Consider the following 57,671-nt stretch of genomic DNA (forward strand, 5'->3'; position numbering starts at 1 on the left):
CCATCAGATCGTTAGTCATGCGGGACACGAGGTGTCCTGTTTTCGTATTATCGAAGAAACGGAACGATAACTTCTGCACATGATTAAACAGACTTTTACGCATATCCGTCTCGATGTTAATCCCCAGCTTGTGTCCCCAATAGGTAACTACGAAGTTCAGAAAGGAATTCAGGAAGTAGATGCCGAGCAATGCCAGACACGCCCATAGAATCCAGTCCCAGCGTCCTCCTGGCAGCAGATCATCAACTACCCGGTTGACCGCCAGTGGAAAAGCCAGTTCAAGCAGCGCGACCAGAATCGCACAGCTAAAGTCAAGAATAAAGAGCTTTTTGTAAGGCCTGTAATAGGCAAAGAAACGGCGAAGCATGGACTCAAGTCCTCCTTATGCAATCACACAACAATGATTACGTTCTATTTCGTCTTGCTTAAGAGATACAGGAAGTATGGCGCACCAATAATGGCAACCAGGATACCCGCAGGAATCTCAGAAGGCTGCAGGATGACACGACCCAAGGTATCTGCAACCAGTACGAGCAATGAACCGATCAGGGCCGATGCAGGTAACAGGAATTGATGTTTTGGACCCACCAGACGACGCGCCAAATGCGGCCCGATCAACCCCACAAAACCGATTCCCCCACTCACAGATACACATGAGCCGGCAAGACCTACAGCAGCGGCAAGCAAAATAAGTCGCTCACGCTCAACCGGGGTCCCGAGTCCGCTGGCAGTCTGGTCACCCAGATTCAGCACATTCAATACACGTGCCTTATACAGAACAAGCGGTACAAGAATGATAAGAAACGGTAGTAGAGCCGTTACAAACTTCCAGTTTGAACCCCAGATGCTGCCTGCCATCCAGGTTGCTACAAATTGATACTTTTCCGGACTAAGCCGTAAGGTAAGCACGATCATGGCAGAACTGATTCCCGCCGCTACCCCGATTCCCGTAAGCAACATACGCGTAGGCAGGATGCCCTCTCCTTTTTTGTAAGAGAGAACGTAGATCAGAAATGCAGCAAAACCGGAACCGATCAGGGCCAGAATAGGCAAAAGAAATACCGGCGCTGCTGTTGTTGTCGGGAAAAAGGAAACAAATAACATAACGACCAGACCTGCACCTGCATTAATCCCGAGGATCCCCGGATCTGCCAGTGCATTCCGAGATACCCCCTGCAAAATACTACCTGATAACGCAAGTCCTGCTCCGACCAGCACCGAAATCACAATACGTGGCAAACGGAATTCAAACAGGATCAATTCCTGTTTCGCCGTGCCTCCACCAAACAGGGTACGCATCACTTCAAGCGGCGACAGCTTGGTAAAACCCGTATTCATGCTCACTACAAAAGCCGTAATAATTAATAGGGCAAGTACAATGAGAACAATCGTACTTTTGGTTCTCTTCTTGCGCTCTGCTCCAACTATTGTTGAGGATTCCATCTTTACAGAGTCCTCCTTTCTTTACGTGCCAGATATAGGAAGAATGGTACCCCGATGAGGGCAACCAATGCGCCAATTGGTGTCTCGTACGGCGGGTTAATCATACGTGCAGCCAGATCCGCAAATACGAGCAGCAAACTACCCATCACAGCGGAACATGGGATAATCCAGCGATAATCGACTCCAACCAGCTTCCGCGTAAGATGGGGAATAATGAGTCCTACAAAACCAACCGCACCCACCACCGACACAGCCGTACCCGCAAGTATCAGTACAACAATCAGACCTATGAGCTTGATCAGCCCCGTACGTTGCCCCAAGCCCACCGCAATATCTTCTCCGAGACTAAGCAGAGTAATAGAACGGGAGATGAGAAGACCTGCGATTAGTGCCGCGAGTACCCATGGGAACATGATTTCAAGTTGAGACCATTTCGTTCCGGCTACACCACCGGCTGTCCAGAATGCCAGATCTTGTCCAATTCTGAAATACAATGCAATCCCTTCACTGAGTGCCGACAACATCGCTGATACTGCTGCACCTGCAAGCACAAGGCGTAGTGGTGTTAGACCCGATTTGGAAGCTGCACCAAAACCATACACCAACAGGACACCAAGCCCTGCCCCAAGGAAGGAATACATAATGATGTACATAAATGGCAATCCCGGGAAGAAAGCAAAACAAACTGCAAGCGCAAATCCAGCTCCCGCATTTAGCCCAAGCAGACCTGAATCGGCCAGCGGGTTACGAGTCATGCCCTGCATGATTGCACCAGCCACAGCGAAACATGCACCCACCATGGCTCCTCCAAGAATACGTGGTAACCGAATCTCCCATATGATCTGGTGAGGGGTCAACTCCGGATTGAAATCAAAGATGGCTTTCCAGACTACACTAAGCTTAATATCAGCAGCGCCAAAAGAAATGGACAACGCCATACCCAGAGCGAGTAGCAAAATTCCCCCTGTAAGAATAAGTGTGGCTGCCCACGGACGAGTGTGAATCTTCGCTGTGGGTGAATCCGGATTATGTTTTTCTGGTGAAGCTTGTGAACTCATACGCGCCCACCCTCGTTATGAGTGGAGCTCTTCAAACCTATGTACATAACAATCACCTCTCTATAAATACCAAACTTTAATGATATTGATTCTCATTCCCATAGACCATTGTAAGTGAATCTATAGGCTCTGGCAATGGACAAATAGGACATGTTTAATGCATATATGAAGATTTGCACACAATTTTACACGCAAAAAGGCCATGCAGGAGCCAAAAAGCTCGAACACAGCCTTGTCATTACATATGTAGAACAGATAAAAAAACAGGCTCGTTTAACGGGCTGGTACCTTAATTAAGGAGGCCAGGACATCCGGAGCATCGGTAATAATTCCTTGCACACCCATGTCAATCATGGCCTGCATCTCGGCAGGATCATTCACTGTAAATGGATAGGTAACAATGCCATGGGCCAGTGCAGCAGAAACATCTTGTTGTGTGACTGCCAGCTTGTAGGGATGAAGGCCGGAAGCTTCGAGTTTGGCTGCATAATCATAGGGACGGTACAACTTTTCCATATATAGAAGTGCTGTACGGATCTCCGGGGCAAGACGTTTACATCTCACGAGCGAAGCATGATTGAAACTGGACAGCACGACCTGTTGCTCCAGATTCCAGTCCCGGATCGCCTGTATAACCTTCTCTTCCATCCCCTTATAACTCACAATACCATTTTTCAATTCCAGATTAAGCAGCGTTCCTTTCCCCTGTACGAGCTTGAATAACTCCTCCAGCGAAGGAATACGCTCCCCGGCAAAATCGGCATGGAACCAGGATCCGGCATCCCGGGTGCGCAATTGATCGTAAGTTGTATCCTTAACCCAGCCTTCTGCGCCGCCTGTTCGGCTTAATGTCTCATCATGAATCAGTACCAGTCTGCCATCACTCGTCATCTGCACATCGGTTTCAATCCCTGTTGCTCCAAGCTCCAGACTCCGTTCAAAAGCACTCATCGTGTTCTCCGGGCATACGGCAGATGCACCGCGATGGGCAATTATCTCCACGTTCCTCATTCCAGCGCCTCCTGTGTTCAAGCTTCACTCTATGATCATCACTATAAACACAGTTTGTTAGACCTGTATTAACGGAGCGTATAATGGGTTGCCTGCTTCGCTAACACTAGCGGCCAAGTTGATTATCTAACGGGCTTGGGATTCACTCATTTTTGCGAACTCAATCTGAAAATCGACATAACATAGTATGAACGATGGAAGCACCGAACTCCGCTATAAGGAGGTTGACTATTGAATCCCTCAAAGAAAAAATCGATACCTACGCGTGCTCACACATCCCAGTTACAGTCGGCTTCCAGGCTTTCCAGATCATCTGTCCATATCAAAAACAAATCCGGCAAGACGGCTAATCAGCGTTCTTTTAACTCCACTTCATCAAGCACACTGGATCAGCTGGCTATTGTTGCAGCAATACTATCCTTAATTGCAGCTGCCATCGGGCTATATATCGCCTGGAAATCGTTAAGTGTTCCGGATCAAACTGCTGTGGTAGTGTAGACTGCTTGTTGCGCAGCTATTGGCTCAGGAGGCTTTCTCCTGCTTCTGAACTTATTCAGGGGCAGGTTTTTGCTTTTTCAATTACTCAACGTATTCTGGAAACGTCAAAAAACCGTTCCCCTGAAACGCCGGCATATACCGGCGTCTCTATGGAAAGGTCATTTTTATTCGGGCGCTGCCTCTGCAACGTCATTCCCGTCCCGGGATACTGACCGAATTACAGAATGAATGTGCGTGAGATAATAACCAACAGAATGAACAATACAAGAATTGCACCTGTCGATGTCCATGCTCCACCACCGAAGCCTCCGCAATACCCGTAACCTGTACCTTTGAGTTCGCTCATCAGTGACACTCCCCTCTTCATCAAAGTACACTATAGACTATGTCCGATAGCGCAACTTGCTTGGGCAGATCGAAAATTCTCCCGAGGAATGATTGGGTACAGGCATTCTTCTTATGCACTCATTTCCCGTTAAGTTGTGACCACTTCTGAGTCAACTCTGCAGGAATATAGGATGACATTTGCTTGATCAGTTCAGCCGGATCCGATTCCAGACTCCACAGACTGAGATGCGAGGTGTTAGAGAATCCCTCCTGTACACTATGTTCTACCATCTTCATCAGCGGTCCATAATATCCGTTGACATTCAATAAGCCAACAGGCTTACGATGAATGCCGATCTGTGCCCAGCACAGTACCTCGAATAGTTCTTCAAATGTACCCATACCTCCGGGAAGCGCAATGAAGCCATCGGATAATTCAGCCATCGTAGCCTTGCGTTCATGCATGGTTCCCACTTCAATCAGTTGTGTGAGCCCTCCATGAACAACCTCACCCCGGAATAATCCCGTAGGCATAACCCCGATTACTTCTCCCCCTTGCTCAAGAGCAGCATCGGCTACTGCACCCATCAGACCCATGCAAGAACCACCATAAACCAGCGCATACCCACTATTGGCAATCTGTTTGCCCAGTTGAACAGCCTTCTCTGTATAATCGGGGTGATTTCCCGGATTGGAGCCTGCAAAAACAGCTATACGTTTCAATGGATTTCACTCCTTCTCATGATCTATCTTAATAGTATACAACATGAATGTTATGGGTATGTACAACAGGTTAACAGAACCCATGGACAAAAAAATACCCGACCGTTTGCAGCCGGCCGGGCTCCCATTTCAGTACACATCAATTTAGAAGGGGTTGTTACTACCTAATATACAGAACAAACATTAAATCCGTATGATTTTTGCATGAAATGAGTATTAAATCTTCGTATATCTAACGTATGCCACGGCGTGAACGTACGACAAACATATGCTTGTCTTTACGAAGAACCCGACCATCTGCAAGTTCAACCTGATCCTCGTCATGACGCAGAATCGTCGTGCATAACGCTACAATTTTGGCCCGGCGCCAGATCATAACCTGTGACTTGAAATAGATTGCATTTTCGAACTGAATCGCCTTTTTCATCACATATCCAACCTTGTGCACTTCAGAACGTGCTTTCTTTAAGGGAAGACTCTCTTCGGGAAGAGGTCTGATCATTGCGATATTGTCAAACGACACCTTAATTCGTTTCGGTCCGATCCGCACACATTCCGCTTCTTCATCCCACTCGACCAGCGTTCCCTTCAATGGCTCCCGTATGCCTGTTGCACGATATACCGCTACTTTTCGTCCTATCCAATGTCGCAATGTTCTCACCTCCATCTGTCTAGTTTTCAGGTATCTTCCAATCGATCGGTTCAATACCTTTGGAGGTCAAGAATTCATTGGCTTTGGAAAAGGGACGACTGCCGAGGAATCCGCGATGCGCGGCCAGCGGACTGGGATGTGTAGACTCCAGTACCAGATGTTTGTCCCTGTTAATAAATGCACCTTTCTTCTGGGCATGACTGCCCCACAGCATAAAGACCATTGGCTCTGAACGTTCATTCAGCGCGCGAATGACAGCATCCGTAAACGTCTGCCAGCCCAATGCCTGATGCGAGTTCGGCTGACCTTCACGGACCGTGAGAACAGCATTTAATAACAGAACCCCCTGCTGAGCCCAGTGGACCAGAGATCCGTGATTCGGAATTGGCAGGCCCAGATCGGCCTGAAGTTCCTTGTATATATTTTTCAGAGAAGGAGGTACGCGTACCCCCGGTCTAACCGAAAAGCTTAATCCATGAGCCTGACCCGCACCGTGATAAGGGTCCTGACCAATAATAACGGCCTTAACCTGATGATATGGCGTCAGCTTCAGTGCGGAGAACAAGTCTTCTTTCGGCGGAAAGACCGTCTGCGTCTTGTACTCGGCGGCGAGGGTATAACGAATTTTGTTAAAATATTCGGCTTCCGTCTCTTCCTGTAGCACCTTGTCCCAATCGTTTCCAAACATATGTATAGGCTCCTTTCCCCTGATGAATGCAATTACGTGCAGCCCAACTACCGGGCTCTTCCTTCTGAGAGCCGCATGTCATGCAACTCATAGACTATCCACCATTTTAACATAACCGGGGACAGCAGACCAGAATCGTGCATCAGGGTATACGTTCACCTCAAATTAAACCTTGTTCTTGCTGCGTTCAGTATAATCATCCGAAAAAGTCACCTCGTTGTTGCAAGATGACTTTTTCGGATGACTTGATGACGTTACACTTGAACGGGCACCTCTTTAACTTCTTTTACAAGCACACTACTTATTCTCCGTAATCCTTCCTGAAGGACAGAACGCGGACAAGCCAGATTCAACCGAATACAGCCCTCACCATTCGCTACAAACATGTGACCATCTTCGAGCAATACACCCGCTTGCTCTGCGAAGAATAACGGTAAACTTACATTTTGGGGAGCATATGCCGAGATATCAATCCAGGCCAGATATGTGGCTTCCGGGATGTGAAAGACAGCCTGTGGCAGATGCTGCTTCACATACTCTTCCACGCAGGTGAAATTGGCGTCGAGATAACTTTTTAACTGTTTCAGCCATTCATCACCCGTTTCGTAAGCCGCTTGCGTAGCAGCGATGCTCAGTGGGTTTTTGAAACCATAATGGCGTGCCTGCCAGATGTCTCGAAGTGCCTTATTCGGAATGATGACGTTGGAGAACATCAGACCAGCCATGTTAAATGTTTTGCTCGGAGACATGCATGTAATGATTCGATCCGTATCCGGGAACAGCTTCGCAAGTGGCGTATGTCTTTTGCCAGTCCGCAGCAGATCACAGTGAATTTCATCCGAAATAATCCATACATTGTTCCTCAGACAGATCTCACCCACACGTTGTAACTCTTCCGTTGTCCAGACGCGTCCAGACGGATTATGGGGGTTGCAGAAAATACATACCCTTACCTTCTCATCCTTGGCCTTGGCTTCAAAATCCTCAAAATCAATCGAGTAACGCCCCTGCTCATTGTGCATATCTGAACATACCAGTTCAAGATCATTATGCTCCGCAGCTGACTTGAAGAAACCATAAGACGGGGTAACAATCAGTACTTTCTCATCCGATTGACAGATATACTCCACCAGTTCATACAAAGCGGGGATGATCCCGTTTGAGGTCTCCAAATGCTCCTTCGGGAAGGACCAGTCATAGTACCGTTTCATCCAATTCGAGACAGCTTCATAGTATGCCGGATCAAACACCTGGGAGTAACCCATAATTCTGCGGTCCAAACGTTCCTTCACTGCATCCAGAATCTCGGGAGGTGTGGCGAACTCCATATCTGCAATCCACATGCGAATGAATTCTTCGTCCTTAAATGGAAATGTCATATCTTCTGAAGCGTTAAAAATATATTGACGGAATCCATCCGTATTCATGGCATTTGTTCCTGTGCGATCTATAATCTCATCAAAGTCATATTTCATAGCTTCTGCTCCTCTGTCTGCTCAACTTTTCATTGTCGGTTCATGTCGTATGAGATCTATTATTCCATGACGTAGAAATTGCATCAAATGCAATACAATCTATCCTAACGAAACAAATAAAGTTTATTGTTTCCTCAGAATAGGTTTTTCGTCGAGAAAGTGATATATTTCTCATATAACATCATTTTTATGAATGACTTTCATCATTTTCACGTACTCTCAAGAAACATTGCATAAGGAGAACCGGTTATGAACAATATCAATCAGGAAGTTGGCAAGAAAATACGAAACTTTCGGAAGTGGCGGGGACTGACCATCCAACAGCTGGCGGATCAGATCTTTAAGAGCAAGGGCACCCTGTCCAAATATGAGAGCGGAGATATTACACTTGATCTGGTGACGTTACATCATATTGCGAACGCGCTCAACATTCAGGTGGAGCAACTCTTGTACCAAGAGCCCAGACACGCTTCTCCCTTGATGAATGCGGTTCCGTCCAGCTTTTTCAAGAACTCCACCCGTTTCTATTCCTACTTCTATGACGGGCGTAACAACAGTCTCATTCGTTGTGTCATTGACATGATGGCTCAATCGGATGCCAACCGTTATCGCACCGTGATGTATATGAATGTGAAGGATTTTGAGAACTATCAAGAATGCGAGAATATGTACTGGGGCCACACCGAGCATTATGATACACTCACCACGCTAATTTTGAAAAATCAGGCCACGCCGCTGGAGAATCTATATATTAATATTCTGGCATCTTTTCAGGAATCGGAGAAAAAGTGGGGACTGATGGCTGGTGTCTCCTTCAGACCTTTCATGCCAATCGCGCTCAAAATGTTATTCTCCAGAACCCCGCTGCCCGAGAATCAGGAGTTGTACAATGAATTGAAAATTTCAAAGGAAGATCTGCGGACACTGAAAATATACAACATGCTCGCTGTCACTTGAACAACACAGCGCGTCACCCATTCTCATTATGGGTCGGCGACAGTTGCTCCACATTCCTCCTCATTAAAAAAGGCACTTCTATAAGCTGTTGAAACCAGCTCATAAAAGTGCCTTTCGCTTTGATGCCTATTGGTTCGGGGATAAGCGAGACTAACGTTTAGTTTTTGATTAAATCCAACGTTTCGTCAAACATTTGCTTCTGTTCCTCAATCTTGTTCTCATTACCGATCACGCAGCGCTGTTGCTGTTCAAGAATGGCCGATAAGAGCGCAGCAAAACCGATAATGTCGCTTTCCTTCGTGCTTAATACTTCGTCCCGCTCCTGTTGCAGATCCGCTTCAGTCACATTCGACAGATAACACTCCAGAGAGAATGCCCCTTCGCCATAAGGGGTTCTCGGCGTATCCAGATCCTGGATCGCACCAATAATATAACGTGTCATTTCCCGCTCGTCTGCCCGGAAATCGGTTAAATATTGCGGTATCTCTTCATATACTTTGTACGTTTTAGCGAGGTTCGGATCACGATACGATGCAACGTAGCTGTCTCCGTTCCGTCTGAAGCCTGACATACAGCCATAAGCTCCGCCTTTGGCGCGGATATTGGTCCACAAGTAATCCAAGGACAGGATGCCCTGTAAGACCCGTAACGAACCCGTGTATTGATATCCTTTGTCGATATAATTGCCCGTTTGCACCACGTACTGCACCTCTGACGGGGAACGGAATCCTTCCTTATGAGTAGCAGGTAGGAACGTAAACTCTTCCTTGCCAACCTCATGTGTGAACAGCTTCGCTTTCAGATCGGATACCTGTTGCTCCAGTCCTTCATATCCCTGCTCATCGGCAGTGTAACTAACAAGCAAGTTCTCCGGTCTGAAAATATACCCCGTCAACTCTTGCAGCTTGGAAGATAACTCTTCTTTTCTAGCCTCAAAGTTCGCTTGAATATCCTCCAACCACTGGTAAAAGGCAATGCCACTTACCGCTTCTCTGAAATCCGCAACCGCTGAATGTTTGGACGAAGACCGTCCAATTCCCGCAGAGTGTCCGCTGTTGATCAGATTACGTTGCAGATTACCTTTCATCTGAGAGATGATCTCATATAATCGCTTCGAATTATCGAATCGGGATGTGAACACAATTTCCTGGATCATGTCAAAGGCAAATCCAAGCTTGTCATATAACACTTTTGCGTTGAACTCATAGGTGGCTTTGAATTCATTGTGCTTATGCGCGTTGGCATACGATCCAATCCCGCTATGAATACCGCCCGAATGGATATGAATCTCATTGGACAATTCATTGAAGGAGTAGTTTTGAGTATCCACGTAACCCAGTACATTTTTCAGCAATCCTGCATACGGCAGCAGATGACGTGGCACTTCTTTGATATCGAACAGCAGTCTCAGATAACCAATCCCGTTCGTGTAGAGGTTATGATGCAGAATGGTTGTGCCGTCGACCTGATTCACCGTTTGATGCAACGTAGAAGCTTTGGGATCAATATCTTCAATCGATAACGTCGGAATAACCTGCTGCTGCTCTTTGGTTGAAGGTGTATTCTGATATTCGGCGAGTGCTTCCGTTTTCTGAATCAGTGTCTGAACTTCTTCCTCGCTAAGTCCGGCCTGAATGGTTTTCAGCCGTGCTTTCAGCGCTTCTTCTTTGCGTGAATTCAACCCTTTGTCCGGTGTCAGGGCTACGAAGGAAGTATGTGTGTTTTGCAATAAATACTTCTCAATCAGCTGCTCAAAGTAACCTTCGTTCATTTTTGTCCGCAGCTCAGCAAATACGTCATTAGCCTCCAGATGGGTGAAAGGTGCCTCATCATCGTACAGCCAGCTTTGCAAGGAAGAGAATCCGTAGATCAGGCCCTTCGGCATTCTGCCATAGTCTGCTTCTCTGTGATTGAACTCATACGAGTTAATGCCTGCAAGGAGCGCCTTAGGATCGAAGCCTTCTTTCACCACACGCTCAAGCACTTCTTGGACCGTTCCCAGGAAATCCTCTTTGCTCTCCAGATTGCTCTTCTTCAGTCCCACCGTGAACACAGGCTGATACAGGCTGTCATCATACGAACCATAGACGTCCTTGGCAATTCCTTTATCCAGCAAAGCCTGTTTCAATACCGCTCCCGGGGCGTTCAGCAAGGCGTATAACAAAATCTGGAACGAAATGTTCAGTTCCTTGTCCAGACTTGTGCCAATCACCGCATTATAGGTCAAAAAGCTGTTATCCACTTCGGATTCCGTACTTCCCGCAGAGTAAGTCTTAACTGTGTCTACCCGTTCTGCAAAGGCAGGTTGAAGTTGAATGGCCGAATCAATCTCGATTCGATCATATGCACTCAGATAGTTCTCATCAAGCCATTGCAACTTCTCTTCCATATCCATATCCCCGTAGAGATAGATGTAACTGTTGGAAGGATGATAGTATCTCGTGTGGAAATCCAGCAGCCCCTGATAGGTAAGATCCAGAATAGCTTCCGGGAATCCGCCAGACTCGGAGGAATATGTGGTATCCGGGAAAAGGGAGTTCAGCACTTCTCTGCGCACCATACGTTCCGGTGAAGAAAAGGCACCCTTCATCTCGTTATATACAACTCCGTTGTAAGTTAACTCATCATCAGCCGAGGTCAGATTGTAATTCCAACCTTCCTGCAAAAATATCTTTTCATTCTCATAAATATTCGTATTCAATACCGCGTCCAGATAAATATCCATCAGATTATGGAAGTCATGATCATTACGACTCGCGATCGGGTAGATCGTCTTATCGGGATACGTCATGGCGTTAAGGAATGTATTCAAAGAACCTTTCAGCAACTCAACAAAAGAATCCTTGGCCGGAAATTTCTTGGACCCACAGAGCACGGAGTGTTCGAGGATATGGGCTACCCCTGTATCATCTTCCGGGGGTGTGCGGAAACCGATACTGAATACTTTGTTGTCGTCCTGATTGGACAAAAGTACGATTTTGGCTCCGGATTTCTGGTGCTCCAACAGATACGCATCCGATTTCAGTTCTTCAATTCTGCGCTCCTGTAACACCTTGTATGGCTTAAGCTGTTTCAACATAAACTTGAGTCCTCCGTCCATAAGATTGTTTTATTGGTTTTGTGACTCTACATAAGTTCAAATATGGTTATTTACACAGGCACTCCGATGACAGAACAACCTTCCGTCCTCTCCGTTATCGTGTAAATGTGTAGTTGAACTTATATCGTTCAGCAAGGTAAAGGTAATATATGCCTATGGATAGTATACACCATTGTTCCGTCTCTTCATAAAAGTCAGATAAATGTACCTTCTGATATGTATTATGCAGTGTTTATGTTTATGAACCTCATGGTGAAGTGGTCTGTTGTCGCACACATTCATATTAAAGAACAAAAAAAAAGATCGCATTCAGCTTGGTTAAGAAGACTCCGGCATCACATTTATGGATTAGTCAGAAACAATCGCTTGCACTTCAATTCCATTTCCAAAACCAAAAAGGAACAACCACTAAATGCGACTTACGTCAAAGACGGACCGAATCGGGGAGTAACTCCTCCCCTTTCCTTAATTCACATCACATTCTAGTCTAAAACTGATGGCAAAAAAGAATTTAGCGTACTACATGGCCCTCGCATAAAAGGACGAGAGCGGTGACTATTTCTTCGCAACTGTTGCGGAATTAGTTGGATGCCAAAGCAACGAAGATACTTTTGCTGAAGCATACGAGAGTGTTCGAGAAGCTATGGAGGGTTATTTGGCAGGAAGCTGGAGTACGGCGACGTCATCCCTGAACCGATCGGAGAGGACGAGTACAGCAGGAAATTTAACCTGCGTGTTCCTAAGAGCCTGCATCGGCAGTTGGTGGAACGTGTGCTGCGGAAAGTGTTTCCTTAAATCAGTATTGCCTGTATAAATTGAGCAGATAAACAAAAGAGCCCTGCTGACCTATAAAGGTTAACAGGGCTTGTTTGATTGTTTAGCCGGCTATATCTGTGCGCATTGACTGTACACCAGAATCTTCAGGACGCATCATATGGACAGTTAGTTTACTTAGGAATAAATAATAGCCCAGTTTGTTCAGTGAAGAGAATTTCTGAATTTTCCCTGCCGTCATTCCACCTTCAATAAGCTTTCTTGAATATGAATTAACTAGACTTAAATCTACTATGTAGTCATCTAAATCAGCATCTGGAATATACAGCAAACGATAATTTAGATTATTTTTCATTGCATGTATATCACCTGTAATTTTAGATAAGGGTACCAGTGGAGCAAATAGAATAGAGTCATCATTCTCAGCATCACATGTGTTTGAAATCAGCATCCCCTTCGTAGACAAAGTTGATTGCTCACCTTTTTCATTAAATCTCACAAAGGGGATATTTCCAATAATATCCCCTTGAGAGAGGAATTCAAATGGCTGAGCCAAGCAAAACTTTGTGTGACGCCCTAAAGTCTCAAACTGACGAATTGAACGCTTTACTTCTTCCCTAGTGTACGGAGAGATTGAGGGAAACAGTTCTTCTACAAATTTCACAAAATCTGTTAGCATAAATCAAAGAAGTTTCTACCAGTTGGCACAAATAACTCATCTAGTGCTTTCTCGTAGTTCTCCGCTTCTTCTTTTGTAAAGTCCCTCATTTCAGGAAACAGCTCTTGGGCCTCCGTTACCCAACTTTTGTTCTTGAATGAAATCACATCAGGCGTCCCTGTTTTTTCTTCAAAGCTGAATTTACCAATGTTATTCTCCATAGGGCTGAATGATGAGCTTGTTGAAGCAATACCGGACATTGAAGTCAAAGTAGTCAGTATTACAGCAGCAGATTTAAGGGCGAAAGATGAACTACTATTCATTACACTCATCATAATTCAATCACACCTTCCGTAATCATTTTTGGTAGCTTATCCTTTACAATACGTTCCATTATATTGTAAATCGCATCAAGTGTGTCTGCCTCAGTTCGATAAGCGTTATCTCTGTTGAAAAGATATCTGTCGTTAATATCAATAGATACTCCCAGTAAGTTAGACTTTTCAACTATAGACACCATTTCTTGCGGATTCATTCCAATTCCCTCAAAGAATCTGATATTTCTGAAAACAAGATTGACGTAATACCGATCTTCTAATACATAGGCCAATTTGTATTCAATATCAAAAGGCTCAGTATTGGATCGGTAATTAAGAAATTTGTCCTTAATTACATCAACCGCAAGCTCACTATCAATAGGAACAATACCTTCAATAGTCAAGCCAGAGAACAGTGCCCCATCTACTAAATATGGGCTCATTGTATCGTTCAAAAGATCTGCTCTCTTCTTCAGATAGTTCAAACACTTTTCAGGATCTGTGTTAAACGCTTCATCGAATTGCACATTAACTTGAGCATTGCTTAGTGATATTTCTATTTGGGAATGCCCATTTATAGAACTTGCACTAAGCCTCGTCAACATTTCAGGAGCATTGTCAGGAAGAGCTATAACGTTCATTGCAGAGTAGTAAGCTTGTAAATTCTCTTCAATATCGAAGGCTCTTTTCCTTAAATTATCAATCCTAGGGAAAATGGTATTAAATCTGCCAGTTTGAATTAACATTTCAAGTTCTCCAGTCCTATTGTCTTTGACACAAGTATAAACAATCGAACTAGGGATTACAATTAAAACTATTCCTTTTTTATCCACTTTTCATCTTTTTAAAACACCTCCCTCCTGTTTCTTTAATTATTGTACTCCCCTTCTTTGATTAACTTCGTTTACTTAAGGCTTGTATTTCGGCTTATTTGTGGCTGATTTTGGGACGAACAGAGACTTAAAAAAGAAAAGGGGCCCCGCCAGCGTATGCCAGTCGAGCCCCATTTACCGATTCTTTCAGATTTTAATATATACCACCTCAGTTACCCTTTTTGAGCAATATAGCGTAACATCCTACTAATCACAGCCCCAAGCCTCTCCCGCGTAACAGTTGCACCTGGACGCGTGCCTTCAAGAATCCTTTATCCGTTACCTCAGCCCACGCCGCTACTTCCCATTTGCTTGGTACGTTAATGTTTCGCTCCTGAGTCACTGGCTTGTCCTCCTTCGTTTTGGCCAGCCCCAGATATGTAGCAATCCCTTGGACATGACCATCAATGATTGCATCAATCACACTGACCTGCTTGAGACGATCGCCTCCGCGGCCACATCGACAAATAAGTTTTCCGTTAATAGGGCAGGTATCTTGGATTCACTGACCATGTGCAAGTTCTGCTCCTTGATGCCACGATCAATACCCCCGACCTCGTCTGTTATGGCCTTGTATAGACGTTTTGAAGCTTGATGCTGTTTTGGGATGCCAAAGTATATCGGCAGGACTTCCTTGCCCCCACCAGCGTTGCAATGGATGGATACAAGGATATCAGCTCCCGCAGCATTACTTTGCTTATCGCCTCCTTCTGTTCCAAGAATACGTCTTTGGCCTGGACAGCAGCACCTGTACATTCTCATAATAGGTTTCCAAACGTTCCTTAATGCTGAAATAAACCTTCAACGCAATATCCTTTTCTTGAATATCGTTTGATAATGTCCTTGGGTCTTTGCCACCATGTCCTGCATTGATCCATACTTTAAACATCTGTACCAGCTCCCTTTTTTGTCTGCTACACCAAATGAATTACCGTACACAGCCACAACGCCTACCTGGATGCCCTGTAACACTCTCTCCACTCTTAGACTAAGCATCCGGATAAAAAATACAATAGCTACAACTGAAACGTATAAATGATGGTCCAATCCTGTACCTTGGGCGTTTTCTTGAGAATGTACACGATCACCCAGCAGGCTGCCAATACGATAAGTAGCCTACTACCATGAATCAATCCTTGAATAATGTCCCATTCAACACTACATCCCCCCCTAACTTAATTCCGGTCCATACAGCCGCTACAATCAGTGCTGTTATGCCAGTTAATACCGCAGCATAAACGGTACGTTGTAGCCATTTTTGATCCTCGTCACGCTTATTTAAACGTGTCAACACATCGGCCACATTGCGCTTGGCTTCATGAGCTACATCGGTTGTCTTCTTCAATTTGCTTCAAGTTTAACGAGTCTCAGACCCGTTTGCTGCACTGTCTGCAACGCTTCTTTGGAAATCTCTCTGACCTCCGCTAAGCCTGGAGCCAAGCCGCAAGCGGCTTCAACGCTTCCTCGATCCGCGCCAGTTGAACCTTCAAATCGACAATCGTATTCACATCCTGCGCCCGCATGTCCTTCACACCTCCTGGTATGGCTTCCATATGCCAATCCACCGTCTCTATCTGAATATAGAAAAGCCCTCTGACCACTCCAGAGGGCATAGGTATTTTCCACCTCAACGTCTACAATCTCTTGGCCTCTTTTAGGGCTCCGATAACTCCGGAAAATTATTTTTGTATTCAGAAAAAGAGGACATCACCACACCTAACTTCTTGGCAATATCCTCCTGAATCATTCCATCACGAGCCCAGGCTTCGATCAGCAGGAGTTTGGGTTCTACGGGGGTCTGATATTTACTTTTCCGTCCTCCTGCCATCTAAGTCAGCTCCTTTATCTATTTGACTAAAAGAAATTTCAGTTAAAGTGTTTATTAACAATACTAGCTGTCTTATAGGATCATTAACTTGAACCTAAAAACAATATCACTTCGTATAACATTGTAATAAAACAAAAAGGAGATGATTCAGTGTCATCATTTATATTTTTCGGGCCACCCATCATAATTTTCCTTATTTTCACACTAATTGATCTCTCGAACTTTAAATGGGTTCATCTAAAATTACGAAGGCCCTCTAAAAAATTCGTTAAAGGAATTCCTTTAACACATGAAGAATACAAATTGTCCAAAATAAACTCTGATTTTTTCAAGTATTATCATCAGTACGAACTAGAATCATTACGAAACTTCGAAAAAGAAATATTGTTAAAAAGTCCTAGGTATATGGAAAACAACCAACTTTCTAGTTATTTCATTTCCTTGGTAACTGTTTTCAGCCTAGTTATTGCTGCATTCGCAACGATCTCAAGCATAATAAATTCCGATCAAACAATATATCTAGTTATTTTTACAGGTATCCTCGTTGTCACACTTGCTGCCTATTTTATGGCAGATCTAACAACTAAAACTTATAACGCTAATTTAATGGATCGTCATTTAATCGTAATTCGAATAGTTATCCATGAAAAAGAAAAAGAATTACAGCTCGAAGAATTAAGAAAAAAAGAAAGCAAAAAAATTCGTGAATCTAGACTACGGAAAAATATTAAAAGCACCCCGAAGGATGCTTAAAAGTTCAACCCTAATATTTTATTCACATGATCAGCATGCTCTGCTTGTTCTTTAGCATCTTCTTCAGTTTTCTGCTCTCTGGAGACAACTCTAAATGCCTTAACATTTTTTATGTTAATGTGTCGTCCAGCAAAGTTAAACCAGTCGGATTCAGTCAGCAGCTTAGCTAAGCTCTGCTCATCTTCCCAAACAAAATCTATGGTCTCTTGATCACCCGAAATAAACTCGAATTCAACCACCACTTCCATTTACACACCTCCTCCCGTCGATTCTTGTATCATTTCGACGGATAGAAGGATTCACCTCTTTTGGTGTCGAAAAAACTAGGACAGAAGGAGGTGTTATGTTATGTTCCAATCTACAATAGAATTTAATCAAGCAATCTACACAATTTTGAAAAACGTTCAAAATGGAGATACTGATTTCTTTGCTAATTTGGATCTTGAAGATCTCGACGCATATGATGCTCTTGAAAAAGCTGTGAATTTTGGCTATCTCCTTGGCGTCAGTGCAAGACTTGGTGCGGGCGGATCTGTTATGATCTCCAAATCAAATCCTCGTTTAAGTTACGAAGGTTTGGATTTCGTTGAGAAATTTAATAAATAGAAACTGCCCGATATAAAAAGAGTCACGTCATATGCAGGCACTAGCTTGCACGAACGTGACTCTTTCCTTTTCACCACAATAGCATTTTAACACGGCAATTAAGACTATGAGTCCCCGAATTATTTTTCCAATTTCAAATATATCCGCATAGCCTTCTCACGTCCTCGATAGAACTAGGCCTTTGATACGCGTGTTATGATTTTTATCTCTTGCCAGCTCTTCTTCTCGACAAACGCCTGTTTCAAAAGTTCAACATATTGCGGTTTGTAGTCTTCCAGCAACTTTATCACCTGGTCCACTCGCTCAATCCCTGTGACTCGGGCAATTTCAATCCAAACTATAAAAAAAGGAAACTCCTTATGTATCAAGGAGTTTCCTTTTCTTAATGTATGCCGAGGACCGGGATCGAACCGGTACGGTAGTCACCTACCGCAGGATTTTAAGTCCTGTGCGTCTGCCAATTCCGCCACCCCGGCAGGATTATGTATTTCTTGGCGACAAGAAATATCTTACCATGAACTAATTAACTTTGCAACACTTTTTATAAAATAATCCAACTATATAAGTTTAACTAATGATTTACACGATAACGGAGAGGACAGAAAAAACTGAAAAAGCGAAGCGTTCGCCTTTATCACCGGATTTTCCCTTTCAAAAGGGAATCGAAAAAATCTGGGGATAACAGCGATTAGAAGGATATTCTGTCATCGGAGTGTCAGTGTAAATAATCTTTAGTTCAACTTATAAAAAATGAAACAGGCACTGTAAGCGTCAGCTCACAGTGCCTAGAAAGTCCGAGTTGCGGTCCCGGACTTCCGGTAAACCAATCTATATTAAGGGAGGTGTGAGATAAGAATACCTCCCCAACATTAAAGAAACCTAAAATCAGCCTTAAATTAAACTAAAAAAGTAAAATCGGTCGAACACGGGCCGCCTCTTCCTCACTGCACTCCACAATAACCAAGATATGGTCCTTTAACAGCCAATCTTCATAATACCGTGCGTCTTCTTCCGAGATCCCCGCTTCAGTCAGTGTAAGCACCAAATCATCGGTCTCACTCCCAATCTCATTACCAGCGAGCCTGCGTACTGCTTTTCCGATCGACATCGTCTGATCCATCCGTTTCCCCAGACCAGCCAATATCCCTTTTAGCGCGCCAAAGGCACCATCCGTTCCTGCACCTTTTAATGGTTTGGGCAGACCTGTCTTCTCGCTCACCAACTCGAGATTAAGCTGTTCCTTCGCCACGGCTCCCAGATATTTATCCTTAATACCTTGCTCTTTAGCCTTATTCAGCATAATTATAGCCTCGTTCTCGGTACGGGCCAGCCCAATAATCAATTGTGTCATTCCGTTCCCCTCCTTTTACCCTAATATAACCCCGTAATGACCATTCAAAAACGGATAATCCACAGCTAAGACAAATCACCTATGAGATTACTTATTTCTCTTCTGGAAATCTATACCTAGTTCTGATAGACTAGATAAAGAAGACAAATTAACCATTGAAAACATTGACATATGGATTTAACATCTCATAATCAGGAGCAATGACTTATGAAAAAAGAGGTAGAAATTGCCATCCGGCGCAAACAACAGATCACGGTTCGTAATACAAGCGGTCAGACGATAACCGGTTATCCCGAGCGAACCGCTGATACATCCATTCTCTCCTTACGTACCGTTCACGGTAGTCTGTGGATACCGTTTGATGAGGTTGAACATGTTACGCGTCTGTTAAGCATCCGGTCTCATCATTTAAGCGGAATGCAACTCGTGTAGTCGAACTGTAATCCTAGAAACTCAGTTCCCGTATAGATACGTTAATTAAATCTATTTATGCCAGCACATCATACCAAAAAACCAGACGCATGCACGTCTGGTTTTTCTCTTTTTGTTACTTCACTACAAACTTCACTCGCGTTCCATCCGGATATGTACTTAACTGATTCCCTACCCATGAACCTGCACCACGATTATCCTTCGGGGTAATGTATTGGATATCTGCACCTGTGCCACCCTCAGCGCACATCGCCATAGGCCACTCGTCACGATCCTTACCTTTTTTGACCGGAACACCCTTGAGTGATAGATCCCGATTGGCCTCAGCTCCACTACGATCAATGGTGCATACATCCGAATGCCCTGCCTTAATGGCAGCTTTAATATGATTGGCTGTTTCGGGATAGCGCTCAGAAGGAAACGTAATGGTATGGTCTACACTCTTATTCGTTCCTCCGAATGGATTAGGTATCTCCTCCGGCCATTCTCCCCCCGCCCAGGCGTAGAGGGCTACCAGCAGCATCGCTACCAGTGTCAGTAACTGCTTTTTGAAGCCTTGTTTACCTTTTCGTTTTCGTCCAGTGCGTCTCTTACTCATGCTGTGTCTCCCCCATTCAACATTAGCATTATAACAGAACACCCGTTCGCAAAACAATAAAACAAATAAAAAAACAGCCGAGACCACCCGGCTGTCCTGCTTGTTTGATTATCCTACATTGGGAATGGCCTGTTGGCGCAGTAAAGGCAGTGTCACCTCAAACTGTGTACCTATTCCCTCGGTACTCTCTACTGTAATCTGGCCATTCATCAGTTCCAGCAGTTCTTTGCAGATGGTCAGCCCCAGCCCGCTTCCGCCAAATCGACGCGCATGGGAGATGTCAGTCTGGGTAAATGCATCAAACAATTGTTCAATCTGATGCTGAGGAATGCCAATTCCCGTATCACGCACAGAGAATACCAAAACTATGGTATCCATGATTTGTTTCCTCACATCCACCTGTAACTGCACTTCACCTTGTTCCGTGAACTTGATCGCATTACTCAGCAAATTATCCAGTACCTGCCGAAGTCTTAGCGGGTCACCGATAAGCACATCGGGAACATTCAGATCAGCATGACAGAGCAAACGTATGTGTTTATTCCGCGCTGCAGGCTCATGTGTCTTTACAATCTGTTGAATCAGCTTCAACGGTTGAAACTCAATGTTTTCGACATCCATTTTGCCTCTGCCCAGTTTCGCCATATCCAGGCTATTGTTAACGATGTTAAGCAACGCCTCACTCGATTGACGTGCAAGCTCCAGATATTCTCTCTGCTCATCCGTAATTTCACCCATACTGGCAAGTTCGATCATTCCCATAATGCCGTTGAGCGGGGTACGAAGCTCGTGATTCAGCTTTCCGATGAATTCCAATTGCCCTCTGCTGTTCATCTCAGCCATGGAAGTTGCGAATTTTAACTGTTGTTCGGCATACTTCCGTTCTGAGATATCATATTGAATGCCTACAAAATATAAACACTCTCCAGATTCATTAAAGATCGGATCAATATTCAGTTCGTTCCAGAACTTCTGGCCACTTTTTGTATAATTTAAGATATCAATCTTAATGGACTGTTGTTTCTTTAATGCATCACGAATCTGCATTACTGTTTCGGGGTCTGTGTCCTGTCCTTGCAAGAATCGGCAATTCTGTCCTACAGACTCTTCATACGTGTATCCTGTCAGCCGGGTAAAGTGTTCGTTTACATACATGAGCGGAAGCTCAGGCAAGGTAGCATCGACCACGGTCACGGAGGATTTCACTTTCGAGATGATAAATTCCCACTGTAATGGGAGTTGATTATGTTGGCTCATGCCTTCCTCCTTCATCTCACACACGTTAATGTTTATATAGTCTGTATTCGTACATTATATGGAGATACAACTAACCAAATGGTATGTGTTGATATTGGAACAATATATTTTAATTGTAACACAGTTATTCAAGTCGTGTGGTTTATGGGTAATAGTTGATAACTAACATTCGACATTAACCTATCTGTCATCAGGAGGAATACGCATGAAATTTCTGTTAATCATCATCATTATTATTTTGATCGTAGTCTTTTTTACCAGACGTAAACGTTAAGATGAGATTGTTATGTAAGTAAGAAAGGAAGATGGGTATGAGAACCCTCTTTTTTATATTCATGGTACTCTGTATCATCAATTTCTGTTTCCCAAAATTCGGATGGTATCTGCGCTATGGCTGGATTTTCCGCGGTGAGGCCGAACCCAGCAGGCCTTATATGACGATGGTAAGAACGACCAGCCTGCTGATGTTACTTATCGCCTTCACACTCACTATGGCATGAACGTTAACCATTAGAAGATGACTGCCCTGTTGGGCAGTTTCTTTTTTTGTGCTGAAATGACGGGAAAATGATAACTTTGTTTGTGGTGTAATGATGACAATGCCCGTAATATAGATATATCGTTTCGGAAAGGACATCACTGGCATGAACATCGCATTTTATCCGTATTGGGCCGCCAAAACGCTGCTCTCGCTTATTAATGTCATATATATCATGGTCATTACTACGTTGATTTACAGTCACACTGGATCGGTACTCTATGCTGCAATGTTTCCACTAATTCAGATCATTACACATATAACAGCAGGTTTCACTTTGCCATTACTTGTGAACCATTTCCCATTCTCCAAACTATTGATCCGCATTTCCATAGCCAAAACATTCATCATGACCTGTGTAGCCATTTCATTGAGTCACTTAATTTCACAGCTACCGCTTCTATTGATCGGCATGGCCGTACTATCCTTTTTGAATGGATGGGAATCTCTGTTACTGAATGCTCTGACACCACAATTGGTTCAGAGAGAAGATCTTGCAAAAGCCAATAGCCTCCTCATTTTCTCCAACCAGACTGTAACCATTGTCGGTTACGCCATGACGGGATTCGCCGTGATGAACTGGGGGGCGTCACAGACTTTCTGGGCAGCTACATGCCTGTCCTGGACCGTTCTAATTTTCCAAATTGCCCTTGGCTCGCTCACACGCGGTATAGAACAATCCCAGGAATCTGATGTACCGCGTCACGAATGGAGGGAAGGCTGGAGTATGCTCCGGAAGAATCCAACATTACGACTGATCACGCTTATGGACATTGCCCAGGCACTTGCGGGTTCGATCTGGATTGGAGCTATAACGCTGGCCTTTGCAAAAGAAGTTCTGGCACGAGGAGAAGGCTGGTGGGGACTTATGAACTCGAGTTACGCTGTTGGAACCATGCTTGGAGGTATGCTGGCTCTTGCACTGGCCAAACGGATTAGGAAGCATTTAATCGCTAGCATGACCATGTGTTCTCTTCTCTTGAGCATGCTGACCATCGTTTATGGTATAAACAACCTGCCATGGCTCGCTCTGGTGTTATGCATTATCATGGGTCCAGTTCATCAGATTCGTAATCTGGCTCAGCAGACAGCGCTTCAGAACAGTGTACCTGTCGAATCTCTAACCCAGGGATACGCCACACATGGCGTCCTGATCTCCACGGTTACGAGTGTGTCCATAGTCATCTTTGGTCTAGCCGCTGATCAGCTGGGCGTTCAATGGGTGTACCTCATTGGTGGAGCCTTATTTCTCGCGTCTGCAATATGCTCATTATTACTCGGCACGGTTCACAGGAGCCAGCCCATTGCTAAACATACGAAAAATATGTAAATCAAAAAGACGAGCAACCTCTGCTCGTCCCATACAATCTCAATCCAATCGATAATCTGTCAGCGGCTTGCCTTGTTTATAGTACAAGGTGGGTGACAATATGTTGAAGAAAATATGTACATCCGGCATGTACGCTTCTTCCAGAATAGCCTGCAACGACGATGCAATCCGGTTATGAACCTCCTGATCACGTTGAAACATCAAAATCTCTATAGAAGCCGGAGAAGGTGTTAGCGCTTGTACATCATGACGCTCTGCCTTCATTCTCTCCCGTGGAATATGAGTAATAAGGGCCATCTGCTCTGTAATTTGCGGTACAACTTCCTCTAGTTGAGGACCTGTAAATCCTTTAAAGCGAATAAACGGCATTGCTATCCCTTCAATCTCTGTTAATAGTCTCTTATGTGATTTTAAGCACATTGTTTTCAGTTGTCAAATGTCATCGATGACATATGTTGTTTCTTATTTATAGGAAAAGCCCCGCTGAAGTCTCAGCGGAGCCACTCTTTGCACGTTACTATACGTGACTTACAGCCAGAAAGATTTTGTGATGATCACGAGCAGGATGAAAAGCACGAGAATCGCACTTGTAGAAGTCCATCCACCGAATCCACCAACATTGCCACAACCGTATCCAACTTGACTCATTTGATTGGCCTCCTTTGAATTTCAAGGTATGCCATAACATATGCGTATTCTGTGCAAGTGACCGGGCGAATCGGCAAGTTCAACAGCCCATTCATCTTGGATTCATGCCCGTTATTTTAACTGGATGGGGCGATGGAGATTTTCAATTGTTTTTCTTCTGATTCCTTAGATGAAGGCTCCGTAATTCCTCTGTCTAGAAGGATTGTACGAGTACGTGTATCACTTCGGGATGCCAGAACAACCTCGCCATCAGGTGTTATACAATAGGAAATTGGAATGGAGATCTCGCTGTCGCGGTAGAAACCATCCGCATGGCTTGTCCCCATGACAATACAATGCTGCTGCATGGCGATCTTACTCGCCTCTTCAACCCACTCACTGTACTGCTCTTCACTGAACATCCCCACACCAATGGAATGCATCACAATATCCACATTTCCTATACTCTCGTTGGAAAATCCTTGCAGGACAAGCTCATCACACAACAACGTGCTTATTTTCCACCCCTGTTCCACGATCGTCTCAGCAGGTGTATATTTAGCTTTCTCCAATACAATCTCTCCAGCTTTACTGATGATGATCGATCGGTCCTTCGGACGTTCTTGCAACCTGCGATGACCTGATACAATCATGGTTCCGTATTCAGCCGCCAAGCGGCAAGCGTCTCCGACATTCTGGTTGAGATAACCTTCAGGATAGAATATTATATCCGCATCTGGGTGTTGCTTAAGTTCGGCTTCAAGCTGCAGCAGATGCTGTTCCAGCCTGGGTTGTCCAATGATAATCTTCATTCGGTATCCCCCGTTCAATAATAAAAACCGGTTCATACCTGAATAAGGTACGAAACCGGCTTAAAGGTTGTACGAGCAGTATTCATGCGCATCGTATTTGCTTCAAGAGTAATTGATTCTCATGTTATTGTTCGATAAATCAATTACCTTTACAGTTCAGTGCTATGTAGTTAGGCATTTCTACGTTCAATACTATCATATATAGCCTGCCCATCATAGCTTCGATCTGTACCGATGTCTTTCACAAAGAGGGCGCTGCCTGCGGCACTATTCGCATTAACAGACAGCACGCTAAACGCACCCACAATCCACATTAATGGATATAATGCAACGGATAAGGCTTTTTTCATACCGTTGTCTCCTTTTCTGTTGAAATAGTTAATTGGTTAAATATCCCATTAATACGATTACAACCAATTAGGTTTCAATTTTATATACAACCATCCCTATTTCTATAGATATAGGAGACAAGACTACAATGCTCCGTTCAGATTAACTCAAAACTCTGGAGCAACGCTGCCGCCTCTTCATGTTCCGGTTCCAGAGCGAGCACTTGATGGGTATAGGAAAGTGTTTCTTCTTCAAGTTCAAGCTCATAACAGCACACGGCCAAGTCGTACAAGACGGCTGGATTATGGTTACTTGGATCTGCAACCAATGATATCTCCAGAAACCGTTTCGCATCCTCATACATATACATTTCATATAATAGCTGCCCTGCCAGAAATGCAAGCCCCCCTTGCTGTTCCATCACATAATAGGACGACCACATCGTATGAATACCAGACTGAATATCGAGCATTTCCTCATCACTTGCATCAGGAAGAAGACTGGAGATGTGCGTCGCACTATGGATTAAGAACTCAGCGTCATATCCACCCAGACGCCAGAACGGCAATATATGCTTCAACTCCATAGTCTCTATTTGAGAGTCTACCCATTGTTTCATGCTAAAAAAGTCATCCGGTCCGAAACGTTCCACAAATCGATGATAGGCCAGACGTGTGTTCACGAAACTGATTGGTTCATCCACCATCAACATGCACCCGACATTCAGATCTTTATAATGATGTGTTGTGAATCGAGTATGTGCTCCCTGTTGTTCCAAAACATATTGAATCGCATGGTAGTTGGCTGTCAAAGAAAAACTTCCATGAAGAACGAATTCAGGTGGCTCTGCGAACTTCCAGTTATCCAGACGATGATCCCCTTTATCAGCAGTAATCAACACATAACCTGACTGCGACAACTTGTTTAACCGTTCAAGACAGGACAAGCCAATTGCGGGAAAAAGGATGTGCGAGTCCTCCAGCTCATCTTTGTACAATGTGATAAGGCTCTTGTATGGATAGTTATCTGCACTGTATTCAGGCGCCCGGCGATACTCATAACTGAGTGTCATGTTCTTCAACATCTCAGCGGGATCCAGATCATGACGACGATCAGGAGACTGAACGAGCAGATCACACTCATATATCTCGCCAGACCCAATATAAATTAGTTCCTGCGGAATGCTGTCAAAAAAGTAATTGGCAATCAGCAACAACGGTTGTTTCAGATCACCGGGCCGTATAACCGTGCCTGCGACGACCAGATTTAATTCTGTATCCTTTACAGCGTCAAAACGTGCAAAATCCACTATGCCTTGTTGAATAAAGGATTGCATGGATGGATGCTCTTGCCAACCGAGCACATTCTCCGCTACAAGATCGGTCATTACATATCTGAAAGGTGGTAACTGTATTCCCGCAAATTGTTTGAGTTCCAGCAGCTTCAAGAGAATTTGATGCGCCAAACGCCCGACTCCTGCCCCAAGTTCCAGAATGGTGACGGTCTCGGTGATCTGTCCCTTGTTCGCGAGATCCTGAAGAAATCCAAAAATCATCTCTGCATACGCCGTGGCAATCATCGGATTACTGGTAATATATTGTGGGACTTGATTCTCTGTCCAAGCTTGCAAGCCCTTCTGTTCATAATAGGCTCTCTGCCAATCCCAGACCGGAGCTTCACTGTAACGAAAACGTTGACTTTCATTTGACGTCATTAAAATGGAAACCTGCTTTCTATCACTAATTTCATAAAATTCTCGGATGTTCTAGACACTACTTATTTTCAATGCCAATCAATCTCTGTACATGCATTATATCATAGAACCCTGCCTACTCGATGAAGATCAGTTTCCCCTCTTAAACACGAAAAAAACCTGCTTTTGAGGGCAGGTCTGTGAGTCTTTTCATTAAGAAGACTATTAATTTATTTTTAAAGCAAGGATGGTAACATTAGTCCGAATACAAAGCTCCCTCAAAGTTTTCAGGTCCTACACGGATCGTACCAAGCAAGTTGGAGCTGATAAATGCCGTGTACGTCAATTGAGGGGTTACTGGCGGATCGAAGTCACTTGCCGAGAACGTAATTACCTGAGGTGCCAATACACTTAAATTGAAAGTTGAAGTTGCCGAATATATAACTGGGTCTGTTGACAAAGTTCCTCTGACAATCGTAATCGTTATACCCACGAGTGCCAGTGGCAGTTGCACAGATACCGTTCCCGTAAATTGCACCCGCGGGTTAGCTCCAATACTGCCTCCTGTGATTAGACCGATCTGGCCAAATAATTGTGGCGTGTTAATAACAAGGATTGGTATTGCGATCGAGTTCGCCAAGCTCGCATTCTGCGAAGTTCTTGCATCAATAAATTGACTCATGAAATCTACCTCCTATGGGTTGGGATAAGGTAGTATATGCGAGATTTGAGATATGGCATGGACATACATTGACTTTCACAAAAAAGGGCATATTAGAAAGATACCAACAACAAAGTTACGCATTTGCTCTAGCAGCTGATTGCAGACAGAAAAAAACCCTTGCTAGGCAAGGGTTTCAAGAGTATGGGCCCTACAGGACTCGAACCTGTGACCAATCGGTTATGAGCCGACCGCTCTAACCAACTGAGCTAAGGGCCCTAGACATAATGTATAACGTGCAGATGATGGCTGTAAATCATCCAAGTGAAACTAAATTGCGGGGGCAGGATTTGAACCTGCGGCCTTCGGGTTATGAGCCCGACGAGCTACCGGGCTGCTCCACCCCGCGTCAGTAATAAATATTAAAACAGCGACTTAATTAATATACACTATTGTTACCCTATAAGTCAAGGGGTAATGTCAGGGAATAAATCGCACACCGTAACGACCCTTGCGTGATCGATAAACTTCCACTTCCGCCGGTTCATTATGACCATATATCCATCCATCCTGTTCCATACGCTTGGCCAGACATCCTGCCTGAAATTTGGTTGCATACAACTTGCTGAAATATACCCAGTGCATACCGCTCGTCCTTTCCGGAGTCGTCATTTATTCCTGCTTTTTGTAGAATACCCCATTTTCATAAAAATAGCCGCCCAAGATTAAAATCTTCAGCGGCTATCCTTATAATAAAACTACTCAATCAACTCTCATTTCTCATTGAAACGTGGCTTTAGGATCCTTTTTCAATTTTTCCAGCATCTCGTTTCCTTTAGCTGCCCACTCACCAAGTGCTTCTTTTGGTGTCTTTTTGTTCTCGAGAACCTGATTGAAATATTCCATGCCTTTTTCGTTCACTTGCCATAGACCTGGGGATTTTTGATACATTTTATCCAGGTTGGTATTCGTTGGCGGAATCGGCTTCAAAGAATAGAAAGCTTGTATGTTGTAATCCAAGCCATCTTTTGGCTTGATGAAGCTCTTACGGGACACCATCTCATAGCTGCTACGCGCCTTAATTTTAGCCCAATCTTCACTGTTCATGTACTTGATCAGTTCCCACGCATCATCCGGGTTCTGAGCCGCACTATTAATCGCCATGAGATTGCTCAGGTAGATGCTGCCTCCAATTTCAGGAGCTTCCGGGTGAACTGGAGGTGTAACTACATCCCAATCCACTTTCGTAAAGTCTTTCATTTTATCTGCATTTTTATTGGCATCAATTAATTGATTAATATAGCTGTAATCGCCAATAGCCATGGCTGCCTTGCCGCTCAGGAACAGGTCACCCTGTATTGGATCATAACGTCCGCTCGGATTCTGATCCTGCGGTTCGTCTCCTTTAGGGATGACTTTGTCAATGGCAAGTTTGCTGATGGTACTCCACACTTTCTCCCATTGAGGAGAATCTACGGTCATCTTCTCTGCTTTGTCATCGAACGTCTTCAGTTGCAACGCGCTATAGTACTGCTGCATGGAGTAGTAAGGCGAACCACCCTGATATGTCGTGAAGGTGAAACCAAATACGTGATCTTTACCCTCGCCTTTTGTAAGTCGGGTACCCAGATTGAAGATATCGTCCCAAGTCATATTGTCCGTTGGCGGTTCCACGCCTGCTTTTTCAAACATTCCCTTGTTATAGAACAAAGCGGAAGAGGAGAACGTTGGTGTCAATGCATAAATGCTCTGATCCCCCAGATCTTTGATACCCTCCAGCACACTAGGAACAATGTCTGTCGTATCAAACTTGTCTTCTTGCATTAATGGATCCAGCTGTTTCACCAGATTCTCCTGAATTAATGATTTGACTGTAGAGGTATCTGCCACGATGACGTCAACCGGATTATCGCCAGTCATTATCTTCTTCAGACTTTCCATCGTATCCGGAACTTCCTGCTGTTCTTCGGTGTTGCCATACCCATACATGCTGCTCTGATCAACGGCAGCTACAATCTCAATGGTTACATTGGGATGGGTCAACTCAAAAGCATCGGTAAATTGTTGACGGAAATAACTGTCGTCTTGTCCTCCCCACATAGTAGCCACACGTAATACACGTTGCTCTGTATCCTTCGCCTCACTTGCCGTACATCCTGCAATCAGCGGCAATGCAAGCGTCGCAGTAGCCATGACAGCCAGCACACGTTTTCCCCACAACCTGTTCTTCATCTCCCAATTCCCCCTCATTAATTATCTTGGCGGTGTAATGACAATGCGTTCACCGTCAAATTCCAATGTAGCCCGGTTATCGATGGCTAAGGCCTCCAGATACTCTTTTGGCACCTGAAGCCGCCCAGCACGGTCAATAATGACAAATGCTTCATGAATGTCCGGCATACCCGTCTCGGATAAGCTATGCTCATCGTCCAAATTCGGGTTGCGCTTCACAAACTCGGTACTGGTCAAGCCGTCCCGGATCGCAACGATCCGGTCTACCTTGCCAGCTAACGTCAAGTCATGGGTAACGATGACAATCGTAACGCCGAGTTCCTTGTTCATTTTTCGGAAAATGCCCATGATTGTATCACATGTCTCGGAATCGACCGAACCCGTTGGTTCGTCTGCAAGCAGAATTTTGGGACGATTGGATAAGGAGATCGCAATCGCTACCCGTTGCTGCTCTCCTCCTGACAATTGATGCAATTTGTTATTCATCCGATCCTTAAGCCCTACCCATTCGAGCAACTGTTTCGCGTAAGCACGATCACGCTTGCCTCCCAGAATCATGGGCGTCTCCACATTCTCCAGTGCCGTGAGATAAGGCAGCAAGTTACGACCGTTATTTTGCCAGATAAAACCTACCGTATGACGTTTGTATTCAACTAATTGGGCATCTGTCATCTTCAGCAAATCCCAGTCTCCCACAACAGCCGTACCCGCCGTAGGACGATCAAGTCCACCCAGAATATTCAGCAGTGTGGATTTACCGCTACCGCTGTTACCAATGATGGCCATCATTTCACCTTGATTGACAGACAGGTTGAGACCCTGAAGGGCAACGACTTCCACATCGCTGGATTTAAAAATTTTGACAAGTCCTTCGCATTGGATCACGTTTACCTCTCCTCTCCCATTTTGACCGCCTGGTGAACACGCAGTCTGCGAATCTGCCAGAGCAACATCGTTGCACCAATGACCAGCATCACCACAGTAACCCCATACAGTTGCAACATATCCTGCTGCTCAAAGACAATACGGAACGGAGGTACCTGAGCAGATACATTATCCGTCGTTTGCAGGAATGGCAGGAATAAACGACTGGATACCTGACCAATACCAATACCTAACAGGATCGATAGCCCCGCTGTGAATACCTGCTCCAGCAGCAGCATGCCGCTTAGTTGTGCACGAGACAATCCCATGGCACGTAATACACCGAACTGCACAACACGTCCGGACAGGTTGAAGAACCAGTACAGCACGTATCCAATCAACGAGATAATCACCGATACCAGGAAACCAAGGCTCAGAATTCCGAATACGCCACCTCGTGATGGGTGTTTACCCTGAGATACCAATTCGGTGCGTACGTCACGCACAGAAGATAACTCAATCCCTTCTGCCGCAAGTTTCTCCATTAATGGAGCCACTTTGGCATCCGGTTCCATTTTCAGCCATACCTCATAAGGAATTAGAGGCACCTGATCGTAGATATAATCCAGATTAGCCACGAAGAATGGCATCTGATCCGGATACTGGGATGGCCAGTAAGGAATGATTCCGAAGACTACGAATTCAATCGCCTGTCCCTGTATACCCATGGAGACGAGGTCTCCGGTTTTCAGCTTGAATTTGTCAGCAAATTTGGAAGAGATCAATACAGCCCCTTCATATTTGCCGAGCAAGTCAAGGTACTTGTAGGGATGTGCCGGGAACAGATCGTTGCGGAACCAAGCCACTTGAGCGAAATCCACATTATCAATCCCGACCAGCATCCCCTGCCCACCCGATTTACCAGAGACGATTATATTGCCTTTGGTCTGCAGTACTCTTGCTGCATGTTCGACACCATCTAATCTGCGGAACACTTCAAAAGGAGGTTCGGAGTAGATAACTTTGGATGGCTGCGAAGAACCGCCGCCACCACCTGGAGCACCTCCTCCGCCGGGAGCGCCACCACCCGTACCACCACCGCCTTGTTGGCCTCCACCCGTGCCGCCATTCTGCCCGGAACCGCCGGGTTTAACCTCAGGTGTTCCTTCCCACACCGTCTGCATAATCACATCAGAACCATAACGGTACAAGGTGCGCTCAGTGGAATTCAGATCAATAGTCCGAGCCGCAGCCGAGTTGTACACCCCAAGTCCCAATGTCAGTACAAGGAGTATCATCAGCGGATAATAAGACGAAGATGAACGCGATAGCTGCGTTAATGTCAGATACAACGGGACCGGGAGCAACTTGCGACCAATCAGCTGAATCAGCTTCAATATCCACGGGAACAAGCGCAGGAAGAATAGTCCGAGCGCAAAGATCGCGAGTGCGGGTACAAAGAACAGAAACGGCTGTACCTGCAATTGATCGGTTGTCATTCCCGTCTGGAAGGTCAACATCTGGCGTTCATAGAACAGGTAGTATCCATATCCAGCCAGACCCAGTAACACAACATCCAGGAACCAGCGTTGCCATACTGGAGCACGGTCTGTACGTGCTTGCCGCCGTTTGGCTGATACAATGGTTGCCCGTGCATAGGTTATCGCAGGGATCAGGGAGGCAATAATGGCAACAAGCACTGCTGCTACACCTAAAAGAATGGCTTCTTTGGATACGCCAATTGGGATCGACTTTCGATCAACAAAGGATAGAAATCCACTTGCTGAACCAATACTCTTGGCCATAAAATAACCGAGCAACGGCCCGATAATTAGCGCAATAGCGCCCAAAAATATACCTTCAAGCAGGTAGAGAGAGAAGATCTGCCGAGCGGAAGCTCCACGGCTGCGCAATACCGCAATATCACTCTCTTGCTTCTGTAATGACTGTCTGGCATTCATAGCAATAAAATAAAAGACCATCGCAATCATTGGTGCTGCCAAGGTAAACAGCATCGTCTGCAATTGCAGACTCTGACTGCGGAACTGCTTGAGCAGATCACCGAAGGTAATGTCCACTTTTGTATCTTTCAGCCGCTGATACAGATCGATATCCAGCCTTTCCAGCATGGAAGTCAGACCTGATAACTGGCTGGTTTGAATTTCCTTCAGATCGAAGGCATAGTACCAACGTGAGTTTTGAAGTGGAATGCCTTTTTCTTTCAGTAAAACATCATTAAAAACCGATTCATCCACATAAAGTCCATTCATCATGCCGTCAAATCCCTGTACCCAGTAAGGACTGTTTGGATCATCTGCCTTGAAGGACCCCGTAATCTTCACACGCAACGTTATATCAAGACCGCTGTATACCGGATATTCCAGAATATCACCGATATGCAGATCGTTACGGTACATGCCTTCTTCCAACATGACTGCCTCGATAATATCGTCCTTGACCTGATTGCCAGGTTTCACTCCGGCTGAGTAATTCACCTGTGCATCCAGTCCACTCATCGTGCCCATACTCATACTGCGCACCCGGCTGGCGTCCACTTTGGTTGGATCCTCTGGACTCACCTCGGTGCTGCGAATGGATCTGGCATTCACATACGTATGGAATGGGAAACCGATCTCGCGAGGAACATCCTCACGAATATATCGATCTACTTCATCCAGACCCCTTGTGTCTGTCTTCACACCACCAGGTGCCTGATAACTCATGAGCAACGAACCCGCTGGCAATCCTTCACTATTATCCTGTAACGTCTGCGCGACGACCCGTTTCAGTGCACCATCGGCATACATGGGAATACTGACGGTGAACGCAACCGCCACAATTAATCCGATTAATGTGCTGAAGGTCATCCAGCGCGTGTTCCACATTTTGCGGAACAGCAGTCGAAGCAATGGCAGCCCCATTAGCGTCCCACTACTTTCTCGCCTACGGTCAGACCTTTCAGAATCTCAACATCTGTCGATGTCTGCTGGCCCACTTCAACGTCCACTTCACGCTTGCTACCATCACTCTCCACGACTTGTACATACGTTCTTGAACCGATGGAGCGTAAAGCGGATACAGGAATCACAATCGCGTTCTCGGTACGCTGCGTCACAATAGAGACCGATAGAGGTGTGCCACGTTCCACGCCTTTTGGCATTTTTGCAAGTGTAACGATTACATACTTATCCAGCGTTTCCTTCGTTGGAGGCGTCCCGCCTTCCCCCGTTCCTTCGCCACTGCCGCTTCCCGATGCTTCAGCCAGAGGCATGACTTTAATTTTGCCAGCGACTTTACCGGCTCCATTAATGTCCACTTCTGCCTTCATACCGGCTGAGAATTTCTCCAGATCTTCCTTGGCAAAGGTAGCTGCCACAACCAGATTCGATGTATCCGCAATCGTAGCAATCGGGTCATACGCCTTCACGGCTGCACCTTTCTCAACCTGCACAGCAATAACGGTACCACCGAACGGAGCAGTCAACGTGGCTTTGCCCAGTTGCGCCTCCAGATCGGCGAGTTCCTGGCGAAGTTCTTCAAACGCAATCGTTGCCTCTTCGAACTCTACCGGGTCCATCTCATCTTTTTTGCGGAGTGTTTCCTTCATTTGAACTTCGGATTTGCGAATAGCCAGTTTCTTGCCACGGATCTCCTTCTCCACACTTTCCACATCGAGCACGGCTAGAAGTTGACCCTTTTTCACTTTATCTCCTGGTTTAACATTTAACTCTTTGACATGCATGCCATCAAGCGTGAAGTACACCTTCTCTTCTCGCTGACTCATCATCTTGCCACTTCCACTTACTCTTTTCTCCAACGTTTCAGTCCGGACCTCATATTCCGGTTTCTTGGAGATCGTTGGTGGTGTAATTGGCGGAAGCACTTCTTCCTCTGTTTCTGACGGCAGCAATGAGCAGCCAGACATCGTTGCAACCATTATCGCACCAAGTACAATAAGTGCTGCGCGTTTCCCCCTCTTCGGAGCGGCCCCTTTACTTGATAAATCTGCCGTCCGCCATTTCATAAACATGGTCCGCAACCTCCAAAATTGTAGGATCGTGTGTAGTCATACATATCGTTACTTGTTCTACTTCAATAATATTGCGGAATACGGCCATGACCTGAGCGCCCATCTTGGAATCCAGTTCCGCTGTAGGCTCATCCGCAAGCAACAATCTGGGTCTGTGGGCAATCGCCTTGGCTATAGCTACCCGCTGTTGCTCTCCCCCGGACATCTCGAAAGGTCGATGCTTCACCCGTTTGGATAGTCCAACCAGGTCCAGACAGTGACCAACCCTTTCCTTCCACTCCGCTCGCGGAACATCCGCCATTCGCAGCGACAGTTCTACATTTTCCCAAGCAGACAATAAGGGCATGAGTGCATAGGCCTGAAAAATAAAACCGATCTCTTTGCGCCGCAAAGCGGTCCGCCGCCGGTCTCCCCAATCCTGAAGAGGCTGGCCAGAGAACAGAATGTCTCCACTTGAAGGCTGATCCAATCCACCGAGCATATTCAGCAGCGTTGTTTTGCCTGAGCCAGATCGCCCCTTCAGCATGACCAGTTGTTGCGGATTCACTTCCATATCAATGCCTTTGAGCACATGGATGATACGACTGCCTGTCTGGAAACTGCGATGCACGTTACGCACCTCCAGTACAGGTCCATCATATGGAGGCAATATATCCTTCTTCGGTTTGATCTTCTTCGGGGGGTTATCAACGGAAGTGACAGCAGTTGCAGCCACTTCATCTGAAGCGATTTCGGTTTCAAGTACTGGAGGTTCACTCGTCGGGTGATCGTGTTCATTGTTGTATGTATTTTCTCCCGAAACCGTCGATGCCTCCAGCTGTGCTTCCCCCTGTTGATATTCATCGCCTGACTGGCTCTTGGCAGGTCTTTTTCTGAGAAATAAATTCTTCATGCCAGCAATCACGCTCATCCTTTCTTCATATCCCGTTCACTTCTTCAAAAAACCTAAAATTAGAAATCTGTTCCAACCTACACTGAATTATAAACGACCGATCACAACTAAAAGTTACAAGCTTTTTACAACGGTAGAGGGAAAAAGTTAATATTTTGATGAACAAACGAAAAAAGCACCCCAATGTATGGGATGCCTCTTGCATATTCGATGGTTTTGCCGCTGTGACGGCAATCATTACAATTTTGATACCGTTTAACATTGAACACATATTGCATTATGCAATGATATTATTTTCCAAATGAAGAAGGATCTTCACGCCAGGATTTCAGCAACTCAAAGTCACTCTCCTGAATCGTTCCCTGAGCCAGAGCCACATCCATCAGCGCCGTGTAATTGGACAGCGTCTGAAGCGGAATTCCAGCATCTTCGAAGGCTTTAACACCCTTATCGAGCTGGTAGCTGAAGATGGCAAGCACGGCGAGCGGTGTTGCACCTGCTACGCGTACAGCTTCTGCTGCTTTGATGGAACTGCCACCTGTAGAGATCAGATCTTCAATGACAACTACTTTTTGTCCTTCGGTAATCAGACCTTCAATCAGGTTCTCCTTACCGTGTCCTTTCGCTTTATCACGAATGTAGGCCATCGGCAGATTCAGCTTCTGAGCCACCCAGGCAGCATGCGGGATCCCTGCGGTTGCCGTACCTGCAATGACTTCTGCTTCCGGGTATTGGTTACGAATAATCGTTGCGAAGGCTTCAGCAATATCGTTGCGAATCTCGGGATAGGACATCGTTAAGCGGTTATCGCAATATATTGGTGATTTGATACCGGAAGTCCATGTAAATGGCTGCTGCGGACGCAATGCCACGGCTTTAATTTTCAACAGTTGGGAAGCAATATGATTCGGAATCTCATTCAGTTCGATCATGCGTTCAACATCTCCTTCAAAATGGTTTCTGCCGCTTCACGCGGATTGGGAGCGCCTGTAATCGGTCTGCCTACAACAATGTAATGGCTTCCTCTGGCGATGGCTTCACCCGGCGTCAAGACACGTGTCTGATCTCCCAGACCACTACCTGCTGGACGAATTCCTGGTGTAACGGTGTGAAAAGCACTGCCACACGCTGCCCGAATTGCGGCCACTTCCAGCGGAGAAGCAACAACCCCATCCAATCCGGCCTCTTGGGCCAGTCCTGCATAACGGACCACAGCAGCTTCCACGCTGCCCGGGATGCCAATCTCGTTGTTCATCGTTTCCAGACTTGTACTGGTCAGTTGGGTGACCGCAATGATCTCGGGTCTGTGTAAGGAAGGATCTGCGGCTATAGCTGCCTCAGCACCTTCACGTGCAGCACGCATCATGATCGTTCCACCCGCGGCATGCACATTAAACATGTCTACCCCAAGACGCGTGATACTCTCAGCACCGCCACGAACGGTGTTGGGAATGTCATGCATTTTCACATCCAGAAAAACGGAATACCCTTTAGATTTCAGCTCCCGAATGAAGTCCGGTCCTGCTGCGTAGAACAGCTGCATTCCCACCTTGAGATAACAGGGAATGCCTTCAAGAGCTTGTACCAATGCTTTCGCTTCTTCCGCTCCAGGATAATCGAGTGCCACCATCAGACGGCCAGCCATTTCATTGAAACTCGCGTGATTCATCACCAGCGCTCCCCTCCACTTGCTCATTTTTTCCGTTTTTGCCCGATATAAAGGACATCTCGCCAGCCCGCAGGCTGACTGATGTCCTTCATCAGTGAATATTTATTTTACAAAGGCAGGCATTGCTTCTGAAGAGAAGTTGATTGTTTGCAGCATGATCAGCAGCGCACGAATCGTATCCAGTGAAGTCATACATACAATACCATTCTCTACCGCTTCACGACGAATACGGAATCCGTCACGCTGTGGTGTTTTGCCTTTGGTGAGTGTGTTGAAGACAAAGTTCGCTTCGCCGCTGCGAATCATATCCAGAATGTTCGGCGAACCTTCGCTTAATTTGTTCACCGTCGTTACCGGAATGTTCGCTGCTTCAAGCGCAGCTGCAGTTCCGCCGGTAGCCATGAGTTTGTATCCCAGTCTGTAGAAACCTTCGAGCAATGGTACAGCTTCGTCCTTGTCCTTGTCTGCTACAGTCACGACAATGGCTCCGGTTGCCGGAATTTTCATTCCTGCCCCGATGAGACCTTTGAACAACGCTTTAGCGTAATTCGGGTCACGACCCATAACCTCACCTGTGGATTTCATCTCAGGTCCGAGGGTTGGTTCTACACGACGCAGCTTCGCGAAGGAGAAGACCGGAACTTTGACAGATACATGGTCCGACTCAGGCCATAGCCCGTCAACATAACCAAGATCTTTCAGTTTTACACCCAGAATGGCTTGTGTTGCCAGGTTCGCCATCGGAATGTTGGTTACTTTGCTCAAGAATGGTACGGTACGGGATGAGCGCGGGTTTACCTCGATAATGTACACTTGGCCATCATGGATAACAAACTGGATGTTGACCAAACCTACCGTTTTCAGTTCTTTCGCAATTTTGATTGTAATCTCTACAATTTTCTCTTTCATGTCCTGGGACAGGTGTTGAGGAGGATATACCGCGATGGAGTCACCAGAGTGAACTCCTGCACGCTCGATATGTTCCATAATGCCCGGAATCAATACCGTTTCACCATCACAGATGGCGTCAACCTCAACTTCTTTACCCATCATGTAACGGTCGATCAGTACCGGATGCTCCGGATTGATTTTAACCGCCTGCTCCATGTACGTGAGCAATTCTGCATCAGAGTATACAATCTCCATCGCACGACCGCCGAGTACATAGGAAGGACGAACCAGTACCGGGTAGCCCAGACTTTGAGCTGTTTCTACAGCATCATCAACGGAAATGACCGTTTTACCTTTCGGCTGTGCAATCTCCAGACGGGAGAGCAGACGCTCAAACTTCTTGCGGTCCTCCGCCTCATCGATGCTTTCCAGATCCGTTCCGAGAATCGTTACACCTGCATTACGCAGTGGTGCTGCCAGGTTGATGGCCGTTTGACCACCGAACTGCACGATAACCCCTACTGGCTTCTCCTGTTCAATCACGTTCATAACATCTTCGAAGAAGAGTGGTTCAAAGTACAGACGATCTGATGTATTAAAGTCCGTCGACACCGTCTCCGGGTTATTATTGATAATGACTGCTTCATATCCTGCTTTTTGCAAAGCCCATACAGCGTGTACAGTAGAGTAGTCAAACTCAATACCTTGACCGATCCGGATTGGTCCTGAACCTAGTACCACAACTTTTTGCTTGTCGGAAGGGATCACTTCGTTCTCAGTCTCGTATGTTGAGTAGTAATATGGCGTTGTTGCTTCGAACTCGGCTGCACACGTATCTACCATTTTGTAGACTGGGCGCAGGTTCTCTTCTTCCCGACGAGTTCTAACTTCTGCTTCCGTCGTTAATGTGCCACCAGGTTGACCTTGCGCACGCAGTTCGGCAATGGCGCGGTCCGTGAATCCAAGGCGTTTCGCTTGATACAGAACATCGGAAGACAATTCGGATTCTTCGCGAATACGATCTTCGAATGCGATCAGACCCTCGATTTTGTCCAGGAACCACCAGTCAATCTTGGTCAGGTCTTGCAGTTGTTGCAGCGTATATCCTCTGCGGAATGCTTCGGCAATCAGGAAGATACGCTCATCATCCGCTTTGATCAGACGCTCGTTCAGCGTATCTTCATCCAGCGTTTCGGCATCCTTCAGGTAAAGGCGGTGTACACCAATCTCCAGGGAGCGCACGGCTTTGTGAATCGACTCTTCGAATGTCCGACCAATGGCCATTACTTCGCCTGTTGCTTTCATCTGAGTTCCCAGTTTACGGTTCGCCGAGATGAACTTGTCGAACGGCCAGCGTGGGATTTTGCTCACGATATAATCCAATGTTGGCTCGAAGCAAGCATATGTTTGGCCTGTTACCGGGTTCACGATTTCGTCCAGTGTGTAACCCATGGCAATTTTGGCAGCCATTTTCGCAATCGGATAACCCGTTGCTTTGGAAGCCAGCGCCGATGAACGGCTTACCCGTGGGTTAACTTCGATAACATAGTATTGGAAGCTGTGTGGGTCCAGTGCGAACTGTACGTTACATCCACCCTCGATGTTCAGGGCACGGATGATTTTCAGTGAAGCTGAACGCAGCATTTGATATTCACGATCCGACAGGGTTTGGCTTGGTGCTACGACGATACTGTCGCCTGTATGAACACCTACCGGGTCAAAGTTTTCCATGTTGCAGACAACGATACAGTTATCGTTTTTGTCCCGCATAACTTCATACTCGACTTCTTTCATGCCTGCAATGCTCTTCTCGACCAGACATTGCCCAATTGGGCTGTAACGAATTCCCGCTGCCACAGTTTCGCGCAGTTCTTCTTCGTTCGCACAGATTCCGCCGCCTGTTCCGCCCAGCGTATAGGCTGGACGAACGATGATTGGATAACCAATCTCAGCTGCAAATTCAAGTGATTCTTCGAGTGTCGTTACGATCACACTCTCAGGTACAGGCTGTTCCAGTTCACGCATCAGGTCACGGAACAGATCACGATCTTCCGCTTTCTCGATGGATGTCAGCTGCGTTCCGAGCAATTTTACATTTTCACGTTCCAACACGCCTGCACGTGCCAGTTCCACAGCCATGTTCAGACCTGTCTGACCACCCAGTGTTGGCAACAAGCCGTCTGGACGCTCCTGACGAATGATTTGGGTTACAAAATCCAGTGTGATTGGCTCAATGTAGACTTTGTCAGCCATGTTAGTATCGGTCATAATGGTCGCCGGGTTGCTGTTGATAAGTACAACTTCCACGCCTTCTTCTTTCAGAGCCTGGCAAGCTTGTGTACCGGCATAGTCGAACTCTGCCGCTTGACCGATGACGATTGGACCGGAACCAATCACCAGGATTTTTTTGAGATCTTTGTTAATCGGCATGTTATTGTGCTCCTTTCACTGCGGCTGCCAATACGGCTTGACGCGGCTTTTGCGGGTTAGTGATTTTGTGCTCGCGAATCATCTCGATGAAGCGGTCAAAAAGATAGCTGTTGTCGTAAGGACCCGGGGCTGCTTCTGGGTGATACTGAACCGAGAATGCCGGGAAGGATTTATGTTTCAGACCTTCAATAGTCTTATCGTTATTGTTGATATGTGTAACTTCCAGGTCCGTGCTCTTCACAGACTCCTCGTTTACGGTAAAACCATGGTTCTGGGATGTGATGAAGCAACGTCCGCTCTCCAGCTCTTTCACCGGGTGGTTTCCTCCGCGATGTCCAAACTTGAGTTTTTCGGTGTCTGCTCCTGCCGCAAGTGCGAACAATTGGTGACCCAGGCAGATGCCGAAGATCGGGTATTCGCCAAGCAGTTCACTGATCATTTTAACTGCGTGAGGTACATCTTTCGGGTCCCCAGGGCCGTTGGACAGTTGAATACCGTCCGGGTTCAGGCGACGAATCTCGTCTGCTGTTACATCGTGCGGAACAACGACAACGTCACAGTTACGTTTGCTGAGTTCGCGCAAGATTCCTGTTTTGGCACCATAATCCACGAGCACAATACGTTCAGCCGTTCCCGGGCTGTTGTAGACATGTTCTGTAGAAGTCATAGGCACCTGGTTACGCAGCTCGGCGATGGTGGTGTCTCCCATCATCTCCAGCAGTTCTTCCACAGGCTTCGATCCTGTTGTGAGAATTCCCTTCATTGTGCCGTGGTGACGAATCCGGCGAGTCAACATGCGTGTATCAATTTCGCTGATTCCTACGATACCGTATTCCTTGAGCAGATTGTCTACGCTATATTCCGCACGCCAGTTGCTTGGCGTTGGCTCATGACGACGTACAACGAAACCGTGTACGTATGGACGAATCGACTCAAAGTCATCACGCGTAATACCGTAGTTTCCGATCAGCGGATACGTCATGGTTACGATTTGACCGCAATAGGAAGGATCCGAAAGCACCTCTTGATAGCCTGTAATTCCCGTATTAAAAACGACCTCACCTGTCGTTTCACCTTCAGCACCGAATGCTTTCCCGGTGAACAGTGTGCCGTCTTCCAACAATAATCTTGCCTGTGCCTGCATCCCATTTCACTCCTCTGTGTTTATCAACGTTGAATACTTTGAGTTGAACATGGGCGTTACGTGTGGTGCGGCTCCGTGGGCAGAAAACCCTTTGATCGCTGTTATCCCCGGATTACTTTTTATCATTTTTCAAATGATGTAATCCGGTGATAAAGGCGAACACTTTGCTTCTTCGGGCCTTTTCTGTCCGCTCCGCAGTTACGTTGGTGTCCAAGTTCAAAATCATGACATTCAACTTTGCTTGTTTCGTATGTTAGACTCTCGGCATGATTTGCCTCGAGTTAGTTGAAAAGATGTTACTGGTGTAAAAGTTGTAGATTAAGTTTTAGAATTAGAAAGATGTGTTGCTTTAAAAAGTTAAGAATTACTGTTACTGATTTAAAGATATAGAGTTAGTAATTTATCAATTTACTAAATTACCGTTTTATTGTTGTACAGTGTTGCTCCACACGCTTTTGCCATCCACCCATGTTTGTACAGCCCAGCCTTTCAGCTTCCAGCCTGTGAATGGGGTGTTTCTTCCTTTGGTTGCAAACGTTGCAGGATCAACCGCTTTTTCCTCGTTCAGATCAATCATCGTGATATCCGCTGGTGCTCCTTCTTCCAGTTTGCCTGTATCCAGTCGGAATACACGTGCCGGATCAGCTGTCATGCGTTTTACCAGGAAGTCCAAGCTCCAAAGTCCAGTTTCCACAAACTTCGTGTACAGCAGTGGGAAGGCTGTTTCGAATCCTACGATACCGAAAGGTGCCAGCTCCATGCCTTTGGCTTTCTCTTCTTCACTGTGTGGCGCGTGATCGGTTACGATCATGTCCAGCGTGCCGTCCAGCAAACCTTCGATACACGCCTGCACATCACGTGGTGAGCGTAGCGGCGGGTTCATCTTCCAGTTGGCGTCCATGCCCGGGATATCTTCATCCGACAACACCAGATGGTGCGGACACACCTCAGCAGTTACTTTAATACCGATGGATTTCGCCAGACGAATCAGGCGAACCGATTGCTCTGTGCTTACGTGGCAGACGTGGTAATGAACTCCCGTTGCTTCTGCGAGCAGAATATCCCGGCCTACGTGGATAGCCTCGGATTCATTAGGAATGCCTTTGATACCATGACGTTTGGAAAACTCGCCTTCCGTCACATATCCACCTACAACCAGTGAGTCATCTTCACAGTGAGCGATCACTGGCATATCCATGCTTGCTGCGAGGCTCATGGCATCTTTCATCATTTGAGCGTTTTGTACGCCGACACCGTCATCCGTGAATCCGATAGCCCCTGCTTCTTTCAAGGCGGCAAAATCGGTAAGTTCACGACCCAGTTCGTTTTTGGTAATGGCTGCATAAGGCAACACTTTTACCAGATCGGCTTCTTTGGCTTTATCCAGTACCAGTTTCACAACTTCCGCTGTGTCTGTAACCGGTCTTGTGTTTGGCATGCAGGCAATCGTTGTAAAACCGCCTTGTGCTGCTGAACGGGCACCTGTCTCGATCGTCTCTTTGTGTTCGAATCCAGGCTCACGCAGATGCACGTGCATATCGATCAATCCCGGAATGACCAGTTTGCCTGATGCGTCTGTCACATGATGCGCTGACTTTTCGGCATCCAATACGGCTTGGTCTTCCAGGCCAGCGATCTTTTTAATTTTACCTTCATCTATAATGATGGTTTTCCGTTCAAGTTCCCCTTGTTGGTTCAAGATGTTCGCATTCTTTATAATCTGTAGCATAATTGCCCTCCGCTTCGGTTCTGTCCGGCTTACCAGGTAAACCGGATGATTTTCTTTATCGTTTACTCTCTTATTGCTCTATAAGAACTGCCATCTTCGTCAGCCTATGACCCACAGCCAGACCCTGTTACAGTTTCATCGCACGTTCCATAACCGCCATGCGGATGGGAACGCCGTTTGCCATCTGCGGGAAGATCCGCGATGCTTCACTCTCCACAACCGCGTCATCTACCTCGACGTTGCGGTTCACTGGAGCAGGGTGCATGATAATGGTGCTTGGTTTTAGGCGTGACGCCCGTTCTTCCGTCAATCCGTAGTGTTCGCGATAATCCTCAGCTGAAGTAATTAAGCCATGTTGATGACGTTCCAGTTGAACACGGAGCATCATGACTACATCTGCATCCAGCGCTTCTTCAAAACCGACATAAGGAGCATGCTCTGCGAGTTCCGGTGCCTGCATCGTTTGCGGTGCACAGAAGCGTACATCTGCGCCGAACTTTTGCAGTGCCCACAGGTTGGAGCGTGCTACGCGGCTATGCAGAATGTCACCTATGATGGAAACACGCAAGCCTTTCAGTTCGCCAAATGCTTTCCGCATCGTGTAGAGGTCCAGCAACGCCTGTGTGGGATGCTCATTGTTGCCGTCTCCGGCGTTCACGAGCGGAACACTCACTTTCTTAGCCAGCTGTTGCAGAACGCCTGCCGGTTTCAACCGGATCACGCCTGCATCAATGCCCATCGACTCAAGTGTTCGCACCGTATCGTAGATGGACTCTCCTTTTTCCACACTGGATGCGGCTGCCGTGAAGTTCAGCACTTGTGCGCCCAGGCGTTTCTCTGCCATTTCGAAGGAGAAGCGGGTGCGGGTGCTGTTTTCGAAGAACATGTTCGCAACGAAGCGTGATTCAAGTACAGGAACCAGTTTCTCTTTCTGCGCTTCCCAGTGAGCCGCCCTGTTCAGAATGGACTCGATCTCTCCTCGGCTAAGTTCCTTCAGTCCAAGCAAGCTCCGGTCTCTCAATGCTGTCTGTGTAATCATCATGCTTGCTCCCCCCGGTTCTGAGTGATTTTGACTTCGTCCTGTCCGTCCGTTTCCATGAGTGCAACTTCGATCTCTTCTGATTTGGAAGTCGGCACATTCTTACCGATAAAATCAGGTCGAATCGGAAGTTCCCGGTGTCCACGGTCTGCGAGTACCGCCAGCTGAATGTTCTGCGGTCTTCCACAGTCCATCAGGGCATCCATCGCTGCGCGAATCGTACGTCCGGTATAGAGCACATCATCGAACAAGATCACTTTTTTGTTATGGATCGAGAGTGATTCAGGTGTCATAATCAACATTTCCTTGCGATTCGCCTTGTTTTCGTCCAAGCGATCATCGCGGTAAGGAGTCACATCCAGTTCTCCCCAGGGGACTTTGGCGCCTTCGATTTCTTCAATCTTCGCGGCAATCCGTTCTGCGAGGTAAACCCCGCGTGTACGGATACCGACCAGCACACAATCATCGATTCCTTTGTTTTTCTCCAATATCTCATGGGCAATCCGTGTTAATGCGCGGCGGATCGCCGTCTCATCCATAATGACATGTGTCTCTGTGCTCATGCGTTCAGCCTCCTCAGGATTTCCCTTCAGATCATGGCCCCGTGACGAGGAGAACAAAAAAGACTCCTTGCCGTGTTTATTGGCAAGGAGTCTCCGAACTTCAGACCGCTCTGAAGAAAGTTTACTCTCGGGGATGCATCGCTTCATTTGCCGCAGCAAAAAACGATGTATCGTTCACGTTACCTTGCCAGTCTCACGGGACTGATTTAAAGGTGCTATTCATGTCGTTCATATTGCAGGACCTCACAGGGTTCTGTAATCAATATGTCCGTTTGTCTTCATGAATTATGACAGAAAGACAACCCCCTGTCAACACCTCACCATCGCAGGTGAAAACCCTCTGCTACGTTCTTGTTAGAATCAGCAGTTAGCCTGAAAAACATCCATGCACAATTCATCTCATTGGTTATTCATAATTATACAACATTTCTGCATATTTATCCATAGGCAAATGAGAAATTTGATATAACCAAAATAAACCTCTGCCTATGCTTAAGTAGACACAAAACACTTCTTTTTGGAACAAGCAGTCAGTTTCATCTTACGTAATATATGTAGGCTCTGCATTAGTACCCACTGAAATGGGTACAGTTTATAAACATAAACCCATTCATAGATGCTGCTGTAATGCCGATATACATAAGATTCGCAGCTATGCGACATGGAATTAAGATACGCCCTACATTTATGTACATTTAGGAGGAAGTCATGCGTCACATTTGGCACGTTTACAAAACAGACTGGTTGCATATTCTGAAGGTTCCCACAGGTATATTTTTAATTGTGGCTATCATCTTACTGCCCGGGGTGTATGACTGGGTCAACGTGAAGTCCGTATGGGACCCGTACAGTAACACCCAGGGGATCAAAATTGCAGTGACAACTGAAGACGAGGGTGCAACTGTTGCAGGAACCAATGTCAATATCGGAGACGAACTGGTATCCAGCCTCAAACACAACGAAAAGCTGGGCTGGACTTTTGTAGATCGGGCTGAGGCCAGTCGAGGTGTACAAACTGGAGAGTACTATGCAAGCCTGCTCATTCCCGGAGACTTTTCGTCCAAAATTACAGGTATTGTTGACGGAAAGCTGGAGCGTCCAGAGGTAATCTATACCGTTAATGAGAAGGTGAATGCCATTGCTCCCAAAATCACAGGCTCTGGTGTATCTGCCATAACAACACAAATCAATGAAAATTTCACTGAAGCCGTCAGTGAGGCCGTTCTTACCAAGTTGAAGGAAGCCGGGGTTGAAATTAACGCCCAGCTTCCAACTTTGCGCAAGATGGAGAATGGCATTTTCACCCTGGAGAAAAATCTTCCGGCCATCCAAGCCGCGGGTCAAAAGGTACTGGAAGTGGAAAAAGCCATGCCTGAGATTGTAAAAGATGCTCAAAAGATCGTCGAAATCGAAAAAAAACTACCTGAAATCAATGAAGCGGCAAAGTATGTGCTCAAGGTGCAGGAGTATTGGCCACAAATTAATGATGCGGCTTCGGAAGTGCTGGCTATTCAAGGGCGGATACCGGATATACAAAAAGCGGTAGAACGCATTCGAGAAGTGGATGAAAACTTTGGTCAGGTATCAGCTGTCATCCAAACAGCCCTGGATAAAACCGACAAGGCTCTCTCTATCGTAACGGCCGCAGAACAAGATCTGGACAAAGTATCCCAAATCGCTGGCAACGGGATTGAGCTGGCTGAAAGCTTGAATCAATTTGTAGATTCAAGTGAAGAAGCGTTCCAGGCTATTGGCCCAACGATCCGCCAGAATCTGCTGCTAGTGCAGCAGATTACCAACGCTGCTGGAGACCTATTTGCACAATTGCAGGATTCGGATCTTGATAACCTGCCCACAGCAGAAGATCTGGACCGGATTGCTGCACGTTTGGGGATTGCGGTAAAACTTGTCGACAGTATGGCAGAACTGCTGGGCAAAATAGACAACTTGCTTCCAAGCCATCCACTTACCGAACAAATTCAGCATTTGAACTCCGTTTCAGATAAACTGCAGTTGCAAATCCGGCTGGCTGGCATCATCAGTGATGCCATGCGCCGCAATACAACGCTACCCGCAGACGTCGTCGCTCAGTTAAATTTGCTCTCCAAAGACATTAGCAGCGGCATTGGCAATCTCTTGACTACGTATGAAAGTGACATATCACCGGCTCTATCGGCTGGCGTGGATAAATTGCGGTCCATCCTCTCCACTTCTTCAAGTGCAATGCAAGGAGCAAGAGATCGAATTCCGGATATTGCGGACATTCTTGCATCTGCCAAAGAAGGGATTACGTTTGGACAGACCGAGTTGACGAAAATCCAGAGCGACCTGCCTCAAATCCAATCCAAGATCCATGAGATATCAGAGACACTCGCAAGCAAAAGTGAAGGTTTTATTCAAGCTTTGAACACCGTCTCTTCCTTAATCCGGACCGATCTGCCCAAATTGGGAACCAAACTGAACGAAGCGGCTGATTTTGTTCGTCATGATCTGCCTAATGCCGAGAAACAGATAGGCAAGGCATCCGATTTTGTTCAGAACCAGCTTCCGGAGGTCGAAAAAGGAGTCCATCGTGTTGCCACACTGGTACGTGATGATCTGCCAGCACTGGAAAGTGCCATCAGCAAAGCGGCAGACAAACTTAGGGAAGTCGAAGGTAATAACCAGTTTGCCGAGCTCGCCAAACTTCTGCGCGGCGATATCGAAGAAGAGAGTGCTTTCCTTGCAAGCCCAGTGCAAATCAAGGAACAGCAGCTTTACCCGATTCCGAATTATGGATCGGCCATGTCACCATTTTATGGCGTGCTGTCCTTGTGGGTCGGCTCAACACTGCTGATTTCTCTGCTTCGTGCCGAAGCTGAGAATCCAGAGGGCAAGTTCCGGGGATATGAGTTATATCTTGGACGCCTCGCTACTTTTCTGACCATTGGGTTGCTTCAGGCGATATGCGTCACCCTGGGAGATATCTTAATCCTGGGTACCTATGTCGCCGATAAACTGTGGTTTGTCCTGTTTGCCATGCTGGTGAGTGCCGTATTTGTCACCATCACGTACACCCTGCTGTCCGTTTTTGGAAATATCGGAAAAGGGATCGCCATCATCTTTATGGTGTTCCAGTTCTCCAGCTCTGGCGGTACGTTCCCAATCAGCATGACATCCCCCTTTTTCCAGGCATTGAATCCGTTCATGCCCTTCACATATGCGATCAGTCTGCTGCGTGAGTCGGTCGGCGGTATATTGTGGTCTACTGCCATCAAGGATATTCTTTGGTTGTGTATGTTCATCGCGCTGAGTCTCATTGTTGCTCTCGCTTTGAAACGCCCACTCAGCAGTCTCACCAAACGTTCAGCCGAGAATGCCAAGAAGACCAAAATTATTGCTTAACTCATTAGCTTGACACAAATAAAGATAAGGCCATAGGACTTTCCATCCCATGGCCTTATCTTATTTCATTATGAGAATCGCTGCATCTTGATTATTTCACTGACCGGTCCTGTTCCAATTGATCATAGGATTGCTTGATTGTTGTTAATGTTTCTGCGTGGCGATAGATGTTGTTACTTGCCGTAACGATAACACATAACATGATTAAGCCTATAATCGCTTTTTTCCCCAATCCCGGACGCAGGCTGATGACGAATCCTCCACCCAACAGGAAGAACGCAAACAGATAGTGTCCCGCATACAGGTACATGTCATATTGAAATACAGCCAATCCGAAACCCACGACTACATGAAGCAAAAAAGCAAACAGAATATATGGAACAAGGGTCCATACTTCACGTTCACGAATGCCTTTAATGATGCCCATGAGTGCCAATAGTAAAATAAAGATCCCTGTAATCTGCACAACAATTGGGTTGGAACGAGATAGATCCGTAACAAAGGCAGCCATGCCCGGGTCAAGTAAATGCATCTTCGGTGTCATCATCGGATTGATGGTTAACATGTTCAATGCTTTCCAGTGAATGGCGAACTGGAATGGTGTTGCATAGCTAGTTCCACCATTTTGAATGCCCAATAGCCAGTTACTAACCCAGCTGCGACCTCCAAATGCAACATATTGAATACCTGTCATAACGACAATAATCAGAACCGCTAGTGCCATGATACCAATGTATTTTTTCAAATTGGCCTTACGCCATGCATGCATATTGAAGAAAGTGGCACCAGCAAACGGTACGATATTGGTTGAGGTTAATCCGAAGTTAATCGATGCAAGCAATGCATTGGGTACATATCGTACGTCCTGACGCTCACGCGTATACTGCATGTAAACCACGGAGAACAGAATAACGAACTGTACATAAGGATACGAGTCCGGGATCAACGCAGTATACATGAGGTAGGAACTGAAACCAAACAGTAAGGCGAACAGCAAAGGTATAATCGTCGGTCTATCTTCTTTTTGACTCAGGAAGAGATACGCCAGCACTACCGAACCTGCATTCACCAGCGATTGCAAAATTAGAAAGAACCAGTTGCCTCCCAGCAGCTTCGCTACAGCCGCAACAGTGACCGCCAAAAAGGAAATCAGCGGATGAATAACAGAAGAACTGTTGTCCCCATAATACATTGAAGGATCAAAGTTGAATATATTGAGTGGAAACAGCGTCGTATTAAAAGGGCTATACTTCCCAAGCAATTCCGCATTATTTTCAATGTACAGAACGTACGAGCCGTTCATTAAACCATAAAATAGAGCAAATCCTGCAAACAGGTAAAAGGCTGTCCAGTTGGCTCTGCGATTATAAAATAAGTAGTCCAAAAATTTCATGCTTTCATTCACATCCAATAAATTTTATAAAAAACCATCATAATTTGAGCGATTGGAAGGTTATTCTGTCATCGCAGTGTTCGTGTATATAATGGATAGTTCAAATTAGAACACCAATAAACATAAGCCACCCATAATACACGCCACGCCAATCCAGCGTAAAGGCCCCACTGCCTCTTTAAATACCAGCATCGCAATGATCAGAGTCCAAACATAGGTTAATGCGTTGGCAGGCAGTACTACGGTTAATGGGAGAAACTTCAACAATACAATATTCAGCAACGCACCGGTTCCGTAGAATCCGAGTCCCATGAGTACATGCAGACGATTGCGACTAGATGCATAAGCCTTCAGTCCAGCCCCGCCCAGTGCACCACACAATGTCATGACAACTAAAACGGCAACCATCCAGCTATCGATCAACACTGGTTAATGTCACCCCGATTCCAAGCAACACAACTGCTGCCAGCTTCTGCACCGTAATTTCTTCCCCAAGCAAAAAATATCCATAGATTAAGGCAAATACGTAGCTGGCACACATCAGAGGATAAGCAACAGAGAGTTTTTCCAGAGCAAAAGCTTTAATCATCAAAATCGCTCCAAGTCCATAACACAGAAAACCAACACCAAGGTAAATCCACTCGGTTAGTCCCCATTTCCAGAACAATTGACCCGTTGCTGTCAGAAATGCGGAGACGAGCATCAACCATTTACCGGTATGACGCGATTTTATTTCCCCCACGTTAATGCCTCCATGTCCGGAACACGCTTGTTAATAAAGTATCGTTGACTCACTAGCTGCATGACTGGAAGGTCCGATAAGGAGTCCGAGTAGGAACATGACTGGTCATAGTCAATGACCATATTTTTCTCACTCAGATAAGCCTGAATTCGGCGTACCTTCTCTTCCCCTTTGCAATTGCTGCCATCAATTCTGCATGTGTAACCATTCGCATGACGGACAAGCTCAGTTCCAATGACATGATCCACCCAGGGAAAGTTTTTAAAGTATTTCATATAGGCATGCGGAGATGCAGTTACCAGTAAGACGTGATACCCTGCTTCTTTGCGATGCTGCATCTCTACACTGGCCTCGGCAAAAATGGACGTACGCAATCGGGTATCGAAGAAATGTTCGAGATCTTTTTCAGTCATACGCTCAATTTCTTGAAAGTAGGATCGTTTGACTTGTTCAACAGTCATGATGCCTGCCTTGAATAAAACAGTATGTAATGCGATGACAGGTAATCTCCATACCTGCCACGGGTAACGGCGAACACCGTAGTGCACAAATTGAAACATGGAATCACTGCGTATAATTGTTTTATCAATATCAAAAATTGCGACTTTCGTGCTTTTCACCCTGATCCCCCTCAGCCTTTATTCAAAGATAGTAAAAATGGTAACAACACTGATCACATACAAAATCACCGTAATTAATATGGGCTTGTCCTCAAACAGTACGCGATCGGGTGAGCCTCCCTGGTTCTTCATGTGGATCAGATACAGATAACGGAACATGCCGTAAATGACCAGTGGAATGGTCCACATGAGATGGATGGTCCGGTCTGAAGTGAATGTGAATAGAGAGTAGCTGATAATCGTAGCTGTCGTCACAATCGTATTGAATTGATCCAGCAACGTAATGGAGTAGTTGTCTAAAACCTTACGGTGCGATCCCGTATTCCCCTCAAGTAGCGTAAGTTCATTTCTGCGTTTGCCAATGGCCAAAAACAATGACAACAGCATGGTACAGATCAAAAACCACGGTGTGAATGGTACATGGATCAGTACACCACCTGCAATGGCACGAAGTACAAAGCCGGCTGCAATGGTCATCATATCCAGGATAACGAGATGTTTCAGCACAAACGAATATGATACATTCAATAGAAAATAAACAATACATAACACACCGAATAGAGGGTTCATCATGAAGGCCGTTCCGACGGAAAGGATTAACAGAATAATACCAAACAACAAAGCATGACTCGGATTTACCTGCCCAGAAGCCATCGGACGATACTTTTTCACCGGATGCTGTCGATCCCTGTCCCGATCTACAAAGTCATTTAAAATATAAACACAGCCTGCAACGAAGCTAAATAGAATAAAACCAAGCAAAGTCGCAAGAATGGTTTCAGCCCGAATCTCCTCAAAAGAGAATAGTAACGCAGCAAATAACAGCAGATTTTTAGTCCACTGTTTGGGTCTTAACAATCTGAATAATCCTGACACTGTACTTCCTGTTCCTGTAGCCGGTGAGGATACCGTACTCGTTCGTGATGATAACAATTGTAATAACTCCCTTCAAAAACAACTTCTGTATATAAGAAATAACGTAAAGATCTAATCATATGTTGCTTGTATAATTTTGTAAAGGGAGTAAATGAAAAAAATCTAATATAAACATAAAAAAAGAGACCGTTACCGGTCTCTTTGTTCTCACACATGATTAATCTATAGGGTACTACAATTAAAATTCGAATTGCACGTCGCTCAGACGACGTTTGATCTCAGCAATAACGCGTTTCTCTTCTTCTTCACCTTTAGCTTCAAAGGTTACGGAGAAACGAACAAAGTTACCAGCATCATCCCAAGGTACGGATGAGATCAATTTCTCACGGATCAGGAATTGGGAGAAATCTTCACCGGATTCAAAGCGACGTCCGCCAACCACACCTTTTGGTGCTTCCACATACAGGAAGAATGAACCTTTAGGTTTTTCAGCCTGGAAGCCCAGTTCGTTCAATGCGGCAACGAGCATGTCGTGACGACGGGAATATTTCTCTGCAATTTTCTCCGTAATTTCTGGATGATTCAATCCATAAGCAGCAGCCTTTTGAATCGCGATGAACTGACCGGAGTCATTGTTGTCCTTCACGTCGCTGAATGCTTTGACTACAAGCGGGTTACCCGCTACGAATCCGATTCTCCAACCCGTCATGTTGTAGGACTTGGATAGAGAGTGCAGCTCTACGCCGACATCCTTCGCTCCAGGTACGGACAGGAAGCTGAACGGTTTTTTGCCATCATACGTCAATGCTGCGTATGGCGCATCATGTACAACCACTACGTTATATTTCTTAGCCCACTCAACAACTTCAGTGAAGAACTCCGCCGTTGCGCTTGCGCCTGTTGGGTTGTTCGGGTAGTTCAGGTAGAGCAACTTCGCACGCTTTGCGATGTCTTCCGGAATAGCCGTCAGATCAGGCAGGAAGTTGTTCTCTTTCGTCAATTGAATGTTGAACACTTCTCCACCCAGATATTTTGTGTGTGTACCCATAACTGGGTAACCTGGAACGGTCATGATTGTCACATCACCCGGATTGATGAAGCATGAAGGCATCATCGCCAAAGCCGGTTTGGAACCAATGGAGTGCACGATTTCAGTATCAGCATCGATACCTTCTACGTTAAATACGTTTTTCAGGTAAGAAGCAGCAGCAGCCTTGAATTCAGGAATACCATTGTCGGCATAACCACGGTTCTCAGGTCTGGAAGCTTCTTCAGCAAGTGCAGCTACAATGCCTGCATCTGCCATTTCATCCGGTTCACCTACACCAAGGTCAATCAGTTCCACATCGGGAAAATCTTTTTTGGCCGAAGCTTTGGCACGTTTGATTTTCTCGAATTTATAAATGTTCGTGTCTTTACCATAGTTGGAGCCACCGATACGGTCGGCAAAATTAGTCTGAATGTAAGTTTCTTGGTATTTATCGATACTCATAACGTTGTTCATCTCCTCATTTGACGCAAATTTCTACACTTTAATATGAAGCATTTGCGTGATCAAAGCCATGGACAAAGTATCCGAACATTTGTACTTTCTTGGAAAGGTTAACGACTGCGTAGTGAGGCCAGAACGTCTTCCATATCCTGAGGAAGCGGAGCTGAGAATTCAAGGTATTCTCCCGTTGTTGGATGCACAAATCCAAGAATGGCCGCATGAAGTGCCTGTCCTTGCATTTTGATGCCTTTATTCCGTCCGTACGTTGGATCTCCTACAAGCGGGTGACCAATAAATTTCATGTGAACCCGAATCTGGTGAGTACGTCCTGTCTCCAGTTTCAGTTCAAGTAAGGTGTAATCTTTAATGCGCTCTGTAACGGTAAAATGCGTAACGGCATGTTTACTGTTTCGATCCGTGACCGTATACATTTTGCGGTCATTGGTATCTCGTCCAATTGGTGCATCAATGGTCCCTTGATCATGGTTAAGATGACCATGCACGAGCGCAATATAACGTCTATTCACCGTATGGTCTTTCAACTGAGCAGCCAGTGATGCATGAGCACGATCGTTCTTGGCAGCCATGATCAGGCCGGATGTATCCTTATCGATACGATGCACAATACCAGGGCGCAACTCCCCATTAATACCCGAGAGGTCATTGCAGTGATACATGAGTGCATTAACGAGGGTACCGGACGTATGTCCTGGTGCTGGATGCACCACAAGACCACGCTGTTTGTTAATCACGATCAAGTCGCTATCTTCATATACCACTTCCAGTGGAATCTCTTCGGCAACGATCTCCACAGCAGTTGGTTCTGGAATCTGTAACTCGACCAGATCCCCTTCGGACAACTTGGCATTGGCTTTAACCACAGCACCATTTACCGTGACCATTCCGTCTCCGATCCACAATTGAACTTGGGAGCGAGATACGTTATCTACCGCTTCCGTAATATATTTGTCAATTCGTTCTTTTTTATATTCAGCGGCAACGGTCCATTCCATACGTTCATTGCCATTCATTAGTTCTTCGTCGTTAATCTGTTCCTTATTCGGATTACTCATGATGTTCATTCCCTTCAATCTTCGCGGCAGCTTTTTCGCGCCGTCCTTCAAGTAACGTCTCCACAATGATCAACGCTACACCGATGCAGATTGCCGAGTCTGCGATGTTAAAAATGGGAAACGTATAACTTCCAAAATTAAGTTGTACAAAATCCACAACTTCTCCGGTCAATGCCCGGTCAAGGAAGTTGCCAATTGCTCCACCAAGCACCAAACTAAGCGCCACAGGCAGCAATTTGTGCGGGGTATCTTTTACTTTTTGCAAATACCAAATCAAGGCAACGACCACAATCAACGTAACCACGATAAAGAACCAACGCTGGTCCTGCAGAATGCCAAAAGCTGCTCCTGAGTTACGATGTGATGTGATGACAAAGAAATTGCCGATTACCGGAATTTCTTCTCTGAGTTCCATCCGGGTTGCAATCAGATACTTGGTTCCCTGATCCAATAAAAATACGATAAAAGCGAGGATATAATACACCACGTTTGTTTGTCACTCCGTTCTTGTCTTTTCCAAACGATACCAGGCTTACGCCAGACTTGTTTATTGTAGCACAGCTGTTTGGAAATCGTCCACGACGCGCTACATCGCAATGCTCATGGCAAAAACGATAACATTTCCCTTCTGTAATCTTGCCCATAATGGCACATCCTACAATAGAGTCAACATCCGGATTCCAGCATGAAATCAGAAAGGGGAAAATCATGTCACATTTTACTGCCGAACAACTGCATTTTTTACGTTCCCAACTGATGTCCGATAAGCGCGATATTGAACATAGACTGTCGGAAAACGAGCATTATGGCCTTGGAGACTCCCTTAAACTACAGACAGGTGAACTATCACCGATTGATAACCATCCTGGCGACTTAGCCACGGAAGTGTATGAGCGCGAAAAGGATATTTCCCTGTTGGAACATGATGAATTCCAATTGGAGCGAATCGATTCTGCACTGCACTCCATCGAAGAAGGACATTATGGTACATGTGCAGTCTGCCAGCAACCCATTCCTTATGAACGCATGGAAGCTGTTCCTTATACGAAATACTGCAAAAAACATCAACCGGAAACCGTTGTCTCCGAAAACCGCCCTGTAGAGGAAGAGTTCCTCGCCCCGGCATTCGGTCGAACCAGTCTGGACGAGCGTGATGACCAAAACGGCTTCGATGGTGAGGACGCCTGGCAGATTGTTGAAAGCTGGGGCACATCGAACTCACCAGCCATGGCTGAAGGACGCGATATCGACAGCTATGATGTTATGGCCATTGAAGCCACCGATGAAGTGGAGGGCTGCGTTGAAGCGTACGAAAGCTTCGTTGCAACAGACATCTATGGTCATGACGTATCCATCGTGCGCAATCGGCAATATCGCCAGTATCTGGAGAACCGTGAGGGCGAGGGTCTGTTAGAACCGGATATGGAGACGGATGACATTTACTAACTTTAATTTAATATCATTCACCTTAATTGCTTAATAGGTGTTCATATCAAGCTGACGCTGGACAATACGCACAATATCAGCGATGTAGTCTCCAACTATGGGAAGATTGAGCGCCCCGAGTAGCTGTAAAACGTAAATAATTGTTGCTGCGAAAAAGGTAAAACCAATGGCGATCCCCACACCTCGTGCGGCTCCAGACAACAAGTTAAGCCCGATTAATTTCCATGGTCTGTTCAGCAATTCTGTGTATTGCGCAATCCGTGAACGTTCCAGTTCATTCGCCAGACGGTTAGTCAGGGTATGCAGCTCTTCAATTTTGTCTTGTGAATTCAGATGATCTGATGTTGATGGTGTAGCCGCCGTTGCTGTTTGCTTGTCATGTTCGCTCATGTTTTGGTCAGTTCCTTTGATCAATATAGATTGACTGCACTATAGAATCATTTCCTTTTTGCCTAAAAAACAAACGAGCCCAGAATCAGGGAAAATGTCCCTTCCTCTGCGGCTCGTTTGTTTATGCTCTATATGCTCTCCCTGTTGAATGGAAAATGCTTCGAATTATGCTTCGATGTAAATACCGATCGATTTGCCTCCGGCTTCAACACGTTCCATGGACTCATTCGAGCCAAATGTCACTTCGGTTACGAGAACATTCTCACGCAACACATCATCAAACGCCTGAATAGCTTCCTGAAGGGATGCATCCACATCCAGCGTCAAACGTACTCTTTTCTCAATCGGCAGGTCCAGTCGTTTCCGGGTATCCTGCACAGCACGAACCACTTCACGGACCCAGCCTTCCTGTTCCAATGCTGGGGTGATTTCGGTATTGAGTGCAACCGTCAGACCGTAACCTGATGCTGAAGCAAAACCTGATTTGGCCTGTTTATCAACCAATAATTCTTCGCTCGTCACTTGCAGCTCTTCGCCTTCTGGAGAAACGATGTTCAGCACACCCTCCGAAACGACTTTACGCGTCTCATCGGCTGACATTCCCTTGAAGAAGTTTTGCAGGAATCCTACGTTTTTGCCGTATTTCTTACCAGCAACTTTGAGGTTCAGCTTCAATGTAAAGTCAACGAATTCCGCATCGTTATGCTCCGTACGGATTCCTTTTACATTGATCTCTTCCTTGATGATCTCTTCGTAACTTGCCAGGTCAAAGCCTTTATCCAGAGAAACAATCAATTCGGACAGCGGCTGACGTGTCTTGATGCCGGTTTCGTTACGAACGTTGCGGGCAAGTTCAACCACACGGCGAGCCGTCTCCATATCCTGTTCCAGTCCTGCATCAATTAGAGATTCATTGGCTACCGGATAATCTTCCATGTGCACACTCTCGCCTGTTGCAAGGTTCAGATAGATATCCTCTGCGAGCATCGGTGTAAACGGAGCAACCAGTTTTGCAGTAGTCACCAATACCTCAGTCAATGTGCGGTAAGCATCCAGTTTATCCTCTGTCAGGCCACTTCCCCAGAACCGGTCACGGGAACGACGGATATACCAGTTACTCAGCTCATCGACAAATGCTTCAATCGCTTTGGAGGAGTTCAGGTAGTCGTTAACCAACAACGCTTTTTCTACAACCAGAATCAGACTGTTCAGCCTCGACAGAATCCAGCGATCCAGCTTGTGTGCGGACAGTTGGAACGGATGCTCCTGTGGATCAAATCCATCGATGGTAGCATATAGCGTCAGGAATGCATGGGTGTTAACCAGTGTATCCACCATTTTGGATTTTGCTTCGCCTACGATCCCTTTGGAGAAACGTTTACTGTTCCACGGTGCACTGTCAG

At 45.9% G+C, this 57,671-nt stretch carries 61 protein-coding genes and 3 tRNA genes (2 of these 64 running past the window's edge); 9 read left to right on the top strand and 55 right to left on the bottom strand.

Annotated features, from left to right (window positions below; genetic code table 11):
- The 4 genes from MKY85_RS20565 to MKY85_RS20580 all read right to left on the bottom strand — a co-directional run.
- Positions 1–367, bottom strand: the 5' end (the start) of a protein-coding gene (locus MKY85_RS20565; RefSeq protein ID WP_342570646.1) for an ABC transporter ATP-binding protein. 1,349 nt of this gene lie to the left of the window's left edge; the window shows 367 of its 1,716 coding nt (coding positions 1–367); it begins with the start codon at positions 365–367; its stop codon lies beyond the left edge, outside the window.
- Between the two features lie 44 nt (positions 368–411).
- Positions 412–1,443 (bottom strand): iron ABC transporter permease, encoded by a 1,032-nt coding sequence (locus tag MKY85_RS20570; protein WP_339235805.1) that lies wholly within the window; start codon positions 1,441–1,443, stop codon positions 412–414.
- 2 nt (positions 1,444–1,445) lie between these two features.
- The gene (locus tag MKY85_RS20575; RefSeq protein WP_339235807.1) at positions 1,446–2,501 is read right to left on the bottom strand and encodes an iron ABC transporter permease; all 1,056 of its coding nucleotides are present in this window, start codon (positions 2,499–2,501) and stop codon (positions 1,446–1,448) included.
- A gap of 273 nt (positions 2,502–2,774) precedes the next feature.
- Positions 2,775–3,512, bottom strand: a complete 738-nt coding sequence (locus MKY85_RS20580; protein ID WP_342570647.1) for a glycerophosphodiester phosphodiesterase — start codon at positions 3,510–3,512, stop codon at positions 2,775–2,777.
- A 231-nt stretch (positions 3,513–3,743) separates the two neighbouring features.
- Between MKY85_RS20580 and MKY85_RS20585 the strand changes: the two genes are divergently transcribed.
- Positions 3,744–4,010 (top strand): hypothetical protein, encoded by a 267-nt coding sequence (locus MKY85_RS20585; RefSeq protein ID WP_091014158.1) that lies wholly within the window; start codon positions 3,744–3,746, stop codon positions 4,008–4,010.
- A gap of 217 nt (positions 4,011–4,227) precedes the next feature.
- On the opposite strand, the gene MKY85_RS20590 is transcribed toward MKY85_RS20585, so the two are convergent.
- The 5 genes from MKY85_RS20590 to MKY85_RS20610 all read right to left on the bottom strand — a co-directional run bounded on the left by MKY85_RS20590 (position 4,228) and on the right by MKY85_RS20610 (position 7,875).
- Positions 4,228–4,356, bottom strand: a complete 129-nt coding sequence (locus tag MKY85_RS20590; RefSeq protein ID WP_255319930.1) for a hypothetical protein — start codon at positions 4,354–4,356, stop codon at positions 4,228–4,230.
- Between the two features lie 119 nt (positions 4,357–4,475).
- Positions 4,476–5,060, bottom strand: a complete 585-nt coding sequence (locus MKY85_RS20595; RefSeq protein ID WP_339256375.1) for a TIGR00730 family Rossman fold protein — start codon at positions 5,058–5,060, stop codon at positions 4,476–4,478.
- A 232-nt stretch (positions 5,061–5,292) separates the two neighbouring features.
- Positions 5,293–5,712: a hypothetical protein gene (locus MKY85_RS20600; protein WP_315937091.1), complete on the bottom strand. Its 420-nt coding sequence runs from the start codon at positions 5,710–5,712 to the stop codon at positions 5,293–5,295.
- A 19-nt stretch (positions 5,713–5,731) separates the two neighbouring features.
- A complete protein-coding gene (gene ung / locus MKY85_RS20605; RefSeq protein ID WP_339235817.1) occupies positions 5,732–6,400 on the bottom strand; it encodes a uracil-DNA glycosylase in 669 nt (222 codons plus the stop codon).
- Between the two features lie 254 nt (positions 6,401–6,654).
- Positions 6,655–7,875: a MalY/PatB family protein gene (locus tag MKY85_RS20610; protein WP_342570648.1), complete on the bottom strand. Its 1,221-nt coding sequence runs from the start codon at positions 7,873–7,875 to the stop codon at positions 6,655–6,657.
- 249 nt (positions 7,876–8,124) lie between these two features.
- Here MKY85_RS20610 and MKY85_RS20615 point away from each other — a divergent pair, with 249 nt between their 5' ends.
- On the top strand, positions 8,125–8,832 hold the full coding sequence (locus MKY85_RS20615; RefSeq protein ID WP_017687366.1) for a helix-turn-helix transcriptional regulator: 708 nt from the start codon (positions 8,125–8,127) through the stop codon (positions 8,830–8,832).
- Positions 8,833–8,989: 157 nt separating this feature from the next.
- Here MKY85_RS20615 and MKY85_RS20620 read toward each other — a convergent pair whose 3' ends face one another.
- Positions 8,990–11,911, bottom strand: a complete 2,922-nt coding sequence (locus tag MKY85_RS20620) for an insulinase family protein (protein ID WP_342570649.1) — start codon at positions 11,909–11,911, stop codon at positions 8,990–8,992.
- Positions 11,912–12,661: 750 nt separating this feature from the next.
- Between MKY85_RS20620 and MKY85_RS20625 the strand changes: the two genes are divergently transcribed.
- Positions 12,662–12,727 (top strand): hypothetical protein, encoded by a 66-nt coding sequence (locus tag MKY85_RS20625; RefSeq protein WP_342573440.1) that lies wholly within the window; start codon positions 12,662–12,664, stop codon positions 12,725–12,727.
- 82 nt (positions 12,728–12,809) lie between these two features.
- Here the strand turns inward: MKY85_RS20625 and MKY85_RS20630 are convergent, their stop codons facing one another.
- From MKY85_RS20630 to MKY85_RS20670, 9 genes are all read right to left on the bottom strand, one after another.
- Positions 12,810–13,370, bottom strand: coding sequence for a hypothetical protein (locus MKY85_RS20630; protein ID WP_342570650.1), 561 nt, complete (start codon positions 13,368–13,370; stop codon positions 12,810–12,812).
- 8 nt (positions 13,371–13,378) lie between these two features.
- Complete coding sequence (locus tag MKY85_RS20635) at positions 13,379–13,699, bottom strand: hypothetical protein (RefSeq protein WP_342570651.1); 321 nt, start codon at positions 13,697–13,699, stop codon at positions 13,379–13,381.
- Complete coding sequence (locus MKY85_RS20640; RefSeq protein WP_342570652.1) at positions 13,696–14,427, bottom strand: hypothetical protein; 732 nt, start codon at positions 14,425–14,427, stop codon at positions 13,696–13,698. The genes MKY85_RS20635 and MKY85_RS20640 overlap by 4 nt, the downstream gene beginning before the upstream one ends.
- A 337-nt stretch (positions 14,428–14,764) precedes the next feature.
- Complete coding sequence (locus MKY85_RS20645; protein WP_342570653.1) at positions 14,765–14,977, bottom strand: hypothetical protein; 213 nt, start codon at positions 14,975–14,977, stop codon at positions 14,765–14,767.
- Positions 14,974–15,315 (bottom strand): N-acetylmuramoyl-L-alanine amidase, encoded by a 342-nt coding sequence (locus tag MKY85_RS20650; protein WP_342570654.1) that lies wholly within the window; start codon positions 15,313–15,315, stop codon positions 14,974–14,976. Before MKY85_RS20650 ends, MKY85_RS20645 begins: the two co-directional genes overlap by 4 nt.
- Positions 15,251–15,442: an N-acetylmuramoyl-L-alanine amidase gene (locus tag MKY85_RS20655; protein WP_342570655.1), complete on the bottom strand. Its 192-nt coding sequence runs from the start codon at positions 15,440–15,442 to the stop codon at positions 15,251–15,253. The genes MKY85_RS20650 and MKY85_RS20655 overlap by 65 nt, the downstream gene beginning before the upstream one ends.
- A gap of 240 nt (positions 15,443–15,682) precedes the next feature.
- Positions 15,683–15,898, bottom strand: a complete 216-nt coding sequence (locus tag MKY85_RS20660; RefSeq protein WP_342570656.1) for a hypothetical protein — start codon at positions 15,896–15,898, stop codon at positions 15,683–15,685.
- Positions 15,899–15,977: 79 nt separating this feature from the next.
- The gene (locus MKY85_RS20665) at positions 15,978–16,166 is read right to left on the bottom strand and encodes a hypothetical protein (RefSeq protein WP_342570657.1); all 189 of its coding nucleotides are present in this window, start codon (positions 16,164–16,166) and stop codon (positions 15,978–15,980) included.
- Positions 16,167–16,207: 41 nt separating this feature from the next.
- Positions 16,208–16,381, bottom strand: a complete 174-nt coding sequence (locus MKY85_RS20670; RefSeq protein ID WP_342570658.1) for a hypothetical protein — start codon at positions 16,379–16,381, stop codon at positions 16,208–16,210.
- A 405-nt stretch (positions 16,382–16,786) separates the two neighbouring features.
- Here MKY85_RS20670 and MKY85_RS20675 point away from each other — a divergent pair, with 405 nt between their 5' ends.
- Entirely contained in the window at positions 16,787–17,134 is a 348-nt protein-coding gene (locus tag MKY85_RS20675; RefSeq protein ID WP_342570659.1) for a hypothetical protein, read from the top strand.
- Here MKY85_RS20675 and MKY85_RS20680 read toward each other — a convergent pair.
- Entirely contained in the window at positions 17,131–17,382 is a 252-nt protein-coding gene (locus MKY85_RS20680; protein ID WP_342570660.1) for a hypothetical protein, read from the bottom strand. The genes MKY85_RS20675 and MKY85_RS20680 overlap by 4 nt on opposite strands.
- Before the next feature lie 100 nt (positions 17,383–17,482).
- Here MKY85_RS20680 and MKY85_RS20685 point away from each other — a divergent pair, with 100 nt between their 5' ends.
- Complete coding sequence (locus MKY85_RS20685; RefSeq protein WP_342570661.1) at positions 17,483–17,740, top strand: hypothetical protein; 258 nt, start codon at positions 17,483–17,485, stop codon at positions 17,738–17,740.
- A 390-nt stretch (positions 17,741–18,130) separates the two neighbouring features.
- On the opposite strand, the gene MKY85_RS20690 is transcribed toward MKY85_RS20685, so the two are convergent.
- Positions 18,131–18,216, bottom strand: a tRNA-Leu gene (locus tag MKY85_RS20690).
- 425 nt (positions 18,217–18,641) lie between these two features.
- The gene (locus tag MKY85_RS20695) at positions 18,642–19,091 is read right to left on the bottom strand and encodes a hypothetical protein (protein WP_339235826.1); all 450 of its coding nucleotides are present in this window, start codon (positions 19,089–19,091) and stop codon (positions 18,642–18,644) included.
- Between the two features lie 207 nt (positions 19,092–19,298).
- On the opposite strand from MKY85_RS20695, the gene MKY85_RS20700 reads away from it, so the two are divergent.
- A complete protein-coding gene (locus MKY85_RS20700; protein WP_342570662.1) occupies positions 19,299–19,523 on the top strand; it encodes a hypothetical protein in 225 nt (74 codons plus the stop codon).
- Between the two features lie 115 nt (positions 19,524–19,638).
- Here the strand turns inward: MKY85_RS20700 and MKY85_RS20705 are convergent, their stop codons facing one another.
- Together MKY85_RS20705 and MKY85_RS20710 are read right to left on the bottom strand one after the other, a co-directional pair.
- Positions 19,639–20,121, bottom strand: a complete 483-nt coding sequence (locus MKY85_RS20705; RefSeq protein WP_339256383.1) for a NucA/NucB deoxyribonuclease domain-containing protein — start codon at positions 20,119–20,121, stop codon at positions 19,639–19,641.
- 108 nt (positions 20,122–20,229) lie between these two features.
- Entirely contained in the window at positions 20,230–21,378 is a 1,149-nt protein-coding gene (locus MKY85_RS20710; RefSeq protein ID WP_339235832.1) for an ATP-binding protein, read from the bottom strand.
- A 644-nt stretch (positions 21,379–22,022) separates the two neighbouring features.
- Between MKY85_RS20710 and MKY85_RS20715 the strand changes: the two genes are divergently transcribed.
- Positions 22,023–23,246 (top strand): MFS transporter, encoded by a 1,224-nt coding sequence (locus MKY85_RS20715; RefSeq protein ID WP_342570663.1) that lies wholly within the window; start codon positions 22,023–22,025, stop codon positions 23,244–23,246.
- A 39-nt stretch (positions 23,247–23,285) separates the two neighbouring features.
- Here the strand turns inward: MKY85_RS20715 and MKY85_RS20720 are convergent, their stop codons facing one another.
- The 21 genes from MKY85_RS20720 to pyrR form a co-directional block, all read right to left on the bottom strand.
- Positions 23,286–23,615 (bottom strand): DUF1904 family protein, encoded by a 330-nt coding sequence (locus tag MKY85_RS20720; protein ID WP_339235837.1) that lies wholly within the window; start codon positions 23,613–23,615, stop codon positions 23,286–23,288.
- Between the two features lie 159 nt (positions 23,616–23,774).
- Positions 23,775–23,894: a YjcZ family sporulation protein gene (locus tag MKY85_RS20725; protein ID WP_253439256.1), complete on the bottom strand. Its 120-nt coding sequence runs from the start codon at positions 23,892–23,894 to the stop codon at positions 23,775–23,777.
- A gap of 116 nt (positions 23,895–24,010) precedes the next feature.
- Complete coding sequence (locus tag MKY85_RS20730; protein ID WP_342570664.1) at positions 24,011–24,685, bottom strand: hypothetical protein; 675 nt, start codon at positions 24,683–24,685, stop codon at positions 24,011–24,013.
- Positions 24,686–24,855: 170 nt separating this feature from the next.
- The gene (locus tag MKY85_RS20735; RefSeq protein ID WP_339235841.1) at positions 24,856–25,035 is read right to left on the bottom strand and encodes a hypothetical protein; all 180 of its coding nucleotides are present in this window, start codon (positions 25,033–25,035) and stop codon (positions 24,856–24,858) included.
- A 137-nt stretch (positions 25,036–25,172) separates the two neighbouring features.
- Positions 25,173–26,729, bottom strand: a complete 1,557-nt coding sequence (locus MKY85_RS20740) for a tetratricopeptide repeat protein (RefSeq protein WP_342570665.1) — start codon at positions 26,727–26,729, stop codon at positions 25,173–25,175.
- A gap of 235 nt (positions 26,730–26,964) precedes the next feature.
- Entirely contained in the window at positions 26,965–27,390 is a 426-nt protein-coding gene (locus tag MKY85_RS20745; RefSeq protein ID WP_339235847.1) for a hypothetical protein, read from the bottom strand.
- A 184-nt stretch (positions 27,391–27,574) separates the two neighbouring features.
- Positions 27,575–27,648, bottom strand: a tRNA-Ile gene (locus MKY85_RS20750).
- A 56-nt stretch (positions 27,649–27,704) separates the two neighbouring features.
- Positions 27,705–27,778 (bottom strand) — tRNA-Met (locus tag MKY85_RS20755).
- A gap of 71 nt (positions 27,779–27,849) precedes the next feature.
- The gene (locus MKY85_RS20760; RefSeq protein WP_047843730.1) at positions 27,850–28,041 is read right to left on the bottom strand and encodes a hypothetical protein; all 192 of its coding nucleotides are present in this window, start codon (positions 28,039–28,041) and stop codon (positions 27,850–27,852) included.
- A 108-nt stretch (positions 28,042–28,149) separates the two neighbouring features.
- Entirely contained in the window at positions 28,150–29,601 is a 1,452-nt protein-coding gene (locus tag MKY85_RS20765; protein WP_339235850.1) for an extracellular solute-binding protein, read from the bottom strand.
- A 21-nt stretch (positions 29,602–29,622) separates the two neighbouring features.
- Positions 29,623–30,486 (bottom strand): ABC transporter ATP-binding protein, encoded by an 864-nt coding sequence (locus tag MKY85_RS20770; RefSeq protein WP_342570666.1) that lies wholly within the window; start codon positions 30,484–30,486, stop codon positions 29,623–29,625.
- 2 nt (positions 30,487–30,488) lie between these two features.
- Positions 30,489–33,386, bottom strand: coding sequence for an FtsX-like permease family protein (locus MKY85_RS20775; RefSeq protein WP_342570667.1), 2,898 nt, complete (start codon positions 33,384–33,386; stop codon positions 30,489–30,491).
- The gene (locus MKY85_RS20780; RefSeq protein WP_339235857.1) at positions 33,386–34,495 is read right to left on the bottom strand and encodes an efflux RND transporter periplasmic adaptor subunit; all 1,110 of its coding nucleotides are present in this window, start codon (positions 34,493–34,495) and stop codon (positions 33,386–33,388) included. Before MKY85_RS20780 ends, MKY85_RS20775 begins: the two co-directional genes overlap by 1 nt.
- Complete coding sequence (locus MKY85_RS20785) at positions 34,458–35,405, bottom strand: ABC transporter ATP-binding protein (protein ID WP_342570668.1); 948 nt, start codon at positions 35,403–35,405, stop codon at positions 34,458–34,460. The genes MKY85_RS20780 and MKY85_RS20785 overlap by 38 nt, the downstream gene beginning before the upstream one ends.
- Before the next feature lie 272 nt (positions 35,406–35,677).
- Positions 35,678–36,319, bottom strand: coding sequence for an orotate phosphoribosyltransferase (pyrE, locus tag MKY85_RS20790; RefSeq protein WP_339235861.1), 642 nt, complete (start codon positions 36,317–36,319; stop codon positions 35,678–35,680).
- Complete coding sequence (gene pyrF, locus MKY85_RS20795; RefSeq protein ID WP_342570669.1) at positions 36,316–37,056, bottom strand: orotidine-5'-phosphate decarboxylase; 741 nt, start codon at positions 37,054–37,056, stop codon at positions 36,316–36,318. The genes pyrE and pyrF overlap by 4 nt, the downstream gene beginning before the upstream one ends.
- A gap of 102 nt (positions 37,057–37,158) precedes the next feature.
- Positions 37,159–40,377, bottom strand: coding sequence for a carbamoyl-phosphate synthase large subunit (gene carB / locus MKY85_RS20800; RefSeq protein ID WP_339235868.1), 3,219 nt, complete (start codon positions 40,375–40,377; stop codon positions 37,159–37,161).
- Between the two features lies 1 nt (position 40,378).
- Complete coding sequence (gene carA, locus MKY85_RS20805) at positions 40,379–41,521, bottom strand: glutamine-hydrolyzing carbamoyl-phosphate synthase small subunit (RefSeq protein ID WP_062835434.1); 1,143 nt, start codon at positions 41,519–41,521, stop codon at positions 40,379–40,381.
- Positions 41,522–41,945: 424 nt separating this feature from the next.
- A complete protein-coding gene (locus tag MKY85_RS20810; protein ID WP_339235870.1) occupies positions 41,946–43,250 on the bottom strand; it encodes a dihydroorotase in 1,305 nt (434 codons plus the stop codon).
- Between the two features lie 127 nt (positions 43,251–43,377).
- A complete protein-coding gene (locus MKY85_RS20815; RefSeq protein WP_253439283.1) occupies positions 43,378–44,292 on the bottom strand; it encodes an aspartate carbamoyltransferase catalytic subunit in 915 nt (304 codons plus the stop codon).
- Positions 44,289–44,852 carry a bifunctional pyr operon transcriptional regulator/uracil phosphoribosyltransferase PyrR gene (gene pyrR, locus MKY85_RS20820; RefSeq protein ID WP_017687330.1) on the bottom strand — a complete coding sequence of 188 codons (564 nt, stop codon included), beginning with the start codon at positions 44,850–44,852 and terminating at the stop codon, positions 44,289–44,291. Before pyrR ends, MKY85_RS20815 begins: the two co-directional genes overlap by 4 nt.
- Before the next feature lie 708 nt (positions 44,853–45,560).
- Here pyrR and MKY85_RS20825 point away from each other — a divergent pair.
- On the top strand, positions 45,561–48,236 hold the full coding sequence (locus MKY85_RS20825) for a YhgE/Pip domain-containing protein (protein ID WP_342570670.1): 2,676 nt from the start codon (positions 45,561–45,563) through the stop codon (positions 48,234–48,236).
- Between the two features lie 91 nt (positions 48,237–48,327).
- Here MKY85_RS20825 and MKY85_RS20830 read toward each other — a convergent pair whose 3' ends face one another.
- The 8 genes from MKY85_RS20830 to lspA form a co-directional block, all read right to left on the bottom strand.
- Entirely contained in the window at positions 48,328–49,629 is a 1,302-nt protein-coding gene (locus MKY85_RS20830; protein WP_342570671.1) for a DUF6080 domain-containing protein, read from the bottom strand.
- Positions 49,630–49,734: 105 nt separating this feature from the next.
- The gene (locus MKY85_RS20835) at positions 49,735–50,055 is read right to left on the bottom strand and encodes an EamA family transporter (protein ID WP_339235883.1); all 321 of its coding nucleotides are present in this window, start codon (positions 50,053–50,055) and stop codon (positions 49,735–49,737) included.
- Positions 50,042–50,371 (bottom strand): EamA family transporter, encoded by a 330-nt coding sequence (locus MKY85_RS20840; RefSeq protein WP_017687326.1) that lies wholly within the window; start codon positions 50,369–50,371, stop codon positions 50,042–50,044. Before MKY85_RS20840 ends, MKY85_RS20835 begins: the two co-directional genes overlap by 14 nt.
- A complete protein-coding gene (locus MKY85_RS20845) occupies positions 50,359–50,991 on the bottom strand; it encodes an HAD family hydrolase (protein ID WP_339235886.1) in 633 nt (210 codons plus the stop codon). Before MKY85_RS20845 ends, MKY85_RS20840 begins: the two co-directional genes overlap by 13 nt.
- Before the next feature lie 18 nt (positions 50,992–51,009).
- Positions 51,010–51,924: a decaprenyl-phosphate phosphoribosyltransferase gene (locus MKY85_RS20850; protein ID WP_339256403.1), complete on the bottom strand. Its 915-nt coding sequence runs from the start codon at positions 51,922–51,924 to the stop codon at positions 51,010–51,012.
- A 181-nt stretch (positions 51,925–52,105) separates the two neighbouring features.
- Entirely contained in the window at positions 52,106–53,359 is a 1,254-nt protein-coding gene (locus MKY85_RS20855; protein ID WP_342570672.1) for an LL-diaminopimelate aminotransferase, read from the bottom strand.
- 110 nt (positions 53,360–53,469) lie between these two features.
- Positions 53,470–54,441, bottom strand: coding sequence for an RluA family pseudouridine synthase (locus MKY85_RS20860; RefSeq protein ID WP_342573443.1), 972 nt, complete (start codon positions 54,439–54,441; stop codon positions 53,470–53,472).
- Positions 54,425–54,919 carry a signal peptidase II gene (gene lspA / locus MKY85_RS20865; protein ID WP_091028497.1) on the bottom strand — a complete coding sequence of 165 codons (495 nt, stop codon included), beginning with the start codon at positions 54,917–54,919 and terminating at the stop codon, positions 54,425–54,427. The genes MKY85_RS20860 and lspA overlap by 17 nt, the downstream gene beginning before the upstream one ends.
- A 221-nt stretch (positions 54,920–55,140) precedes the next feature.
- Here lspA and MKY85_RS20870 point away from each other — a divergent pair, with 221 nt between their 5' ends.
- The gene (locus MKY85_RS20870) at positions 55,141–55,878 is read left to right on the top strand and encodes a TraR/DksA C4-type zinc finger protein (RefSeq protein ID WP_339235891.1); all 738 of its coding nucleotides are present in this window, start codon (positions 55,141–55,143) and stop codon (positions 55,876–55,878) included.
- A 30-nt stretch (positions 55,879–55,908) separates the two neighbouring features.
- On the opposite strand, the gene MKY85_RS20875 is transcribed toward MKY85_RS20870, so the two are convergent.
- Positions 55,909–56,268 (bottom strand): DUF5665 domain-containing protein, encoded by a 360-nt coding sequence (locus MKY85_RS20875; protein WP_342570673.1) that lies wholly within the window; start codon positions 56,266–56,268, stop codon positions 55,909–55,911.
- A gap of 165 nt (positions 56,269–56,433) precedes the next feature.
- On the bottom strand, positions 56,434–57,671 hold the 3' portion of the coding sequence (gene ileS / locus MKY85_RS20880; RefSeq protein ID WP_342570674.1) for an isoleucine--tRNA ligase. Its footprint extends 1,861 nt past the window's final position; 1,238 of the gene's 3,099 nt are visible here — the last part of the coding sequence; its start codon lies beyond the right edge, outside the window — the gene reads right to left on this strand; the stop codon is at positions 56,434–56,436.

Source organism: Paenibacillus sp. FSL R5-0749, assembly GCF_038595085.1.
Classification (GTDB): Bacteria; Bacillota; Bacilli; order Paenibacillales; family Paenibacillaceae; genus Paenibacillus.

What these genes read in the sequence shown, in the direction of transcription:
- ung (WP_339235817.1), bottom strand. Translation starts at nt 6,400, where the DNA reads ATGTTTGGAAACGATTGGGACAAGGTGCTACAGGAAGAGACGGAAGCC.
- MKY85_RS20760 (WP_047843730.1), bottom strand. Translation starts at nt 28,041, where the DNA reads ATGACGACTCCGGAAAGGACGAGCGGTATGCACTGGGTATATTTCAGC.
- MKY85_RS20780 (WP_339235857.1), bottom strand. Translation starts at nt 34,495, where the DNA reads ATGTTTATGAAATGGCGGACGGCAGATTTATCAAGTAAAGGGGCCGCT.
- MKY85_RS20635 (WP_342570651.1), bottom strand. Translation starts at nt 13,699, where the DNA reads ATGATGAGTGTAATGAATAGTAGTTCATCTTTCGCCCTTAAATCTGCT.
- MKY85_RS20740 (WP_342570665.1), bottom strand. Translation starts at nt 26,729, where the DNA reads ATGACGTCAAATGAAAGTCAACGTTTTCGTTACAGTGAAGCTCCGGTC.
- MKY85_RS20620 (WP_342570649.1), bottom strand. Translation starts at nt 11,911, where the DNA reads ATGTTGAAACAGCTTAAGCCATACAAGGTGTTACAGGAGCGCAGAATT.
- MKY85_RS20710 (WP_339235832.1), bottom strand. Translation starts at nt 21,378, where the DNA reads ATGAGCCAACATAATCAACTCCCATTACAGTGGGAATTTATCATCTCG.
- MKY85_RS20705 (WP_339256383.1), bottom strand. Translation starts at nt 20,121, where the DNA reads ATGAGTAAGAGACGCACTGGACGAAAACGAAAAGGTAAACAAGGCTTC.
- MKY85_RS20615 (WP_017687366.1), top strand. Translation starts at nt 8,125, where the DNA reads ATGAACAATATCAATCAGGAAGTTGGCAAGAAAATACGAAACTTTCGG.
- MKY85_RS20575 (WP_339235807.1), bottom strand. Translation starts at nt 2,501, where the DNA reads ATGAGTTCACAAGCTTCACCAGAAAAACATAATCCGGATTCACCCACA.
- MKY85_RS20860 (WP_342573443.1), bottom strand. Translation starts at nt 54,441, where the DNA reads ATGAACATCATGAGTAATCCGAATAAGGAACAGATTAACGACGAAGAA.
- MKY85_RS20675 (WP_342570659.1), top strand. Translation starts at nt 16,787, where the DNA reads ATGGAAAACAACCAACTTTCTAGTTATTTCATTTCCTTGGTAACTGTT.
- pyrE (WP_339235861.1), bottom strand. Translation starts at nt 36,319, where the DNA reads ATGATCGAACTGAATGAGATTCCGAATCATATTGCTTCCCAACTGTTG.
- MKY85_RS20870 (WP_339235891.1), top strand. Translation starts at nt 55,141, where the DNA reads ATGTCACATTTTACTGCCGAACAACTGCATTTTTTACGTTCCCAACTG.
- MKY85_RS20815 (WP_253439283.1), bottom strand. Translation starts at nt 44,292, where the DNA reads ATGATGATTACACAGACAGCATTGAGAGACCGGAGCTTGCTTGGACTG.
- MKY85_RS20855 (WP_342570672.1), bottom strand. Translation starts at nt 53,359, where the DNA reads ATGAGTATCGATAAATACCAAGAAACTTACATTCAGACTAATTTTGCC.
- MKY85_RS20665 (WP_342570657.1), bottom strand. Translation starts at nt 16,166, where the DNA reads ATGCCCTCTGGAGTGGTCAGAGGGCTTTTCTATATTCAGATAGAGACG.
- MKY85_RS20695 (WP_339235826.1), bottom strand. Translation starts at nt 19,091, where the DNA reads ATGACACAATTGATTATTGGGCTGGCCCGTACCGAGAACGAGGCTATA.
- MKY85_RS20640 (WP_342570652.1), bottom strand. Translation starts at nt 14,427, where the DNA reads ATGTTAATTCAAACTGGCAGATTTAATACCATTTTCCCTAGGATTGAT.
- MKY85_RS20775 (WP_342570667.1), bottom strand. Translation starts at nt 33,386, where the DNA reads ATGGGGCTGCCATTGCTTCGACTGCTGTTCCGCAAAATGTGGAACACG.
- MKY85_RS20670 (WP_342570658.1), bottom strand. Translation starts at nt 16,381, where the DNA reads ATGGCAGGAGGACGGAAAAGTAAATATCAGACCCCCGTAGAACCCAAA.
- MKY85_RS20810 (WP_339235870.1), bottom strand. Translation starts at nt 43,250, where the DNA reads ATGCTACAGATTATAAAGAATGCGAACATCTTGAACCAACAAGGGGAA.
- MKY85_RS20685 (WP_342570661.1), top strand. Translation starts at nt 17,483, where the DNA reads ATGTTCCAATCTACAATAGAATTTAATCAAGCAATCTACACAATTTTG.
- MKY85_RS20655 (WP_342570655.1), bottom strand. Translation starts at nt 15,442, where the DNA reads ATGTTTAAAGTATGGATCAATGCAGGACATGGTGGCAAAGACCCAAGG.
- MKY85_RS20580 (WP_342570647.1), bottom strand. Translation starts at nt 3,512, where the DNA reads ATGAGGAACGTGGAGATAATTGCCCATCGCGGTGCATCTGCCGTATGC.
- MKY85_RS20650 (WP_342570654.1), bottom strand. Translation starts at nt 15,315, where the DNA reads ATGAGAATGTACAGGTGCTGCTGTCCAGGCCAAAGACGTATTCTTGGA.
- carA (WP_062835434.1), bottom strand. Translation starts at nt 41,521, where the DNA reads ATGCAGGCACAGGCAAGATTATTGTTGGAAGACGGCACACTGTTCACC.
- MKY85_RS20680 (WP_342570660.1), bottom strand. Translation starts at nt 17,382, where the DNA reads ATGGAAGTGGTGGTTGAATTCGAGTTTATTTCGGGTGATCAAGAGACC.
- MKY85_RS20570 (WP_339235805.1), bottom strand. Translation starts at nt 1,443, where the DNA reads ATGGAATCCTCAACAATAGTTGGAGCAGAGCGCAAGAAGAGAACCAAA.
- pyrF (WP_342570669.1), bottom strand. Translation starts at nt 37,056, where the DNA reads ATGAATCACGCGAGTTTCAATGAAATGGCTGGCCGTCTGATGGTGGCA.
- MKY85_RS20725 (WP_253439256.1), bottom strand. Translation starts at nt 23,894, where the DNA reads ATGAGTCAAGTTGGATACGGTTGTGGCAATGTTGGTGGATTCGGTGGA.
- MKY85_RS20590 (WP_255319930.1), bottom strand. Translation starts at nt 4,356, where the DNA reads ATGAGCGAACTCAAAGGTACAGGTTACGGGTATTGCGGAGGCTTCGGT.
- MKY85_RS20830 (WP_342570671.1), bottom strand. Translation starts at nt 49,629, where the DNA reads ATGAAATTTTTGGACTACTTATTTTATAATCGCAGAGCCAACTGGACA.
- carB (WP_339235868.1), bottom strand. Translation starts at nt 40,377, where the DNA reads ATGCCGATTAACAAAGATCTCAAAAAAATCCTGGTGATTGGTTCCGGT.
- pyrR (WP_017687330.1), bottom strand. Translation starts at nt 44,852, where the DNA reads ATGAGCACAGAGACACATGTCATTATGGATGAGACGGCGATCCGCCGC.
- MKY85_RS20825 (WP_342570670.1), top strand. Translation starts at nt 45,561, where the DNA reads ATGCGTCACATTTGGCACGTTTACAAAACAGACTGGTTGCATATTCTG.
- MKY85_RS20730 (WP_342570664.1), bottom strand. Translation starts at nt 24,685, where the DNA reads ATGAAGATTATCATTGGACAACCCAGGCTGGAACAGCATCTGCTGCAG.
- MKY85_RS20700 (WP_342570662.1), top strand. Translation starts at nt 19,299, where the DNA reads ATGAAAAAAGAGGTAGAAATTGCCATCCGGCGCAAACAACAGATCACG.
- MKY85_RS20610 (WP_342570648.1), bottom strand. Translation starts at nt 7,875, where the DNA reads ATGAAATATGACTTTGATGAGATTATAGATCGCACAGGAACAAATGCC.
- MKY85_RS20735 (WP_339235841.1), bottom strand. Translation starts at nt 25,035, where the DNA reads ATGAAAAAAGCCTTATCCGTTGCATTATATCCATTAATGTGGATTGTG.
- MKY85_RS20765 (WP_339235850.1), bottom strand. Translation starts at nt 29,601, where the DNA reads ATGAAGAACAGGTTGTGGGGAAAACGTGTGCTGGCTGTCATGGCTACT.
- MKY85_RS20720 (WP_339235837.1), bottom strand. Translation starts at nt 23,615, where the DNA reads ATGCCGTTTATTCGCTTTAAAGGATTTACAGGTCCTCAACTAGAGGAA.
- MKY85_RS20875 (WP_342570673.1), bottom strand. Translation starts at nt 56,268, where the DNA reads ATGAGCGAACATGACAAGCAAACAGCAACGGCGGCTACACCATCAACA.
- MKY85_RS20745 (WP_339235847.1), bottom strand. Translation starts at nt 27,390, where the DNA reads ATGAGTCAATTTATTGATGCAAGAACTTCGCAGAATGCGAGCTTGGCG.
- MKY85_RS20715 (WP_342570663.1), top strand. Translation starts at nt 22,023, where the DNA reads ATGAACATCGCATTTTATCCGTATTGGGCCGCCAAAACGCTGCTCTCG.
- MKY85_RS20785 (WP_342570668.1), bottom strand. Translation starts at nt 35,405, where the DNA reads ATGAGCGTGATTGCTGGCATGAAGAATTTATTTCTCAGAAAAAGACCT.